Source organism: Prosthecobacter sp. (assembly GCF_044222345.1).
GTDB lineage: Bacteria > Verrucomicrobiota > Verrucomicrobiia > Verrucomicrobiales > Verrucomicrobiaceae > Prosthecobacter.
The window spans coordinates 1-57,671 of record NZ_JBGANL010000014.1 but is presented as its reverse complement, the minus strand read 5'-3'; the positions used below and the strand labels follow the sequence as shown (position 1 = coordinate 57,671).

The 57,671-nt window shown below is 59.1% G+C and carries 43 protein-coding genes (1 of these 43 running past the window's edge); 17 read left to right on the top strand and 26 right to left on the bottom strand.

Features of this window, described 5'->3' with window-relative positions:
- Positions 1-1,204 carry the 3' portion of a hypothetical protein gene (locus tag ACILSL_RS09980; protein ID WP_395731874.1) on the top strand. The gene continues 1,361 nt to the left of window position 1, outside the view, so only the last 1,204 of its 2,565 coding nucleotides appear in the window; its start codon lies off the left edge, out of view; the stop codon is at positions 1,202-1,204.
- Between the two features lie 12 nt (positions 1,205-1,216).
- Here the strand turns inward: ACILSL_RS09980 and ACILSL_RS09975 are convergent, their stop codons facing one another.
- Positions 1,217-1,753 carry a ferritin gene (locus ACILSL_RS09975; protein WP_395731873.1) on the bottom strand — a complete coding sequence of 179 codons (537 nt, stop codon included), beginning with the start codon at positions 1,751-1,753 and terminating at the stop codon, positions 1,217-1,219.
- Positions 1,754-1,913: 160 nt separating this feature from the next.
- On the opposite strand from ACILSL_RS09975, the gene ACILSL_RS09970 reads away from it, so the two are divergent.
- A complete protein-coding gene (locus ACILSL_RS09970) occupies positions 1,914-3,182 on the top strand; it encodes an MFS transporter (RefSeq protein WP_395731872.1) in 1,269 nt (422 codons plus the stop codon).
- A gap of 9 nt (positions 3,183-3,191) precedes the next feature.
- On the opposite strand, the gene ACILSL_RS09965 is transcribed toward ACILSL_RS09970, so the two are convergent.
- On the bottom strand, positions 3,192-3,575 hold the full coding sequence (locus ACILSL_RS09965) for an ATP-dependent Clp protease adaptor ClpS (protein WP_395731871.1): 384 nt from the start codon (positions 3,573-3,575) through the stop codon (positions 3,192-3,194).
- Positions 3,576-3,717: 142 nt separating this feature from the next.
- Between ACILSL_RS09965 and ACILSL_RS09960 the strand changes: the two genes are divergently transcribed.
- Positions 3,718-3,975, top strand: coding sequence for a hypothetical protein (locus ACILSL_RS09960; RefSeq protein WP_395731870.1), 258 nt, complete (start codon positions 3,718-3,720; stop codon positions 3,973-3,975).
- A 6-nt stretch (positions 3,976-3,981) separates the two neighbouring features.
- Here ACILSL_RS09960 and ACILSL_RS09955 read toward each other — a convergent pair whose 3' ends face one another.
- Positions 3,982-4,527: a hypothetical protein gene (locus ACILSL_RS09955; protein ID WP_395731869.1), complete on the bottom strand. Its 546-nt coding sequence runs from the start codon at positions 4,525-4,527 to the stop codon at positions 3,982-3,984.
- Between the two features lie 124 nt (positions 4,528-4,651).
- Between ACILSL_RS09955 and ACILSL_RS09950 the strand changes: the two genes are divergently transcribed.
- Genes ACILSL_RS09950 through ACILSL_RS09935 form a run of 4 tightly spaced genes read left to right on the top strand, consistent with a single transcriptional unit; the run spans position 4,652 to position 10,261 of the window.
- Positions 4,652-6,211 carry a PA14 domain-containing protein gene (locus tag ACILSL_RS09950; protein ID WP_395731868.1) on the top strand — a complete coding sequence of 520 codons (1,560 nt, stop codon included), beginning with the start codon at positions 4,652-4,654 and terminating at the stop codon, positions 6,209-6,211.
- Between the two features lie 20 nt (positions 6,212-6,231).
- Positions 6,232-7,740: a hypothetical protein gene (locus ACILSL_RS09945; protein WP_395731867.1), complete on the top strand. Its 1,509-nt coding sequence runs from the start codon at positions 6,232-6,234 to the stop codon at positions 7,738-7,740.
- 58 nt (positions 7,741-7,798) lie between these two features.
- Positions 7,799-8,521 (top strand): ABC transporter ATP-binding protein, encoded by a 723-nt coding sequence (locus tag ACILSL_RS09940; protein WP_395731866.1) that lies wholly within the window; start codon positions 7,799-7,801, stop codon positions 8,519-8,521.
- Between the two features lie 9 nt (positions 8,522-8,530).
- A complete protein-coding gene (locus ACILSL_RS09935; protein ID WP_395731865.1) occupies positions 8,531-10,261 on the top strand; it encodes a hypothetical protein in 1,731 nt (576 codons plus the stop codon).
- A 21-nt stretch (positions 10,262-10,282) separates the two neighbouring features.
- Here ACILSL_RS09935 and ACILSL_RS09930 read toward each other — a convergent pair whose 3' ends face one another.
- Entirely contained in the window at positions 10,283-10,792 is a 510-nt protein-coding gene (locus ACILSL_RS09930; protein WP_395731864.1) for a hypothetical protein, read from the bottom strand.
- Positions 10,793-10,923: 131 nt separating this feature from the next.
- On the bottom strand, positions 10,924-11,583 hold the full coding sequence (locus tag ACILSL_RS09925; RefSeq protein WP_395731863.1) for a M23 family metallopeptidase: 660 nt from the start codon (positions 11,581-11,583) through the stop codon (positions 10,924-10,926).
- A gap of 90 nt (positions 11,584-11,673) precedes the next feature.
- Between ACILSL_RS09925 and ACILSL_RS09920 the strand changes: the two genes are divergently transcribed.
- Positions 11,674-13,092: a DUF362 domain-containing protein gene (locus ACILSL_RS09920; protein ID WP_395731862.1), complete on the top strand. Its 1,419-nt coding sequence runs from the start codon at positions 11,674-11,676 to the stop codon at positions 13,090-13,092.
- A 292-nt stretch (positions 13,093-13,384) separates the two neighbouring features.
- Here ACILSL_RS09920 and ACILSL_RS09915 read toward each other — a convergent pair whose 3' ends face one another.
- Positions 13,385-13,621 (bottom strand): addiction module protein, encoded by a 237-nt coding sequence (locus ACILSL_RS09915; protein WP_395731861.1) that lies wholly within the window; start codon positions 13,619-13,621, stop codon positions 13,385-13,387.
- Positions 13,622-13,669: 48 nt separating this feature from the next.
- Complete coding sequence (gene purD / locus ACILSL_RS09910) at positions 13,670-14,920, bottom strand: phosphoribosylamine--glycine ligase (protein WP_395731860.1); 1,251 nt, start codon at positions 14,918-14,920, stop codon at positions 13,670-13,672.
- Between the two features lie 92 nt (positions 14,921-15,012).
- Between purD and ACILSL_RS09905 the strand changes: the two genes are divergently transcribed.
- Positions 15,013-16,494 carry a DUF1549 domain-containing protein gene (locus tag ACILSL_RS09905; protein ID WP_395731859.1) on the top strand — a complete coding sequence of 494 codons (1,482 nt, stop codon included), beginning with the start codon at positions 15,013-15,015 and terminating at the stop codon, positions 16,492-16,494.
- Here ACILSL_RS09905 and ACILSL_RS09900 read toward each other — a convergent pair whose 3' ends face one another.
- A complete protein-coding gene (locus ACILSL_RS09900) occupies positions 16,495-19,413 on the bottom strand; it encodes a M28 family peptidase (RefSeq protein ID WP_395731858.1) in 2,919 nt (972 codons plus the stop codon).
- 103 nt (positions 19,414-19,516) lie between these two features.
- Between ACILSL_RS09900 and ACILSL_RS09895 the strand changes: the two genes are divergently transcribed.
- From ACILSL_RS09895 to ACILSL_RS09885, 3 genes are read left to right on the top strand one after another with little or no spacing between them, the layout of a single operon-like run.
- Positions 19,517-23,104, top strand: coding sequence for a PVC-type heme-binding CxxCH protein (locus ACILSL_RS09895; RefSeq protein ID WP_395731857.1), 3,588 nt, complete (start codon positions 19,517-19,519; stop codon positions 23,102-23,104).
- Positions 23,105-23,157: 53 nt separating this feature from the next.
- The gene (locus ACILSL_RS09890; RefSeq protein WP_395731856.1) at positions 23,158-26,955 is read left to right on the top strand and encodes a translocation/assembly module TamB domain-containing protein; all 3,798 of its coding nucleotides are present in this window, start codon (positions 23,158-23,160) and stop codon (positions 26,953-26,955) included.
- Between the two features lie 22 nt (positions 26,956-26,977).
- On the top strand, positions 26,978-29,014 hold the full coding sequence (locus tag ACILSL_RS09885; protein ID WP_395731855.1) for an outer membrane protein assembly factor: 2,037 nt from the start codon (positions 26,978-26,980) through the stop codon (positions 29,012-29,014).
- A gap of 1 nt (position 29,015) precedes the next feature.
- Here the strand turns inward: ACILSL_RS09885 and ACILSL_RS09880 are convergent, their stop codons facing one another.
- Both ACILSL_RS09880 and ACILSL_RS09875 read right to left on the bottom strand, forming a co-directional pair.
- Positions 29,016-29,921, bottom strand: a complete 906-nt coding sequence (locus tag ACILSL_RS09880; RefSeq protein WP_395731854.1) for a DMT family transporter — start codon at positions 29,919-29,921, stop codon at positions 29,016-29,018.
- A 319-nt stretch (positions 29,922-30,240) separates the two neighbouring features.
- Positions 30,241-32,565 (bottom strand): TonB-dependent hemoglobin/transferrin/lactoferrin family receptor, encoded by a 2,325-nt coding sequence (locus ACILSL_RS09875; protein ID WP_395731853.1) that lies wholly within the window; start codon positions 32,563-32,565, stop codon positions 30,241-30,243.
- Between the two features lie 248 nt (positions 32,566-32,813).
- Here ACILSL_RS09875 and ACILSL_RS09870 point away from each other — a divergent pair, with 248 nt between their 5' ends.
- On the top strand, positions 32,814-33,833 hold the full coding sequence (locus ACILSL_RS09870; RefSeq protein ID WP_395731852.1) for a Kelch repeat-containing protein: 1,020 nt from the start codon (positions 32,814-32,816) through the stop codon (positions 33,831-33,833).
- A gap of 132 nt (positions 33,834-33,965) precedes the next feature.
- On the top strand, positions 33,966-34,793 hold the full coding sequence (locus ACILSL_RS09865) for a helix-turn-helix domain-containing protein (protein ID WP_395731851.1): 828 nt from the start codon (positions 33,966-33,968) through the stop codon (positions 34,791-34,793).
- A gap of 6 nt (positions 34,794-34,799) precedes the next feature.
- On the opposite strand, the gene ACILSL_RS09860 is transcribed toward ACILSL_RS09865, so the two are convergent.
- Together ACILSL_RS09860 and ACILSL_RS09855 are read right to left on the bottom strand one after the other, a co-directional pair.
- The gene (locus ACILSL_RS09860; protein ID WP_395731850.1) at positions 34,800-35,480 is read right to left on the bottom strand and encodes a hypothetical protein; all 681 of its coding nucleotides are present in this window, start codon (positions 35,478-35,480) and stop codon (positions 34,800-34,802) included.
- A gap of 104 nt (positions 35,481-35,584) precedes the next feature.
- Positions 35,585-37,120 (bottom strand): YifB family Mg chelatase-like AAA ATPase, encoded by a 1,536-nt coding sequence (locus tag ACILSL_RS09855; protein WP_395731849.1) that lies wholly within the window; start codon positions 37,118-37,120, stop codon positions 35,585-35,587.
- 319 nt (positions 37,121-37,439) lie between these two features.
- On the opposite strand from ACILSL_RS09855, the gene ACILSL_RS09850 reads away from it, so the two are divergent.
- The gene (locus tag ACILSL_RS09850) at positions 37,440-38,618 is read left to right on the top strand and encodes a glycosyltransferase family 2 protein (RefSeq protein ID WP_395731848.1); all 1,179 of its coding nucleotides are present in this window, start codon (positions 37,440-37,442) and stop codon (positions 38,616-38,618) included.
- Positions 38,619-38,759: 141 nt separating this feature from the next.
- The gene (locus ACILSL_RS09845) at positions 38,760-40,259 is read left to right on the top strand and encodes an exopolysaccharide biosynthesis polyprenyl glycosylphosphotransferase (RefSeq protein ID WP_395731847.1); all 1,500 of its coding nucleotides are present in this window, start codon (positions 38,760-38,762) and stop codon (positions 40,257-40,259) included.
- Positions 40,260-40,268: 9 nt separating this feature from the next.
- On the opposite strand, the gene ACILSL_RS09840 is transcribed toward ACILSL_RS09845, so the two are convergent.
- The 13 genes from ACILSL_RS09840 to ACILSL_RS09780 all read right to left on the bottom strand — a co-directional run bounded on the left by ACILSL_RS09840 (position 40,269) and on the right by ACILSL_RS09780 (position 55,560).
- Complete coding sequence (locus ACILSL_RS09840) at positions 40,269-41,420, bottom strand: glycosyltransferase (RefSeq protein WP_395731846.1); 1,152 nt, start codon at positions 41,418-41,420, stop codon at positions 40,269-40,271.
- A gap of 3 nt (positions 41,421-41,423) precedes the next feature.
- A complete protein-coding gene (locus ACILSL_RS09835; protein ID WP_395731845.1) occupies positions 41,424-42,530 on the bottom strand; it encodes a hypothetical protein in 1,107 nt (368 codons plus the stop codon).
- Positions 42,531-42,534: 4 nt separating this feature from the next.
- Positions 42,535-43,713 (bottom strand): glycosyltransferase family 2 protein, encoded by a 1,179-nt coding sequence (locus tag ACILSL_RS09830; protein ID WP_395731844.1) that lies wholly within the window; start codon positions 43,711-43,713, stop codon positions 42,535-42,537.
- Positions 43,710-44,948, bottom strand: coding sequence for a glycosyltransferase (locus ACILSL_RS09825; protein ID WP_395731843.1), 1,239 nt, complete (start codon positions 44,946-44,948; stop codon positions 43,710-43,712). Before ACILSL_RS09825 ends, ACILSL_RS09830 begins: the two co-directional genes overlap by 4 nt.
- Before the next feature lie 2 nt (positions 44,949-44,950).
- Positions 44,951-46,138, bottom strand: coding sequence for an O-antigen ligase family protein (locus ACILSL_RS09820; protein WP_395731842.1), 1,188 nt, complete (start codon positions 46,136-46,138; stop codon positions 44,951-44,953).
- 270 nt (positions 46,139-46,408) lie between these two features.
- Positions 46,409-47,527 (bottom strand): glycosyltransferase family 4 protein, encoded by a 1,119-nt coding sequence (locus tag ACILSL_RS09815; protein ID WP_395731841.1) that lies wholly within the window; start codon positions 47,525-47,527, stop codon positions 46,409-46,411.
- A 53-nt stretch (positions 47,528-47,580) separates the two neighbouring features.
- Complete coding sequence (locus tag ACILSL_RS09810) at positions 47,581-49,887, bottom strand: polysaccharide biosynthesis tyrosine autokinase (protein ID WP_395731840.1); 2,307 nt, start codon at positions 49,885-49,887, stop codon at positions 47,581-47,583.
- Between the two features lie 30 nt (positions 49,888-49,917).
- Positions 49,918-50,565, bottom strand: a complete 648-nt coding sequence (locus tag ACILSL_RS09805) for a polysaccharide biosynthesis/export family protein (protein WP_395731839.1) — start codon at positions 50,563-50,565, stop codon at positions 49,918-49,920.
- Between the two features lie 16 nt (positions 50,566-50,581).
- Positions 50,582-52,183, bottom strand: a complete 1,602-nt coding sequence (locus tag ACILSL_RS09800; RefSeq protein ID WP_395731838.1) for a hypothetical protein — start codon at positions 52,181-52,183, stop codon at positions 50,582-50,584.
- Between the two features lie 263 nt (positions 52,184-52,446).
- Positions 52,447-52,695, bottom strand: coding sequence for a hypothetical protein (locus ACILSL_RS09795; protein WP_395731837.1), 249 nt, complete (start codon positions 52,693-52,695; stop codon positions 52,447-52,449).
- A gap of 67 nt (positions 52,696-52,762) precedes the next feature.
- A complete protein-coding gene (locus ACILSL_RS09790) occupies positions 52,763-53,515 on the bottom strand; it encodes a hypothetical protein (RefSeq protein ID WP_395731836.1) in 753 nt (250 codons plus the stop codon).
- Positions 53,516-53,676: 161 nt separating this feature from the next.
- Positions 53,677-54,846, bottom strand: a complete 1,170-nt coding sequence (locus tag ACILSL_RS09785) for an endonuclease/exonuclease/phosphatase family protein (protein ID WP_395731835.1) — start codon at positions 54,844-54,846, stop codon at positions 53,677-53,679.
- Positions 54,847-55,266: 420 nt separating this feature from the next.
- Complete coding sequence (locus ACILSL_RS09780) at positions 55,267-55,560, bottom strand: hypothetical protein (protein ID WP_395731834.1); 294 nt, start codon at positions 55,558-55,560, stop codon at positions 55,267-55,269.
- Between the two features lie 215 nt (positions 55,561-55,775).
- Between ACILSL_RS09780 and ACILSL_RS09775 the strand changes: the two genes are divergently transcribed.
- Complete coding sequence (locus tag ACILSL_RS09775) at positions 55,776-56,924, top strand: glycosyltransferase family 4 protein (protein ID WP_395731833.1); 1,149 nt, start codon at positions 55,776-55,778, stop codon at positions 56,922-56,924.
- Here the strand turns inward: ACILSL_RS09775 and ACILSL_RS09770 are convergent.
- Positions 56,869-57,671 (bottom strand): glycosyltransferase (locus ACILSL_RS09770; protein ID WP_395731832.1); only part of this gene is annotated, 803 nt, incomplete at its 5' end. The genes ACILSL_RS09775 and ACILSL_RS09770 overlap by 56 nt on opposite strands.

Here is a 57,671-nt window from a genome sequence, read left to right as displayed (position 1 = left end):
GAACGTTCCGGCCAAAGCGCGGTGGCTGGGCACAACCGCCGCCAGCCCGCCCCTCACCACCAGCGCACGCTTCTGGGCGATTCAGTCGATTCCGGCGGCACTCGTGATTCTGGTGACGCTGTTCACGTGGTTTCGCCGGCATCGAGCAGAAGCCACGAGCGGACTGCGGGGCGAACTGCAGCAAATGTGGCATGGGCTGGAGGAAAGCAATCTCGCGGATCGTGATTTCCTGCAGCGCGCCGCCCACTTCATTCACCGCAGCCAGCCGGGCGAAGTGAAGGACGAGGAACTGCGGCAGATCATCCGCCGCTATGAAACCCAAAGTTTCACCGGAGCTCCCACCGCAGGACAAGCGCTTGGCGCGGGAGAACGCAGACGCATCCTGTCCACGCTGGCACCTCTGCTGAAACGCACCGCCCTGCTGATCGCCGCGCTGGCCACGATTTCACTGAATGCCGGCGCCGCAGATGCTTCCCCTGATGAGGTGTATCAACAGGCACGCGAGGCCCTGGAAAAAGGCAAGTTCACCCAGGCGCAGTACCTTGGTGAATCACTCACCAAACAGCAGCCGCCCGCCCTGAGCTCTGCGGTCTTCACCCTCATCGCCAACGCCCGTTATCGGCAGGACGATATGGGGCGTGCAGCGTTGTGGTACCAGCGTGCGCAACTGCTGGATCCCTTGAATCCTGAAGTGAGGCAGAATCTGCGGCACCTTGATGAAAAAGTGCGATTCTTCCGATTCGGTGAGGATTCTCCGCTGGCTGAGTGGAGCCTGCTGCTGAACAAGAACACCTGGGTCATCGCCGCATCCGCAGGTGTATGGCTCATTCTGCTGGCCCTCATGCGCTGGATTCTCGCGTCCTCACAGAAAGGCGGCAGCGGCGCTTCCGCGCTGATATTCAGCCTCATCGGCCTGCTGGTTTTCATTCCTTCAGCCGCTTTCGCCGCCATCCGGCCAGCGCCGGGGGACCGCGTGAAGGATGTGATGGTGGTCACCGCACGCGAAGTCAACGTCTACACCTCAGCCACCATCACTTCCGGTAATGTCATTGCGCTCCCACCCGGCAGCCAGGTGCGTTTGCTCGAAAAACGCGGAGCCTGGAGCTATGTCGAAGTCCCCAGCGGCGACGAACACGTGCGCGGCTGGGTCGAATCCGCCACGTACACACCACTGTGGCCGTGGGATATGCAGTTGCTGCCGTAAAGGGCGTCAATCTCAAGCACCACCGCCAACCATGTTTGGGCGGGAGCCGCCACCTGTGGACTTTCGGCTTCCTGCTTCACGGTCAAGGACGAGGAGGCTGGCGGCATCATCGCCGGCAAGTTTGAGGCGATCGAGCATGTCGCGCACGGTCTTTTCCTCCTCCATCTGCTCATTGAGGAACCAGAGCAGGAGGTTTTTCGAAGCATGGTCTTTGACCTGTTCCGCCACTTCGTACAAGTCATTGATCTGCTGGGTGACCTTTTCCTCCTGCTTCAGGCTGTATTGAAAAGCGTCCATCACCGATTTGTAGTCCATCTTGGGCTTCTCAATCGGCTGCAGCTCCACTTTGGCATCACGATCCACGAGATACTGGTAGAACTTCAGCGCATGCATGGTCTCCTCGCCGCTCTGGGCAAACATCCACTGGGCAAAGCCAGCATATGGAGTGCGCTCAAACCACGCCGCCATGGCGAGATAGACGTAGCTGGAGGACATTTCGTTGTTGATCTGCTCATTGAGCAGCTTGGTGAGCTTGGGATTGAGTGTCATGGTGTGCGTTGGTTTTGAATACGCAGAGATTGAACCAGCTGAGCTAACCCAGCGCAAGACTGCTCCCTGCTTTTTTCAGACTGGAAAAGCGCCGCAGAAAGGTAACGGACGATTCGCTTTCCTTTAAGCCAGTCCGCGCCACGGTGCAGCCTCCCCAGCGATGCCATCCGACACCGCAGTCTCACCTCAACAGCACCACCCGCAGGTCGTGCGGCGGAACTTCATCTGCCACTGCCTGGAAGGCGGATTGTACATGGGAGGTGTGGCGTTTCTGCAGCCGGAGACTGTGATGCCCAAGATGGTGGAGCAACTGGGTGGACGCTCGGCGATCATCGCGATCATGCCCGCCATCCTGCCAGCGGCGTTTGCCATGGCAGGACTGTTTGTGTCACCGCTGGTGGAGCGACTCGTGAAGTTCAAGCTGTGGGTGATGAGCTTTGGTCTGCTGCAACGGCTGCCCTACCTCATCACGGGGCTGGTGCTGTGGTTCTGGCAGGATGCCGGCCCATGGCTGCTGCCCGTGGTGGTGCTGACGCCGGTGGTCTCCGGCCTCATTGGCGGCGTGGGTGTGGTGGCCTGGATGGAAATGGTGACGCGCATGGTACCGGAGCGTGTCCGTGCGGCAGGCTGGGCCGCACGCTACATCACACAGGCGTGCATCGGCATGGTGGCGGGGGCGGTGATCCATCAGGTGCTCACCCATGCACCTGGTCAGCGCGGCTACGCGGTGCTGCACCTGATCACGTTTGGCTTTTTGTTTCTGTCCTGGCTGTCGCAGTCGTTCATGCGTGAACTGCCGGCGGCACATCATTATCATCCGCACTCTGGCAGCTACTGGAGCTATCTGCGCAGCCTGCCCGGCCTGCTGGGCAAACATCCGCAACTGCGCAAACTGATTGCAGCGCGTTTCACCGGCATGGGCTATCTGATGGTGGTTTCATTTCTCACCCTGCATGCGCTGCACATCACGGGCCGGCCGGAGGCGGATGAGGGCCGTTTTGTTTCCTTCCAGAACATCGGCACCATTCTCGGCAGCCTGCTCGCGGCCTGGCTGGGGTATCACAAAGGTGGCAGGGTGCTGCTGATTCTCTCCCGCGTCATCTGCATCACCATGTGCATCTGGGCCAGCCTGACGCATTCTTTTGGCGGTTTCACCGCTGCTTACTTCATCCTCGGCTTCGGCCTGTTTCTGGATCGTGTGGGCGATCTGACGCTCACCGCAGAGCTCTGCCCGCAGGAACGCCGCTCCACACTGCAAGCCATTCTAGGCTTCTGCAACGTGTGGTCGCTGATGATCACCACGAGCCTAGGAGGAGTGATTTATTCTCTCAGCGGTTCGTTCTACCTCGTCGCCTGCCTGGCAGCGGTGATGTCGGTCATTTCGATCCTGATTCTGCGCGGCATTCCGGAGCCGCGTGGAAAAAGCTGAACAACGCGGCTACTCCGAGCACTCGATCAACGCCTTCATGGAGACTTGTCCTTGAGGGCTGGTTTCTTGTGGGTCCGGCCCGTATTCCTCAATCTGCTGCTGCCGCAATTCTGCCAGTTCCTTGTGAACTGTGGCCACGATCACGCGCCCCTTGTTGTCCACTTCCTCGGCCATGCGGTTACCCAGTGCCGCCGAATGCCCAAAAATGGCATGCAGCATTTCGACCACATATTCCACCGAGTGGAAATCGTCATCCAGCAGGATGACATGCCAGGGGGGCTCCAGCGCGGGCGGTACTGTCAGCGGCTGCACACGCGGCAGGTGAGGAGCCACGCGGGGCTGGCGCGGTCTGACCGGAGCTGTCGCGCAGCGGATGTCAGCAAGGGAGATCATCGAGTTTAATATGCTGCAGCCTGGCCTTCTCTCAAGCCCGCACATGCGCCACGCGCCTGCGGCTGCGATTTAGTCCGCCGGATTTGTGCTAAGAAAGGGGATTGCTTGCCGAGGAGTATTGATGCATGGCAAACTTTAATTTATGAATCCTTCCATCTGCCGCACCCTCAGCACCATTTGCTTCCAAGCGGGCATGCTCTCCGTCATCCTCTCCATCTGGAGCTGGTGGTTTTTCAACGGCGAAACGCCCGAGCAGGAGGCGCACGCCGAACGCCTGGGCATTTTCATCGGCCTCTGGGCGCCGACGCTGCTGATCCTTTCCAACCGTTTCGACCGCTATGCGGACAAAGCCAAGGATCTTCCGGGCCTGAACAGTGACGAAACAGGCGACGAGGCCTGATACAGATCACATCGGCTCGCGGCCGGTGGCTTCGACATACTGCTGGCGCAGGCCGTTGTAGGCCTGCTGCCATTCATCCACCACGCGCTGCAGTTCCATCACCTGCTTCTCCAATGTGGAGATGCGCGACTGCTGCATGACGTCTCCCATGCCACTCTTCTCATCTGGACGCCCGGTGCCGATGAAGGTGGTGGCGGCGCTGCGAATATGATGCGGGCTGGCCTGAAACCATGAGAGATCCGCCAGGCGCGACTCCTTGTTGTCGAGACAGTTGATGATGGTCACATTTTCATCGATCTCGCCAGTGGCCATGAATTCCTGAATCGTCGCCACATTCGTGGGGCCGTAGAGGTAATTGTCCGGCATCTGCACCAGGAGATCCATCTGCAGTTCCGCGATCATCGGCGCACGCTGCCAGCTCAAGCGGTTGTCGCTGGAGATCTTGTCGAGCGGAGAGATCTTGGCGTCAGCCGCCCAGCCACGCAGAGTTTCGAGATCTTTGGCTTCATAAATTTCCTTGTCCGAGGCTTTGAGCAGATACCAAGTGTGCATGGGGAGAGATAACCAAATTCCGAGGCCAGCGCCAAGCCCAAAGTGCGCAGGAAATCAAACTCAGGAAATTGACGCTGCCTTTTCGCAAGGCAACCTCCGCCGCCTTCGTTTAAACGCGCTTCTTATGACCCGCCTGCTTTTCGCCATTCTTCTCGCCGCCGCCTCTGCCCGAGCCGTCGAACCCGCCGTCTTTTCGCTCAAGACGATGACGGCGCAGATGAAATACGACACTGCCGAACTGCTGGTGCAGCCGGGGCAGTCGGTGAAGATCACTTTTGAAAACGGGGATGATCTGCCCCACAACCTGGTCTTCTGCCAGCCGGGCACCGACACCGCCGCCATGGCGATGAAGCAGATGGAAAAACCGGAGGAGGCGCTGAAAAGCAACTGGCTGCCCGACGACAAGCGCATCTGGGCGCACTCCAAGATGCTCAATCCGCATGAAAAGGAGGTGCTCAGTTTCTCAGCGCCTGAGAAGGCAGGGAACTACCCGTATGTCTGCACCTTCCCCGGCCATGCGCTGACGATGCGCGGCGTGCTGAAAGTCGCGCCGGTGGGAGACACGCTGCATGACCTGCAGTTCGCGCTTTACCTCGGCAACTGGAAGCAGCTTCCGGATTTCTCCAAGTTGAAGCCTCACCGTGACGGCAAGATCGAGGACAATCTGCTGCAGGTGAAACTGGACGACTATAAGAATGAGTTCGGAGTCGTCTTTACCGGCAAGCTCATCGCTCCGAAGAAGGGCTCGTATCGTTTTTATCTTTCCAGTGATGATGGCTCACGAATCCTGATCGATGGCAAGGAGATCCTAGCTTACGACGGCATTCATCCCTCCGGCGACATCAAGGAAGCAGGTATTACGCTGGAAAAGGGTGAGCATGTGTTTCGCCTGGAGTATTTCCAAGGCGGCGGGCAGATCGAGCTGTATGCAGCCTGGAAAGGCGCGGACACGCAGATCACGCCGCTGTCAAAATGGTTGCACCCGAAATGGCAGGGCGGCACGAAAAAGCAAAAGGAGTTCGACCCCATCCCGCTGATGGTGAAGGACGAAGCGGTAATCTATCGCAACTTCATTCAAGGCGCGGGCAATCGCGGCATTGGAGTCGGTTATCCTGGAGGAGTGAACATCGCGTGGAGTGCTGAGAGCATGAATCTGGCGCTGATCTGGCGCGGGGCCTTCATGGATGCCTCCCGGCACTGGAACTCGCGCGGGGGCGGCCACGAAAAGCCGCTGGGGTATGATGTACTTCAACCCACCGGAGAGGTCACACCCGCATTCTTTGTGACGGACAAGCCTGAGGCTGAATGGCCCAAGTGGGACAAGACCAAGCGCTATGAAGGCTTTCACTGGCTGGGCTACTCGCTGGATGCAAAACGCAGCCCCACGTTCCGCTACACATGGCAGGGAGCCGAAGTTGAGGAGTCCTTCACAGCCGAAGGCAACGGCAACAAGCCTGAGGGCAACGCAAAGCTGATCCGTACGATCAAGGTCAGTGGCAAGCTTCCAGTCAATGCGTGGTATCGCATCGGCAGCGGAGCGTTTGAGAGCAAGGACGGCAGCTTTGTCAGCCAAGGGCCACTTCCCTACCGTATCACAGCCGAGGGAGCGCAACTCGCCGGCCAGAACCTGGTCGTCCCTGCCAAAGCGGGAACGATGACCATCACCTACCAGTGGGCCCAGTAATCATTTCGCCACGCAATGCCATGAAACGCTTTTTCATTCTTTCCCTGCTCTGCTCACCACTGTTCGCCGCTGATCCGGTGGAAGCTGATTTCTACAAGATCACCACTTTTAACACACCGAAGGAGACGGCGATGGAGGTGGGCTCCATCGACCTGATGCCGGATGGCAAGCTTGCGCTCGGCACGCGCCGAGGTGAGATCTGGATCGTCAGCGGTGCTGGCAGCAATGATGTCTCCAACGTGAGCTACAAGCTGTTTGCCTCGGGCCTGCATGAGGTGCTGGGCATTGCCTACAATCCCAAGGACAAGAACCTCTATGCGACCACGCGCTATGAGATCACGCGTCTCAAGGACACCGACCATGATGGCCGCGCCGATGTGTTTGAAAATGTGAACGACAGTTGGGGCGTCTCCGGCGACTACCATGAGTATGCCATCGGCAGCCGTTTTGACAAAGCGGGGGATCTTTGGGTGACGCTGTGCCTGACGGGATCCTTCAGCAGTGCGGTGCCATTTCGTGGCTGGGCGCTGCGGATCAAACCTGACGGCACCCTGGTGCCGACGTGCTCGGGCATCCGCAGCCCGGGGGGCATCGGTTTTGATGCGGATGGCGAAGTGTACTACTGCGACAATCAAGGGCCCTGGCACGGCTCATGCACGCTGCAGCATCTGGTTCCAGGAAGCTTTCAGGGACATCCCGGTGGGAATGTCTGGTATGACCTTGCCCCGAACATGGGACCGCGCCCGGTCGATCCGCTGCCTGAAGCTTTTCAAGGTGACCGCGGCCGCAAAGACAAACGCGAGGGTGGAGACCCCGACCGCATGGTGACGGAGCGTGAGCGCATCAAGCAGCTGCTGCCGCCGGCGGTTTATCTGGTGCACGGCAAGATCGGCAACTCCGCCAGCGCCATCATCTGTGATCTCAGCGCAGGCAAATTTGGCCCTTTCAGCAAGCAGCTTTTTGTGGCGGATCAAAGCCACAGCAATCTGAGCCGCGTCTATCTCGAAACGGTGAACGGCATCAAGCAGGGGGTGGTGATCCCCTTCCGCAGCGGGTTTGCCAGCGGGATCGTTGGCGGGCGCATGGATGAAGAAGGACGAGTCTTCGTCGGCGGCAGTGATCGTGGCTGGGGCGCACGCGGTGGAAAGCCCTTCTGTTTTGAGAAATGCGAATGGACTGGGAAGACGCCGTTTGAAGTGCATGAAATGCACGCGAAGCCGGACGGCTTTGAGGTCACCTTCACGCAGCCCGTGGACCCGGCCAGCGCCAGCGATGTGAAGAGCTACAGCATGCGCGAGTTCACCTATGCTTATCGCGAACAATACGGCGGCGATGAAGTCTCAGAAATCCTGCCCAAGATCACCGCCGCCACCGTCGCTGCGGACGGCAAATCCGTGCACCTGACGATCTCCCCGCTCACTAAAGGACACATTCATGAGCTGCATCTCGATGGTGTGCGGAGCGCTGAGACGCTGCCTCTGCTGCACAAGGTGGGTTATTATACGCTGAACGAGATTCCGGCAAAGTAATCCGCCGGGCAGCGTGGCTGCTTGACCTAGCCGCCCGGCCTGGGTCTAGTGGAGCGGCATGCACATTGAACTTAACGATTTGTCGAAGCGTTTCGACCACACCGACGCGCTCGATCAGGTGAACCTCAATGTGCCGCCAAGCTCGATCATCGCGGTGCTTGGAGAAAATGGCGCGGGCAAATCCACGCTGCTGTCCCTGCTGGGGGGCGTCCTGGCTCCGGACCGGGGACTGATCCGTTTTGACGGCCAGGTGTTCAGCCGCGAACGGCTGGAACTGCGGAAACGTCTTCTGTTCACTCCGGATGTGCCGGTCATGTTCATGGACCGCAGTGTCGCCGCCAACATCGCCACCTTTGCCGCCTTGTATGGAACACGGGTGGAAGATCGAGAAGCAGAACTGACCCATCAACTGGAGGAAACAGGAATGGCGGCGCTGCTGAACCGCAGCGCCATGACCTTGTCTCGGGGGCAGCTGTGGAAGGCTTTCATGGCCTGCGCAGCCGCCGTAGAGCCGGAGCTGTGGCTTGTGGACGAGCCTTTCGCCTCGGGCATGGATGTGATCGGGATGGGAGTGTTCCGCAGGCTCGCGCGCAGGCTGGCGGACGAAGGCAGCACGATTGTTTACACGACGCAGATGGTTGATCTGGCGGCGGACTTTTCCGATCATGTCTGCGTGCTCAGGCAGGGCCGGATCGTGCTATGGGAGACGAGCGCCAAGGTGAAGGAAATGATCCGCGCCACGCCGGAGGGGCAGGAAAACGTATTGCGCGGACTGCGCTGAACATCCGCCATGCTTTTCCACCATCCTGAGCAGGAAAAAAGCCTCCGTCGCATGGCCGCCGCGGTGCTCAAAGGCAAGGCCATGGAACCAAGCGATGTGCGCCCATGGCCGCGCATCAAGAGCTTTTCGAAAGCCACAGGCTGGGAAGCGGTGATCTGCGTTTTCACCTGCCTGCTGGCCGGGCTGAGCATCCCAACATTTCGTGAGCCTGCGTGGAGGGACTTCATTCTGGCAGGCGCGGTGATGCTGGCCAGCCGGCAGTCAGGCCTGCGCTTCAACTGGCTGCTGCAATCGAGCCCAACAGCAGTGGCTTTGTGGCATCTGCCTGTCGCTGGCCGGGACATGTGCCGGTGGGCGCGTCAGACCTTTCTTGCCGGCACGCTGAAACTGCTGCCACGCATGATGGTGACGGCCTGGGCTTGGAGCGGATTCCCCGCTGTCGAGACAGCCTGGCCACAGATTGCAGGGACGGGATTCATGCTCTGGCTCGTCATGCTGGCGTGCGTCCAACACCTTAGCATTGCCAGCACGGCCTCGCAGCTGCCGAGAAAAATCTGGAACCTGGCTCTGTGTGTCTGGGCATGCATGGTGATCTACGCCTGGGTGGGAAACAAACATGCGGGACTGGCGCATATGCTGCCTTCATGGATCAAGCAGGTGTGCGTGCCCGTCTCCTGGGTGCTGCCAGCCCAATGGGCCATGCACGCTGCAGACAACGCCACCGCACTCATGGTGACACTGGCCTGCCTAGCCGCAGGAGGCCTGTTCTGGTGGCGATTTCCAGAGTCTCTGGGCTGGACGTATGATCAACTGACGCCTGACGCGCAACCTCAACCCCAGGCTGACGAGGCGGAACAAGCTTCTGAGACACATGACGCCGTCACTGAGCATACGGCGGTGGAGAGCGCTCAAACTTTGAAGTCGCTCAAGGAAGCTGCTGCTGATCAAAGGCCGCTGGTCCAGGAAGGCTGGATTGAGAGGCTCCTCTTCGCTCTGCTGCCTGAGCGAGACCGCATGCTCGCCCCTGTGCTCATCGGACTGGAGGCAGGGTGGACGAAGCGCTGGCTGCAGGCGGTGAAAATCTGCATGCTGCTGCTGCCGATCTCGTATGCGCTGCTGAGGTTGGCCACGCCATGGATCGCCATGGAAACGCTGGAGCTTTGGATTGTCCTCCTGCCGTCGATAGCAGTGGTGAGTTTCAGCTTCCCCGTTTCAAATTCGATCCCGCTCGCGACGCTTTCCTGGCCCCTGGGCCAGCATGGAATGCCGCTTTTCACCGGGCTGCCAGTCAGCATGCACGATCTTCTTCGCCTGTCCTGCCGCGTCACGGTAGCGCGGATGATCGCATGTCTGTCGCTCGCCCTGCCACTGACTGCGGTTTTGTGCGTGCTCTTGAACCATGTTAAGGCCATGCCCGTCATTCTTTGCATGGTGGTGATCCTCTCCCTTTGCTGGATCCTCATGCGCCCGGCCTTTATTTACTACCGTCTGCAGCAGATGTCCCGACCTGGCAGACGGCATCGGCTCGGGCATGCATTTGCCTACCTGCTTCTGGCACCCCTCGCTTTTGGGATGCCCGTATGCGTCGTGCTGAGTGGCACCCTCTTTCAAGCGTCACCTCTGTTTTTGGCGGTGAGCCTGCCGCTCACCGCGTGCTGTGCGCTTGCCATCTATGCCGTTTTCCACTGGCGTGTGAAGACCCACAAGGTGGACTGGATCACCGATGCGCCAGAGCAGTAGCAAGACGAGCTGTCTGAGCCGCTATTTCGCCGGCTTTGCCCGGGGGACATCCGTCAGGTTCAGGGCGGGGGCAGGCTCCTGCTCCTTGAACTCCGCAGGGGCAGCCAGCTCCGCACGACGCACTTCGACGATGGGAATGCTGCGGGTTTGCAACGGCAGTTCTGCACGCCGCACCTGTTCTCCAGCCATTGGCTGAGGTGGAGCGGCAGTGGGCAGGACTGCGCGACGCACTTCCATCTGCTCTTCGGCGGCAGCCACGACGACCGGTGCCGTGTAGTTTTTCACCGCCGCCGTAATCATGGCCGCACGCGCTGGCGCGAGATCCATCGCCGTCTCCACAATCTTACGCACCCGTGCTGGATCCGCATTCACCGCATCAATCGCTGCTGTCACGATATCACCGGCACAGGCTTCATGGATGACCAGCGCCTCCTCCAGCCGCATCACCATCTTGTCAGGCTCCATCCGGATCGAGGTGAACAATTCACCGCAAAGTGTCTCGCAGGTGATCTGTACCGGAGTCGATTTCACTGGCTGAGAAAGTCCTGGTGATGTCACCAGGGCAAGCAGGCAGCAAAATGTAGTGATCAAACGCATGGATCGAAGGAACAGGGTGAATGACGGATTCAAATGGCCGTCCTTCAAATCATCTTTTGTGGTTTTCAGTCTTTTTCTGGCGGTGGGTTCAGAATATCTGAGCCAGCCGTTTGATGTGCTCGGATGAACTGTTCAGGTGCGAGGCGGTTCAAGGGAGTGTCAGCATATCCCTGGCCAGGATTGACATAAGGACCGAGCCGCACTTCGAAGTGGAGGTGTGCCAAATAAGCACCTTCAGCCGTACCCACCGTGCCGATCTCGTGGCCGCGCTGTAGATTCTGACCGACTTGCACTCGGATCGAGTCCAAATGGGCATACATGGTCTGGACCACGGGACCGAGTTCGTCTCCGTCCGGCAGCCGGTGGGCGATTAGGATCATTTTTCCCCATCCAGGACCGGGACTGCCCGTATAGACCACCCGCCCGGCTGCTGCCGCGTAAACGGAATCGCCCAGATCGGAGTTCCCACCGCCGATGCCGTTCAAATCATCGCCGAGATGCCGCTCAATGCGAAAAGGCCGGGCATTGTAGATGAAGGCTCCGCGCTCCGAACCCATCGGCATGTCAAACCGGGTGGCCAGGGGCAGTGCGGACACTTCGAGCGGCGTGAGCCGTATGAAAGCAGGATCGAGCGGACGTGGCTTCGTGGTATGAAAGCGCCCAGTCCACAGCCATAGCATGCCGATGATCAGCGCCGACAGGGCGAGCAGCAGCAGGATGCGCATGAGTCTGGTCACTGACTTCATGCCGGAGATTCGAGGACAGAGGGGAGCGTTGCAAAGGGAACCTGACGCCGTTAAGTAGGCCGCATTCCTGTGAACACGCTCTCCCCTTCCTCGTTCGGCACGCCCAAGGTTTCCATCTTCAACGGCCAAGCCAGCTATGACAATGCCGACGCCCTGCGGCGGCAGATTGAGGATGCCATCAACGCGCTGGAGCTTTCTGCGGACTTTATCTCCCCCGGTGACCGCGTGGTGATCAAACCGAACTGGGTCAAGGAACACAATGCGAGCAAGCCGGAGGATGAAGGCGGGTGGCTCACCATCATCACGCATCCTGCGGTGGTGCGTGAAGTGGCGCGATGGGCGGCAAAGAAGCTGCAGGGGCATGGCTCCGTGACGCTGTGTGATGCGCCGCAGAGTGATTCATCCTTTGCCACAATCCGACGGCTGCATCGGCTGGATGACATGGTGACGGACCTGACGCGGGAGTTTCCGGGGGTGGCGTTCCTGCTGTTCGACATGCGCTGCGAGGAGTGGACGATTGATGACGGGGTGACGATCGCGAAACGAGAGCTGCCGAGTGATCCGTCCGGTGCGGTGGACATTCATCTGGATGAGGAAAGCGAGTTTTTGGGGCATCCCGGGCTGGGCAAGCTGTATGGGGCGTCGTTTGATTTTGCGACGACGAACCGGCAGCACACGGACCCGCACCATGAGTACCGGATCTGCCGTACGCCGATGAATGCGGATGTGCTGATCAATGTGCCGAAGTTGAAGACGCACAAGAAGGTGGGGCTGACGGTGGCACTGAAAAATCTGGTGGGCACGACGCCACGCACGAACTGGCTGCCGCGCCACACGGAGGGCACGCCTGCGGAAGGTGGAGACCAGTTTGCCGAGTCCTCCGCCAAGCGAGCGCTGGAGGGCACGCTGATGCGCAATGCGAAGAAGATCCTGTTTGGCCGATTTTTCCTCTCCAAGCTTTTCGTGCCACTGAAGAAGCTGGGGCGAATGGTGTTTGGTGACACGAAGGAAGTGGTGCGTTCCGGCAACTGGCATGGGAACAACACGGCGTGGCGGATGATCCTGGACCTGCACAAGTGCTTCTTCTATTTCGACGGACGCGGCGTGCGGCGTGAGAAGCCGCTGCGCTACCTGACGATTGTGGACGGGATCATCGGCGGTGATGGCGATGGGCCGATGTCGTGTGATCCGGTGGCGAGCGGTGTCATCATCGCGGGAACCCACCCGGTGGCGGTGGATTGTGTGAGCGCGCAACTGATGGGGCTCAACTGGAAGAAGACGCGACTGCTGAAGGATGCGTTTGAGGTGAAGCGCCTGCCGATTGTGGGATTCACGCCGTCAGAGATCACGGTGGCCTCAAACAAAGCGGAGTGGAGAGGGGCGTTTGAGCAGATGAAGGACTGCTTTGAGTTTCAGTGCCACTTTGGGTGGAGCGGTCATCTGGAGAGTGATGAGAGGCTGGCGAGGATGGGGAAGTCAGGTGCCTGAGACCGGACGTTTCTTCCAGTAATCCGGGTGCTGGCTTGCATGAGCCACCGCCGCAATGATGATGCGCTGACCTCGAATGAAATAGGCGATGTAATAGGGAAACCCCGCAAGTTTACCCGTCTGAAACCACCGCGCCGCTCGTTCCAATGCAACGGTGTGCGGGCAATCGCTTCACATCCGCCTTCAAGCAATTGGCGGAAACGAAACCCCAATTCAGGAGCAATGGCTTGGTAGTAACGGGTGGCCTCTTCTGCCTCACTCAGTGCCTCCGGAAGAAATTCAACGCCTCCATTTATTGTCTTGGAGCAATCGCGGCAAGACGGGCAAAAACCTCTGAGGCGGGAATTGTTTGCGAAAAGCCCGCGTCGAATCGCTCGATGCGATGGCCAATCTCCTCTTCCCAAGCTTCGTCCACGTCTTGGGCAGGCTCCGGCTCCACACTGACAAGCAAATGCCTCGCGAGGAGCAACCACTCATCGCGAGTGAGCACCAGCGCGTCTTTGGCAACAGCCTCAAGTGTGGCAGGCATGGGGAAATATTAATATCTCGGCCCCCTTTGTCGAACTGCAAATATGCGTCACTCAAAGTGCATCTTGCCGATGTCTGAGCGGCGCTGGAGGCCGTCGAAGGTCACTTTGATGCTTTCGGCGTAGGCTTTATCGCGAGCTTCGACGCGAGTGGCGCCCTGGGCGACGATGGCGAGAACGCGACCGCCGTTGGTTTCGAACTGGCCGGCGGAGTTCTTCTTCGTACCGCAGTGGTAGACGCGAGCGCCGCTGACGGATTCCAGACCGGAGATGACATCGCCATTGCGAGATGAAGCGGGGTAACCGGCGCTGGCGCTGATGAGGCAGATGCTCCAGCCGGGCTCGAAGCGGATGAGGTCGGGCTGCAGGTTTCCTTTGGCGGCCTCGAAGGCATAGGTGGCGAAATCTCCGCGAACCATGGGCAGGACGGCTTCGGCTTCGGGATCGCCGAAGCGGCAATTGTACTCGATGACCTGAGGGCCGGTGGGAGTGAGCATGAGGCCGAAATAGAGGAAGCCACGGTAGGTGAGGCCGTCCTTCAAGATGCCCTGCACGGTGGGCTGCACGATTTCGCGTTCGATGCGCTGCATGAGGGCGGGGTCGGCGAGTTCGAGGGAGGCGACGGCGCCCATGCCGCCGGTGTTGGGGCCCTGGTCATTGTCACGGATGCGCTTGTAGTCGCGCGCGGGCATGAGGATCTGGTATTTGTCATCGCAGACGGAGGCGAAAACGGAGATCTCGGGGCCGGTGAGGCATTTTTCGACGAGGAGGTCGCCGGAGCCGAAGCAACGCTTTTCCATGACGTCATCGACGAAGGCTTCCGCTTCATCCTTCGCAGTGCAAACGGCGACGCCTTTGCCGGCAGCGAGGCCGTCGAACTTCAGCACGATGGGGAGCTCCGTGAGGGCAGCCTTGGCCTCGGCGGCGTTGGTGCAGATGGTGAAGTCGGCGGTGGGGATGCCGTGGCGCTTGAGGAATTTTTTGGCGAAGGTCTTGGAGGCTTCGAGCTGGGCGATTTCCTTGCGGGGGCCCCAGCAGGGGATGCCGGCCTCGGCGCAGAGATTGGAGAGGCCTGTGTCTTTGACGAGGAGGGCCTCTTCACCGGCCATGCAGAGGTCGATATTGTTTTGCTTCATCCATGAAATCAACTCAGGCAGGCTGGCAGCCTCCACTCGGGTGGCCAGGGTGGCGATGGCGTCGCTGCCCGGGTGCGCAAAGAGTTCGTGCTTCTGCGGCGATTCGCTGAGCGCGGTGATGAGGGCGTGCTCACGGCCGCCTTTGCCTGTGACGAGGATTTTCATGGGCCGGGATGCTTAGCGAGTCGGACAGCCTGCGCAAGCCTCCGCGACGGGACGGGGTCTAAGAACTTGCGGGGTGGGACGTTGGAGGGAGCATGAAACTTCTGGTATCGTGTCTTTTGCTGCTGGGCTGCACTCCTGGAGAGGGAGCGCCTGATCTGACGGAGAATGCAGCGGCCCGGGTGGAGGCGGCGCTGATGCATGACTATGAAATGGATCTTCCGCGTCTGTTAAGAACAGGAGGCTCCTGGACTCTGCCGGCGAGGGCTGATGACGCGGTGTTTTTACGGCGTGCATGCATTGATCTGGCGGGCCGGCTGCCGCGACCGGAGGAGGTGCGAGCTTTTGTGGCGGACCGGATGCCGGGAAAACGTGCGAGGCTGACGGATGCGCTGACGCGAGAGGCGGGCGGTGCCGAGGTGAGGTTTCGCATGCTGGCAGAGGCTTTCCGGGTGAGAGATGAGGACGCGGAGATGATCGCACGGCTGAGGGAGGCGGCGGTGAAGGATTATCCTTATGCTGAAATCATTGCGCAGATGATCAGCGGCGGGCACCTTAGCAGGCGTGACGGAGGCGATGCGATGCGGACGAGCGTGGAGACCGCCTACAGCGTGCTGGGCGTGGACACACGCTGCGCCATGTGTCATGACCACCCGTTCAGCGACCGGACAGAGATGGAGACGTATGAGTTTGCGGCGTGCTTTGCGGACAAGGATGAGATGAGGCTGCCGCGCGACTACAAATATCCCAACGCGAAGCCGGGGGATGTGGTGCAGCCGGCGCTACTGAAGCTGAGCAGGAGCTGGAGGCCAGTTCCGAGGGATGAAGAGAAGCTGGCGCAGGTGACCCAGTGGATCACGGAAGGTGAGGTGACGAGACGGTTTGCCCTCGTGGCGGTGATGCGGGTGTGGAAGGAGATGTTTGGCATGCCGGGACAAATCATTGACCCGACGATGGGAGGAGTGGATGACGAGCCGAACTGGCGGGAAACACGGGGAAACTGCTTTTTCATGTCACGTCGCGTCACCACATGGATCGATCTGCAGATCAATTCACCGGGGGATTTTTCCCAGGCCACGAAGGTGATGATGGAAGAGTTTCTGAGGTGCGGAGGACGCATCGGCGAATACCAGCGCATCCTGGCGAGGACGGATTCCTATGGCCGTGAGAGCATCGGGCATGAATATGCCTATAATAGATGCCTGCTGCCGCCAGCACCGCAGATCCGACGGCTGCCGTCCGAAGTGATCTGGAAAACGCTGACGGGTGAAAACGATGCGCAACTACCGGAGGTGCCGGGTGATGGACACCCGCTGCGCATGCTGGGGCGTGGAAGGCGTGAATGGACGGATGAAAGCGTGACGCCGCTCTCGCATGAAATCGCGCGATTCATGATGAACAGCACGGAGACGGACAAGGCGTGCGCCAAGGCTGGAAGCGCGGAGGAGATGTTTCTGAGCCTGCTGGGGAGAGCGCCAACGGAGAAGGAGCGGACGGTGATCGCACACAGTGATGCTTCCAATCAGGATGTGGCCTGGGCGCTGCTGAACACGAAGGAATTTATGTTCAGGCCGTGATCAATCGCGCGAGCCGGGCATGATCTTCATCTCCACTTCCTTGCCATCGCGCTGGACACTGATGGTGGTTTCCTTGCCGATCTTGAGATCGCCCATGACGTAGGTGTAGTCGTAGATGTTGGTGATGTCCTTGCCGCCGAGTTTGATGATGATGTCTCCGGCTTTGACGCCGGCTTTGGCGGCGGGACCGATGGGGGAAACGCCGCTGAGTTTGACGCCTTTGATGTCGCCCTGGGCGTAGTCGGGGATGGTGCCGAGGTAGGCGCGGAGGCCGGTGCGTGCGCCCTGGTTTTTCGGCGCCTCCATGGCGACGTAGTCGGGGGCAGGATCGGTGGTGGCGATGCCTCTTGCGATGAGGCCCATGAGCTTGGCGATCTTGGCGGCATTGACGTAGTCGATCTTGTCGGCGGTGTCGCTGGGCATGTGGTAGTCGGCATGGGAGCCGGTGAAGGCGTTCAGCGTGGGGATGCCGCGCAGATAGAAGGCGGTGCTGTCAGTGGGGAGGTGGGCGTCGTTTTGAGTGGTGATGGGCAGGCCGATGGGGGCATTGCGTTTTTCGATTTCCTTGGCCCAAATGGAACTGCTGCCAAGTCCCTGCATGACGAGCGTCTTCTGGAAGCGGCCGATCATGTCCATGTTCAGGCAGGCGGCGAACATGCCGGTGAGCTTGGCGTTGGGGTCGCCCTTGATCATCTTGGCATAGACCTCGACGAAGTGATTGCTGCCGAGGAGGCCAAGCTCCTCGCCGCTCCAGGCAGCGAAGATGATGTCGCGTTTGAGAGTGAGCTTGCCCTGCTTTTTCAGGTCGGCGAGCCACTGGGCGATTTCGAGGACGGCGGAGGTGCCGGAGGCGTTATCGTCGGCGCCGTGGTGGATCTTGTTCACTTCATCGCCTTTCGCGCGTGAGTTGGAGCCGCCGCTGCTGCCGAGGTGATCCACGTGCGCACAGACGATGAGCGGGGCGACGTGCGGATCGGGCTTGTCACTGTAAGGCAGCACGCCGAGGACGTTGCGGCCTTTTTTCTTCTCCTGCTGAATGACGATGTTGGCAGAGAGGGTGAGACCTTTGCAGTCGATACCGCCCATGAGATCGCCGTTGTCGAGTTTGTCCTGGAGTTCCTTGAGCTTTTTTCCGGCGCTGGCGAGCAGCTTGTCACCCACGGCATCGGTGATGCTGATAGCGGCGATGCCGCTGGTCGCGAGGGAGGCGTCAAACGTGAGCGGCGAGAGCTGCTGCACCACTTTGGAATTTGGGCCGCTGACGACGATGAGACCGCGTGCGCCTTTCTGGCGTGCGGTGAGCGCCTTGTAGCGCAGACTGGCATAACGGCTGAGGTCGTTGCGACGCTCCTGCGGAATGCCTTCGGGCAGGTAGCGGAAGACGAGGACCCATTTGTCCTTCACATCAAGGTGGGCGTAGCTGCTGTAGGTTTCTATTTTCTTGCCATCGTTGCCGGTGGCTTCGTCGGGTGTTTCGATGCCGTAACCGGCGAAGACGATGCCTGCGGGTTTGACTTCACCGTTTTGAGAGAAGGAGAGAGGTTTCCAATCCACATCGACCTTCAAATCACTGCCGCTGAGCTTCAACTCATTGCCTTCGCCGAGTGCGACGCCGGCGGTGAAATCGAAGTTGTCGAAGTAGGTGTCGTCATCGCCCATGGCGGCGAGGCCGATCTTTTGGAAGACGTCGGCGACATACTGGGTGGCGAGTTTTTCGCCTGCGGTGCCGGTGAGGCGGCCGCCGAGGGCATCGCTGGCGAGGTAGGTAACCTGCTGCTTCATGTCCTCGGGGCGAATTTCAGCAGCGGTGGCAGCGAAATCGGGCTCGGGAGATTTGGCGACGAGCGCCTGCGGATCGGTTTTGAGGCCTAGGGCGGTGAGGGCATGGTCGTGGTCCCAGTCGGCCATGTAAATCTGGGAGGCTCCCCCTGCCCCGCGACCGCTGGTCCAGGAGAGTTTTTTACCGTCCGGAGAGAAGACTGGGAGGCCATCAAAGCCGTCGGTGGTGGTGACACGGACGGGGGCGTGCTTGCCAGCGGCATCGACGATGTAGAGCTCGAAATTGGCAAAGCCGTTGAGGTTGGTGGTGAAGATGAGGTATTCGCCACTGGGGTGAAAGTAGGGGGCCCAGCTCATGGCGCCGAGCTTGGTGATGGCCTTTTGATCACTGCCGTCGGCGTTCATGGTCCAGACTTCGGCCACATCACCCTTGGGCGTGAAGCGGCGCCAGCAGATGCGTTTGCCGTCGGCGCTGAAGAAGGGGCCGCCGTCGTAGCCGGGGGCATCGGTGAGTCGCTTCACATTGGAGCCGTCGGCATCGGCGGTGTAGATCTCCATGAAGTACTGCTTGTCGATCTTCAGGCGCTCTTCGTCCTCCTTGCTGAGCTTGGTTTCGTAGGCCTGGCGGTTGCTGGCGAAGACGATCTTTTTGCCATCGGGCGAGTAGTCGCCTTCGGCATCGTAGCCGCGGGTGTGGGTGAGGTTTTTGAGGGATTTGTCCACCAGCGAGTATTCCCAGATGTCGTAGTGCTCGTCGTAGTCCCATGAGTAGCGGCGGACTTTGGCGTTCTTGCGCTCCTCATACTCAGCGGCTTGCAGCTTTTTGGAGTCGGGATCGGTGTGGGTGGAGGCGAAGAGGACGCGCTTGCCATCCGGGTGAATCCAAGCGCAGGTGGTCTTGCCCATGCCGGGGGAGATGCGCTCTTGGTCGCCGGTTTCGAGATCCATCAGGTAGATCTGATAGAAGGGGTTTCCTTCTTCGCGCTCGGACTGGAAGATCATCTTGGTGCCATCGGCGGAGAAGTAGCCCTCCCCCGAGCGTTTGCCCTCAAAGGTGAGCTGGCGGGTGCCGGTGACGAAATCCGCCTCGGTCTGGGCGAAGACGGCGGTGGAGAGGAAAAGGAAAGCGAGCAGGCGCATGGTTTGGGTAAAGAACATACGTCCGCCGAAGATGTTTGCAGAAACTTTGCGCATGCATCCGGCTCCGAGCCGCCTTTGGTGCGCCCCGAACTTTTTTCTGACCATGCGCCTCCTCCCCCTGCTTGCTCTTTTTCCTCTGCTGGCCTCCGCCGCCGAACCGGTGTCTCTGTTTGATGGCAAGACGCTCAAAGGCTGGGATGGCGAGACGACGAAAGTCTGGCGGGTACAGGACGGGGTGATCGTGGGGGGCTCGCTGGAGGGGAATCCGCAGAACGAATTCCTGACTGCGAAGAAGGTGTACCGGAATTTCATCCTGCGGCTGGAGTACAAGCTGGAAGGGACGGAGGGCTTTGTGAATGGGGGGGTGCAGTTCCGCAGCGTGCGCATCGCACAGCCACCGAATGAGATGAGCGGCTACCAGGCGGACATCGGTGCGGGCTACTCGGGCTGCCTGTATGATGAATCCCGCCGCAAGAAGATGCTGCTGCAGCCGGCGAAGGAGCTGATCGAGAAAGCGGAGAAGCCGGGCGAGTGGAACACGTATGAAATTCGCGCCGAGGAGCAGCGCATTCAGTTGTTTGTGAACAAAGTGCGCACCGTGGATTACACAGAGCGTGAACCGGGCATCGATTTGAAGGGGCTCATCGCCCTGCAAATCCATGGCAAGTGCAAGGCTCAGATTTCCTTCCGCAATATCACCATCGAGGCGCTGCCGGACGCGCTGGTGCCGGAGGAGAAAGATGTGCTGAACCGCTTTGGCAATCCGGGGGCTGCGGTGGCCAAACATGAGGCGTTCAAGGATGGCAAGTTTGCGCTGGAGCAGGACGAGGTGATCGTGATGGCAGGCCAGGAGAACCTGGTGCGCGAGCAGAAGGTGGGCGAATTTGAGGCGGTGTTCGGCACGGCCTTCGCGGCGAAGCAGCCGCGTTTCCGCTCGATGGCCTGGGAAGGTGACACGGTGTATGAGCAGTGGCGGGATCTGAACTTCGGTGACTGGAAGGCGCAGCTCGATGCTGCGGGAGCGGGCATTGTGATCGCGCAGTTTGGGCAGACGGAGTCGTTTGATGGGGTGAAGCGGCTGGCGGAGTTCAAGTCGGCGTATCATCGGCTGCTGGACCAGTTTTCCGCGCAGACACCGCGGCTGGTGCTGGTTTCGCCGATGCCGTTTGAAAAGCCCACGGCATCGCATGCGCCGGACATCACGCAGCGGAATGCCGATGTGAAGGCGTATGCTGAGGCGGTGCGTGAGATCGCGAAGCAGCGTGGGGCGGTGTTTGTGGACTTGTTCACTCCTTTGTCCGCACCGGCCGCGAAGGCACGCATTACGGATGACGGGCTGCACCTGAATGCGCTGGGACTGCGCGTGGTGGCGCGGGAGATCGCGCAGCAGCTTGGGGCTTCAGCGAGTGATGCCGATGACCTGACGGCAGTGAAGGCGGCAATCGTGGAAAAGAACCGCCTGTGGTTTGACTGCTGGCGTCCGGCGAACTGGTCGTTTGTCTATGGCGACCGTGTGACGCAGATGTTTGGAAAGCCTGCGCAGGATGCGCCTTCGCTGCGTGAGAGCTTTGAGGAACGCAAGCCGCTCGTGGCGAAACTGGACGCGCGCATCCATGCGCTGGCGAAGGGCGAGAAAGTGCAGGAAGAGCCCAAGGCGGAATCTCGCGTGGTCACGGAGACGGTGCTCACACCGGAGCAGCAGATGGCGTCTTTCACGGTGGCGGAAGGGTATGAGATGAATCTGTTTGCCTCCGAGGCGGAGGGCGTGGCGAAGCCGACCCAGTTCTCCTGGGATGAACGCGGGCGACTGTATGTGGCCTGCTCGCCGACGTATCCGCAAACGCGGCTGGGCATCAAGCCTTCGGATTTCATCCTGGTGCTGGAGGACACGGATGGGGATGGCAAGGCGGACAAATCCACACGTTTTGCGGAAGGTCTGACGATGGTGCAGGGCGTGGAAGTGGGCGCGGGCGGCGTGTATGTGTGTGACTTCGACCAGATCGTGCATCTCAAGGACACGAACGGGGACGGCAGGGCCGATGAGAAGACGGTGCTGCTCTCCGGCTTTGGCATTGGTGACACGCACCAGCTTGCGAACTCGATCTGTCATGGTCCGGATGGGGCGCTGTGGTTCACGCAGGGGCTGCATGCGTTTTCACGCGTGGAAACGGCCTGGGGGCTGGCGCGGCTGGAGAAGGCAGGCGTGTGGAAGCTGAACCCGCGCACGCAGAAAATGGAAGCCTACTTCAACGGCGGCAAGGCGGGGCACAACTGCTGGGGCGTGGCGTTTGATGACTACAACCAAGTCTTCCACAAGAGTGGCGACAGGCCTGTGGGCTATTACAGCGTACCGGGGCTGGTGGCACTGGCAGATCCGGATGAGTATCATCCCACAGGCGCGTTGTTTGACTCGAATCCGAAGACGAACAGCCTGGAATTCATCGGCACGAAGGCGCTGCCGGATGACATTCAGGGATGCGCGCTGATCGGTGGGTACTTTGGCAATGTGGTGGAGCTGCACCGCCTGGAAGACGATGGCTCCGGCTTCAAGAGCACGCAGCTGCCGAAGCTGGTGAAATCGAGCGACACTTCGTTTCGGCCCGTGGATGTGAGCATCGGGCCGGATGGCGCCATGTACCTGTGCGACTGGTTCAATCCGGTGATCGGCCACTACCAGGCCAGCTACGCGGACCCACGGCGTGACCGCTCGCATGGCCGCATCTGGCGCATCACGACCAAGGGGCGCGCCCCAATCAAGCAACCGAAGCTGGCGGAGATGAAACCGGCGGAACTGCTGGAGCAGCTGAAGTCACCGGAGCGCTGGACGCGCTACCAGGCGAAGCGCCTGCTGTTTGATGCACCGACGACGGAAGTGCTGAAGGCGGCGAATGAATTCATCGCGAAGAACGAGGACGAGCATCTGCTGATGGAGGTGTGCGGTGTGTATGAATCACATGAGTCGCCGAACGCGGACCTGGTGAAGCGTTTGATCAAGGCCAAGGACGCGCGCGTGCGTGCCTATGGGGCCAGAGCGACGGAATCACTAGAACTGCTGACCCAGGCCGTGCGGGATGAGAATCCCCGCGTGCGCCTAGAGGCCGTGGTGGCCTGTGCCCATGTGAACAAGCCCGAAGCTGTGGAAGTGGCGGTGCAGGCCCTGGACAAGCCGACGGACAGGTTCATTGATTATGCCCTCAAGCAGGTGGTTAAGAGCCTGAAACCTCAGTATGTACCGGTGCTGGCCAAGCTGAGCTTTGGCGGCAATTCCAAGCAGGCTGAGTATGTGAAGAAAATCGCCAGTGCGGCGGCGGTGGTGGATCATCCGGGCAAGGCGGTTTATGATGCGCTGTGCCTGAACTGCCACCAACCCGAGGGCAAGGGCCTACCAGGCATCTATCCCTCCATCGCAGCCAGCGACTGGGCGGCGGGAGATCCGGCGCGGCTGATCAAAATGCTGACCCACGGCCTTAGTGGGCCGATCCGTGTCAATGGCGAGAAATTCAAGCAGCTGGCCCCCCTGCCCATGCCCCCCATGGGGCTGAACGACCAGCAGGTGGCCGATGTGCTGAGTTACGTGCGGGCTAATTTCGGCAACAAGGCCCCCGCCGTGACGCCCGAGCAGGTGAAAACCGTGCGCGCGGCCACTGCGGACCGCACCGCGCTGTGGACGGCGGAAGATCTGGCCAAGTAAAAGGATTCACGGCCTAGCATTGAACTTGCTGCGATCTGAGGCATCGAATGTGCGTGCCTTCTACTGCTCCCCAAAAGACCCGCCGCTGGTGGAAATGGATCAAACGACTGCTGCTGGCTGCTTTTGTGCTGCTGGCACTGGCAGTCTTTTTCCATGAGCCGCTGCTGCGCTGGGCTGTCGGCTACGGCGGCTCCAAGGGAGCCGAGATGGCCGGAATCAAGCTGAAGTGGCAGGTGGATGGCTCGGTGCTGCGTGATTTAAAGCTCAGTCACATCGATGCCAGCGGATCGCTGGTGGAGCATGCGACGATTGGCAAAATCGAAGTGAACTACGACACCTGGACCTTTCTCAAGACCCGCAACATTGACATCGTGAAAAGCGTGGTGGTAAAGGACGCAGATGTGGCGCTGGATCTGCGCAAACTGGCAAAAGACGAAAAGATCGTCGTGAAGGTGAAGCAGCCGGCATCTGGCAAGCCGCCGCCGCTGGTATGGCCGAAGGTCATCGACATCGAGAATGTGAATGCCGAGGTGACACTGGCGGATGGAAGCAAGATCACGGTGCGGGGTCTGACGCTGCGGGTGGGCGAGGGCATGCCGGGAATTTTTGAACTCGCTGAATTCAAAATGGAACCGGGAGATCTGCGCGTCGCGAATGTGAAGGCGCAGGTGCAATGGGGAGAACGCATGATGACCATCTCAGGACTTGACCTGCCGTATGGCGCGAAGCTGAACTCATTCGCGGTGGATCTAAGCGAATGGGACAAGGATGCAGCCGGCATCAAGGCCGATGTCGGCATGGGCAAAGCCACCGTGGTTGTCGAAGCGCTGGCACGCGGGTTGTTTGGCGGCAGTTTGCAGACGAAGGCCGATGTGCGGGTGCGTGATCTGGCGTCGGTTGAATTGCAGGCCTTGAAACTGCCGAAGGGTGTCGAGTTCGGACCGTTGAAGGTGGATTTGCACGCGGAGGGCGATCCACTGAAACCGATGACGCTGGCGGCGAATGGGCAGATCAGCATTCCTGATGTGCGGGCTGCCGGGGCGATGCTGGACTCGCTCACGATCGCACTGGAGGCCAAAGACGGCATGGCACGCGTAAAAGAACTGAAGGTGCTGCGCGGTGTGAATGAAGTGGAGGCGGAACTGGAGGCAAAGCTGGCGGAAGACGTGATGAAGTCGCCGTGGACAGCGCAGGTGAAGGCGAAGATTGCTGATGTGACTCAGCTGCTGGCACAGCCTCCGCCGGCAAGCGGATTGATCGAACTGACAGCCAATGCCAAGGGAATCGGCGCCACGCCAACTCAGGTCGCCGCGCAGGTGAACGGCACGGACCTGGTTTTTGAAACATATAAGCTGCCCAAGCTCGCGATGCTGTTGAACCTGGATGGGAAGGAGGCAAAGGTGAGCATGCCTGCGCTGATGCTGGGCGCAGGAAACCGCGTGGATGTGAATGCGGCGATGACGATGGACGATGCGATGCCGGTGAATGCACAGTGGCAGATTCAAATTGATGATCCGACGGCTTTGATGAATACAGTTGGGCTGCCGCCGCTGGAGAAACCGCTGAAAGCAAAGATCGCCACAACGGGCAAAGCCGCCTTCAAGGTGACCGATGTGATGAATCTGGAAGCCGATGTCGATTTCAACGTGAAGGAAGGGCGCTTTGGCGATGCACCGCTGCCCCAGATCGAAGTGAAGATGAATGTGGCCAAGGGAGAGGCCACCTTGCAGCCGTCCCGCATCGTGGTGGACGAGAAGAACCAAATCGAACTTCAGGGCAAAGCGAAGCTGAAGGCCCCTTGGGGATTTGATTTGAATGGAGACATCACGCTGCCAGTGCTCGCGAGTTTGAACCCTCTGCTGGCCGCCGTGAAAGCACCTGCCCTGGAGTCTGGCAGTCTCGCCATGAAGCTGAATGTCAGCGGCGACGCCAGTCCGTGGCGCGGTGAAGGCCGTATCGAAATGCAGGTGGCCAAGGCAAAGATGGCAGGCATGCCGGAGGCGGCCGATGTGGATTTAAAGACGACGTTTGCGGGCACCACGGCGCAGATCGAGACGATGCAGGCGGTGCTGGGTCCGTGGAAGCTGCTTACCAAAGGCACGGTGACAAACAAGGAGGCGCATCTGAGCGAACTGAGTCTATGGCAAAAGGACCGGCAGCTGATGAGCGGACATGCGCATGCGCCGTTTGATGTGATGCAGACCGGCGTGGCTGATGGCGTGCCGCTGGATGTGGTGCTCAATGCGCATGAACTGCCGATCCATGACATCGCGGCGGCAGCCGGGGTGAAGAGCGTGCCACCGGGATTGCTGAGTGTGGATGTGAAGATCGGCGGGCGGCTGGATACGACGGATGCGGCGGTGAAGGTGGGGGTGAAAGACCTGAAGGCACCGGGCCTGCCCAAGTCGTTTCAACCAGCCTCTGCCGATGTGCTGATGACATTGAAGAACAACCAGCTGGGGCTCGATGTGAAGGTGGTGCAGGCGCCGGTGCAGCCTTTGACATTAAAGGCGACCGTGCCGGTGGTGCTGACGAAGCTGATCAAGGAGCCATCACTCGCCATGGATCTCCCCTTGAAGGCCACTCTGGACCTGCCGGAGAGCGACCTGAGTTTTGCGCGTGAGTTTGCTCCTGAGATGGTGAGGTCTGTACCGGCGAAATTAAAGCTGCATGTGAGCGTTGGGGGTACGGTCAAGGCCCCGCTGATTGATTCGGAGCTTAATCTGAATGCGCCGGAGATCGATTTCGTGAGTGCGGACATGCCGAGCGTGCATGATTTGCGCGTCAAGATACATTCCCATGACCGCAAGGTGACACTGGAAAACATCTCGGTGATGCTGGCCGGTGGCAAGGTGCATGCGAGCGGGATGCTGGACGCCGCCAACACCCAAGACCCAAAGTTTGACCTGAAGATGGAGGCGCGTGAGGCGCTGGTGATGCGAAACCCCACTTCCAGCGTGCGGGCGAATGCGGATATTGCGTGTGCAGGTACTTCGAAGGCGGCGCGTGTGAGCGGCATGGTGGAAATCGTGCGTGGTCGTATTTTTCAGGAGGTGAACCTGCTGCCCAACGTGACGGGCATGATCCAGCAGGGAGAAAAACTGCCGCCGCCCCCGCCTTCGACTTCGAAGATCGATCAAAAAGTGGCGCTGCCGCCGATGCTGAAAGACTGGACGTTTGATCTGAAGGTGAAGACGCATGATCCGGTTGTTATCGCGGGCAATCTGATGAACGGGGCCATTTCGGCAGACATCGCGGTCGGAGGCACGGGTGCTGCACCACGTGTGACGGGCTTTGCGAATGTGGACCGCATGGTGCTGAAACTGCCATTCAGCCTGCTGAAGATCACGAAGGGCGTGGTGACGATGAATCCTGACAATCCATTCACGCCGAAGCTTGATGTGCGTGGTGAATCACGCGTGGGCAGCAATGACATCACCCTGTACGTCTATGGCGATGCTTCAAATCCCAAAACTCGTTTCACCAGCACACCACCGCTGTCAGAGGCAGACATCGTGACGCTGCTGGGCACAGGCATGACTCTGGGAGGCGACAATGCGCAGATGGCAAGCGAGGCGATGACGCGCGCGGCGTTTCTGGTGATCGCCGAGACCTATCGTAAAATCTTCCACAAGAAAAAGACGGTAAGCCCCGATCCGCCGCGACTGCACACGACATTCAATCCATCAGGCGCAGACCGTACGAATGACAGCATGCAGGCCATGTATGAAATCACCCCCAAAGTCAGGTTCATCGGCCGCTTTTCGCAGTCGGGGCGCATGAAGGCGCTGCTGGGGTATGTGCTGCGCTTTGGCAAGGCTGCAAGAGCCATGGATGAAGACCCACAGTAAAATGACAAATGACGAAAACAGAATGACGAATACCGGCCTGATGGTTTTGCTGGGGCTGTTTTGCGTACTGGGAAGCGCCTGGGGATATGAAGTGCGTTTTGGCCAGACCACCGTGCGTGTGGACGGCGTGGAGGCGGCACAGTGGGAGGATCTGCGCAGCATGCTGATGGACCAGCTGACACTGAACGGAGGCGGTGCGCCCGGTGAACCGCTGGCGGATGACCTGGCGTTTTTTGTGCGCCAGCATTTCATACGGGAAGGATGGCCGGAAGCTGAAACGGCATGGAAATTGGAATCCGGAGGCATTCACCTAACCGTCAAGCCAGGCAAAGAAGTGCGTGTGGGAACGGTGACGCTGAAAGGCCAAATGCCGCTGCCTGAGGAGGAGCTCAAGAAGTACCTGATGAAGCCCACGCTGGAACGTGAAGAGGTGGACAAAAAACTGCCGCAATGGGTGGAGGCGGACATGCAGCAGGGCGCCGGGCTGGTGCAGCGGCGTCTGCGCGCCGAGGGTTACTTAAATGCGGAGGCAGTGCTGCTGCCCGCACCGACCACCGGCGCTGACATGCGGCGTGACCTGACCCTGGAGATCAAACCGGGCCCCAAGTTTATCTTTGGCCAGACATCCATCACGGGATCTCCGCCGGAACTGGAGAAACTGACTCAGGCGGAGATGACAGAGGCAAGCGGCACACCCTTCAATGAAGCGCGGGTGCAGCAGATCCAGAAACGTCTGGATTCGATCTGCGCCGAACATGGCTGGCTCCACTCGATGACGACAGCGGACTACGCGCTGGGCAAGTCAGGTGGCACGGTGGATGTGGTGTTTCGTGTGCAGGCTGGTGAGCGTGTACGCATCACCCGTATTACGACGCATGACGCCTTCAGCCGCGGAGCCAAGCGCGTGCTGCTGGCCAAGTTCAAGCCGCTGACGGGCAAGATTTACGAGGCTGAAGAGGCTGACTTTTTCTTCAAGCGGGCCCTGGATACGGGAATGTTTGCTCTGCTGGACACGAAGGTGCTGCCTGAGAATGGTGACATGGCGGCGGGCAATCTGCGCATCACAGGCGAGGAGACGAAACCGGTGACGGTGGGTTTTGAGCCAGGCTTTGACACCTTCCTCGGCCCGCAATTTGGCGTGACTTATAAAAACACGAACTGGCGTGACACGGGCAACACGCTGGCGGCGGAACTGAGCTACAGCATGGCGGGCCCGGTGGGCTTTGTGAGCCTGACCAACCCGGCGGTGTTCAACACCCAGCATTCAGCGACGACACGGCTCGCATTGGAACAATTCAACCGCTTTGAATATGACCGCATCGGCACGGCGCTGAGCCTGGATGTGGCAAGGCGCGTGGATCAGGCGCTGAGCTATTCGCTGTTCATCGGCACGACAGCGAACACCGTCAGCTCCAAGGTGCTGACACTGCCCCAGACAGGACCCACGAACTACTCGCTGATGAACGTGGGTGGAAACGTGATGTATGACCGACGGGACAGCCCGGTGCTGCCCAAGAAGGGCTGGTATATCTCCGGGCGGATCGAAAGCTCCACGGATGCGCTGGGTTCCGGCGTGAGCTTTGTGCGGTCGGATCTGCGTGGAGCCTGGTATATCCCGATCACGAAGAAGTTACGTTTCGCCACGGGCGCTGAACTGGAAACCATTCAGGGAGCGACCGCTGACAAAATCCCCATCGACAGCCGCGTGTTCAACGGCGGGCCGTACAGCGTGCGCTCTTTCGGACAGCGCAAGCTGGGCCCCGTGACACCGGGTGGAACGCCGCTGGGCGGGACATCGGCGCTGTTTGCCAGCGCTGAACTTTCGTATGAGGTCATAACCAATTTGGAATTCGCCATCTTTGGAGACATCGGCAGCCTGGGCCAGGGAAACAACTCCTCTCCCCTGTCCTATTCCTCAGACTTCCACGAGGCCATCGGCGCGGGCTTGCGCTACAAGCTGCCGTTTGGCCCGATCCGCATCGACTACGGGCACAACCCCAACCGCCGCGCTGGAGAGCAGAGCGGATTCCTGCATGTGACGGTGGGGTTTGCCTTCTGAGTCACGCCTTGGCGGTTTTCCTGGAGAAACCACCCACGACCGTGTGATAGCTGCCCCAGAGCACAAGCACGCCGCCCATCGCCTGCGCGAAGGTGAAGGGTTCGGCAAACAGGGAGATGCTTGAGAGTGAGATGACGACGGGAACGGTCATCTGGAAGGCCCCGCCCGCCGCGACAGAGAGAAAGCGGAAGCCCTCCGTCATCGCCAGCTGACCGACGCTGGCGCACAATGCAGCAGCCGTGAGCAACACCACATCCATCGTGTTCAACGACGAGAAATGAGCCGCGGCCAGCGGCAATGAAAGCAGCAGCGCGTAAATGCACTGCGATGAAAAGATGGTGGCGCTGGTCTCCGTGCGTGTGAGCTGACGAATCACGACAACAACCGCCGCAGCCAGCACGGCCCCCGTAAGCGCGATCATTTCATGATGGCCAAACTGGGCCATCGTGCCCGGCGCCAGCCCCGTGAGCAGACTCAGACCGGTCAAGGCCAGCAGAATGCCGAAGAGCTTCACCCAACCGAGCCGCTCATGCAGAACAAAGGCGGCCATGATGGCCGCAAAGATCGTCCAGGTGTTGCCGATGAGTGTGGCCTTGCCGGCTCCCAACGGCCCGATGGTGGTGTAGTAAGCCGCTGTACCCAATGCCCCAAGCACGCCGCGCGAAGCCAGCAGCCAGCTTTGAAACGAGCGCCGCAATTTCAATGTCCCTGCGGGAGCAAAAAGAACGATCGTCAACAGCAACCCGACGGCCGCACGAAAGGTCATCGACATCCACGGATCGATATTGCGATGGGAGGCGAGATCCTTCAGCAGCAGCGCATTGCCGGAAAAACAGGTGAGCGAAAGCAGCATCGCGCGGGCGCCGCGCCAGGCATGGTGTTGGAGTTGTGTATCAGGGGTGCTCATGGAGGTGCCGGTCTGAGGGCTGCCTTCTGGCATCATATCTGATTTTTATCTCGTAATGATGAGCGCATTTCGCGCAGGGTCCTCAAACCGTGGGGTCAGGCATGCCAAAGGGCGCGCACCGTTTTTACAACGGCGCGAATCGCAATTCGGCTGGCAGGTTTGAGGTTCATCAGACACGTGAGGATGGCTCAAATAAGCGGAAGTGCAAACCTGATCTTCCCACGTCCTTCCGTCTCGAAGCAAAGAAGCAGACATGGCGACACCACTCGCCATGTCCGCTGGATGACTCAGCACAACTTTTGTGCTGAGTCAAAATGCTCTAGAAAATCACCGACAGCGCCACACGCCCGTTAATGCCGGGCTGTGTGTAACGGTCGAGCTGTGGATTTGAAACATCAACGCCGCGCACATTTTGATACAGCCAGTACTTTTGGTTGGTCAGGTTGTAGAGGCCGGCGGTAAGGGTGATGTTTTTGGAGAGCTGCCAGCGGGCCACGAGGTCGAAGGTGAGAGCGCTCGGAGTTTTGAACTGATTGATCCCGCCGGGGGTTGAGTTGGTGGCCCACTTGTGTGCATAGTAGGTCGAAATCAGCTCCACCTGCCATGTCTCACGACGATAGCGCAGCCCAGCAACGAGCTTGAAGGGATCCACGCTTGCGAGAGGCTGCTTGTTCTGACCATCCCAACCCTGGCTGTAGGCAGCATTGGTGAAGATGCCGAAGTTGCCGAGAGACTCATGAATGAATCCAAACGTCGTATCCCCTTTGAATTCGAGACCGTAAATCTCTGCAGAAGTGAGATTGGCGCTCTGATAGATGATCGGACTGCCCGGCGCGCCGGTTCCGCCGACCTGCATGAATGTGTTGATGAAGTTTTCGTAGTGATTGTAATAACCTGCGAAGTTCCATGAGGACTCTTTTCCTTTGCGGCGCACACCGATTTCAAAGCTGTTGCTGGTTTCTTTTTTCAGACTTGGATTCGGAATGGTCTGATAACCAAACGCTGTGTTCGTGATGGTGGCGTTCAGTTCTTCGCTGCTCGGATTGCGGAAGCCGTTCGAATACTGGAAGTAGGCGCAGTGCTCCTCATCGATCTTGAAGAGATAGGCGAGCTTTGGCGCGATGGCGAACTGGTTGAAATCCTGCGGTGCCCTGCCAGCACTGGCGCTCAGATAGAGCGGATCTGGATGCGCAGCCACGTTGTAGTACTCGGCACGCACGCCGGGTGTGAGGCGGTGACGCAGATCCCTGCCCCAGGCAACCTCATCCTGGATGTAAGCCCCCACACGTGAAGTGCGCGTATCAGGCATGTCCTTCAGCGGGTACGTGTCTGGCGAGATGACCTTGGTGACCGTATTCGTGGTGAAGTTGTACTCCGTGGCATCACGCACGCGGCGGGAAAAGGAAGTGACCATTTCAGCACCGTAGGCCAGCGCGTGGTTCAAAGCACCCGTTGTGAAGGCTTTGCTGAAGTTGAAGTTCGCGCCGATATGATCCTGACGGTACATGTAATCACGAATGCGCAGGCGATCCTGCGGGGTTGGGGTGATGCGGTCGCGGTCCTCTACCTGGTGCTCCGGCGTTTCGGAAACCTGATAGTACAGGTTCCAAGTCAGCTTGTCGAAGATCAGGCCAAGGCCGGCGGCGTCATACTTATGCTCCAAGCTGAAGCGCATACGGCGCAGGTCGTCATTCAGCAGCAGGGAGTTCACTTTGTAATTAACCCCTGGAGCTGCCACCACCACACGACGCGCGCTGAGGAGGTCATTGTCACTGGAGCGTTCGAGGTATTCGCCCGTCAGCTCGAAACGATGACGATCCGAAGGCTTCCAAACCATTTTGCCGAGCCAGTTGTTGACGTTGTAGGTGCCGGTATCTGGATGGACCGCGCCGCGATTGTCGATCTCGTGGCCATCGCGCCGGGTGTAATGGAGCAGAAACTCCACATTGCCCGAGCGCTGCGCCATGCTGATCGTGTGGCCCCAGCTGTCATCGGAACTATCATAGCGGGTGGTCAGACGCGCCACAGAGTTCCGACCGCCAGGTGAGAGCATCAGCAGGTCTTCGGGATCGATGGTGGTGAATGAAACCACACCCGCGAGGGCATCACTGCCATACAGGGAAGAGGCAGCGTTTTTGAGGATTTCGACCTGCCTGAGGGAGTCCACGTCAACGTAGTCACGACCGACGTTGTAAGCCCCTCCAAAGGTAAACTGATCCGCCTGACGAATACTGTCCACGGTCATGAGAACACGATTGCCGTCCAGACCACGAATGTTGATGCTGGAGTTTCCGGCACGTGAGTTGGCCGCCGGGCCCACGCCGCTCATACCGAAAGGAACGCTCACGCCCGGCTCGTAGCGCGCATAATCACGCATGCTGGTGGCCAGGGAGAAGACGCCGGCATCTTTATCCAGCACGGTCACGGAGGCAGGCACATCTGCGGCTGGCTGCGCATTGCGGGAAGCAGCGATGACGATTTCTGGGAGCACGGCACCACCGGCGGAGTGCTGCGTCCTCGCTTCCTGTTTTGCCAATGCTTTAATATCCTGTTCAGACTTGAGCTCTGCCTGAACTGCAAGCGGAAGGCCGCAGCCGAGCATGAACAAACAGAGTTTATGTAATAACGCGGGGGGTGGTTTCATGGACCGCCGCTCTAGCTCAGCGGAGGCATGTGCCGCTTTCGTTGGAATGACCAAGAATGGTGCTCATTTGCAGCGACCAGCCTCCCCGACCATTTGATCGTCACTATTTTGCAAATGAGCGCAACCACTGTGAGTTCCTGCCGTTTGGCTCGCCCTCCTGATCATTCGGCACCCAAGTCATTTTAACGCCAGTTTTTCACAACCCGCCGCAAGCAGCCGCGCGTAGCTGCTGTATCGCAGGTGTCCGCATGAAAGCTCTTTCACTGATTTCTCTATTTCTAGTCGCCTTCACTTCTGCTCTGACGGCGAATGACACCTCGCCAGAGATGCCTTTGTCTGTTGCGAGCTTTGGTGCCGCAGGCATGCCAGATGGCTCCTTGTATTTCTATGGCGGGCATAGTGGCAAACGTCACAAATACAATCGTGATGAAGTGCATGGTGATTTGTTTCGCTGGAAGCAGGGCACCGACAAATGGGAGGCGCTGGCGAAGGATGAACCGGCCCAGGGCGCATCCCTCGTCGCGGCAAAAGACGGCGTGATCCGCATCGGTGGCATGGCCGCGCGCAACGCGAAGGGCGAGAAACAGGACCTGTGGTCCAGCGAGACAGCGGCACTTTATGACATCACCAGCGGCAAATGGACCTCGCTGCCGAAGCTGCCCCTGCGCCGTTCCAGCCATGACAGCATCATCTGTGGCGGGATCCTTTATGTGATCGGCGGATGGAGGATGGAAGGCGACGCAGACTCCGTGTGGCATGACACCTATCTCACACTCGATTTGACCAAGCCCGATGCGACCTGGCAGAGCCACCCGCAACCGTTCAAACGCCGCGCCATCGCCGTGCAAACCATTGGCACAAAGGTGTACGCCATCGGCGGCATGACCGATGAGGACAAGACCACGAATGCTGTTTCGGTGCTCGATACGACGACGGGGAAATGGAGTGACGGACCGGCGCTGCCTGCAGAGAAGATCGGCGGGTTTGGTTTTGCCGCCGTGGCACATGAAGGACGCCTGTTTTCCAGCGGAGTGACCGGCCAGTTGCTCGAACTGCGTGGAGACAACTGGGTGGCGGTGGCCAAGCTCCATCATCCACGGTATTTCCATCGCTTGCTCAGCGGAGGAACTGGAAAGCTGATCGCCATCGGTGGGGAAAGCCGCGAAGGTGTCAAAGCACCACCAGAAGTCATTGCCCTGTCTGCTGCGGATTCACCACCTATGCCGTTCGCCCCTGCCCCAGCGAGAGCTGCAAGCAAGCAGCCCTGATCTTGAACGGCCAAGATAAAAGGAACCAAGCCAGGCATAAATGTGACGTGACTAGTAATTGAGACTGAGTATCAATCCCAATTATCAATGCCCGCTGCTGCCACAGAACCTCCCTTTCGCTCATGGATCACCGTGCCTGAGCGAATTGACGCAGACTGGGCTGATGCCACCGCTGCAGATGCCCTCGTGGCTCATCTCAATTTTCGGGGTGACGCAGAGATGCGCTGGAGGGATGGCAGCAGCACCACGATTTCGGCGGGAACGACTTGCTGGCTGCGCGCCAGCCCGGCGGAGCTGCTGATGGCCCGTCGGCTCGCCAGTCGTGACCGTCATGAGTGCCTCACGCTGGTGTTTCCAGACGCCTGGCTGCGTTTGACCTTGAAAGGCGTTACCTCGCAGGTGGGTGATGCATTTGAACCCCTGATCAGCGGCACCTCACGCTGCGTGCTGCGGCAGCCGCTGACTGAGGAAGATGAAGGCTGGGCACGCGGAGCCATGCCGCCCCACCTGTGCTCACAAGCCAGACAGCTGCTGGATTCGGCACGCCTCACTGAGTTTTTCATCCATTCCATCTTCCGCAGTGACACAGCCCACCAGGCAGGGCCAGCCATCAGCCGTACGCAGCGAGTCGCTCAGGAGCGCATCCAACGCGTCAAGGATCTCGTGCTCGCGCAGATCGATGCGCCGCCTTCTCTGGACGAACTGGCCGCCACGGTCGGCTGCAATCCGAGCCACCTCAGCCGCACCTTCACGCAGGTCGAAGGCAGCACTCTCTCGCAATGGCTGCGCCGCGTACGCATCGAACACGCGGCCTCCCTCATCGCGGCCGGGAAGTGCAACGTCTCCGAAGCCGCGCTCGAGGTGGGCTATCAAAGCTTCTCGCACTTCAGCCGTGCTTTTGCGGAGGAGAAAGGTGTGCCGCCTTCGCAATGGGTGCGCCGCTTGAGCGGAGACAAATAGTCAGCCTCACTTCTTCTTTTCTTTGACCGTCCAATGCAGCGAGGCGCTGTGGCTGGTAATGCCGAAGGGAACCCCATTGAAAAAGCCAGGAAGTTCTTCAGAATAACGGGCGACGGCCAGCAAATACTGGCCGGGCTTGGTGATGTCCGGAGCACGCACATAGCCCTCAGCATCAGCCTGGAGTTTCTGATCGCTGACCTTGGGGGAGAAGAACAGCAGCTCGACACCGCCGAGGGGCTTGCCGCGGAAATAAACACGAGCTTCACCCGGCTTGCCGGTGGGAACGACATCCATCGTCATCGCTGGCGTACCAGCTCCCGCACCGTCCGGCTGCCAGCGACAGTAAAAGATGGGCGTACGGGCGGGCTTGTCCTCATGCAGCTTGCGCACGGTGAACTGCGCCTGCGCAAAGACAGGCTTGGTTCCATCGGTCTTGCAGAGAAAGAAATGATCCTTCTTTTTGGTCACGTCAAAAACTTGCGGCACGCCTTTGTCGTCGAGCGTCCAGCCAGAGACCTGCGTGAAGTCATCGAGGTGCCCGGGCGAGGTTTCATAGTCATCCCCCCATTGGGCAAATCGCACCCCCAGACCGCCATTGTCGGGCAGTTCTTCAATCCAAAGAGAGTGGGCACTGGCGGCCAGAGGCAAGAGGCTAAAAGCTGTGAGGACAATGAGTGAGCGAATCATGATAAGACCGGAGAGGTTCGCTGACCCCATACATCCGATGAACGCAGAGTTCTTGCGGGCATTTGTCAGGAACTGTCGTTGTCTTGCGGTGCCCTCGCGGGCGGTCACGCCCACATCTTCCGGTCCAGCGTGCGGTATCCGATGGCCTCCAGCACGTTGTCAGCACTGATCTTGTCGTGTCCGCCGAGGTCGGCCAGAGTGCGCGCGACTTTGAGAATGCGATCATGCGCACGGGCGCTGAAATTCATCTCGCCCATGGCATGCTCGAGGCAGCCTGCGGCCTCGGCATCGAGTTCGCAGTGCTTTTTGATGAGACGGGGCGTCATGCTGCTGTTGGCATGAACGCCCGCATGTTTGGCAAAGCGCTCCTGCTGCATGCCGCGTGCGGTTTCGACACGTTTGCGGATGGGGGCGGAGGCTTCACCACCCTCGCTCGAAGCGAGCGCCTTGAAATCAACGAGAGGCACCTCGACATGAAGATCGATACGATCAAGCAACGGACCGCTGATGCGCTGACGATAACGCTGAATCACCACCGATCCACAGCGGCATTCGCGTTTGAGATCGCCGTAGTAGCCGCAGGGGCAGGGATTCATGGCCGCGACAAGCATAAACTTTGCCGGGAAGGTGACGGAGCCTGCCGCACGTGAGATGGTGACCTTGCCGTCTTCGAGTGGCTGACGCAGGACTTCCAGGGTGCTGCGCCGGAATTCGGGCAGTTCATCAAGGAAGAGCACGCCATTGTGCGCCAATGAAACCTCACCGGGACCGGGATTGGAGCCGCCACCGAGCAGACCGGCATCACTGATGGTATGATGCGGGGAACGAAACGGACGTGTGGCCACGAAGGCACTGGCTTCGCCGAGCAAGCCTGCGGCGCTGTGAATCTTGGTGGTCTCGATGGCCTCCTCCTCACTCATGCCAGGCATGATGGTGGGGATGCGTTTGGCGATCATCGATTTGCCGGTGCCCGGCGGCCCGATCATCAGCAACCCGTGTCCACCGCTAACGGCGATCTCGATAGCCCGAATCGCATCGGCCTGCCCTTTCACATCGTTAAAATCAATGTCGTAATGCGAGACTGCGGCGAACAATTCCGCCGCACGGCAGGGCTCGGGTGCGATTTCCACATCGCTTTTCAGGTAATCCACGACCTCACGGAGGTTTTGCAGGCCCACGATGTCTATCCCCGCCACGACGCTAGCCTCAATGGCAGCACGCTTCGGCACCAGCAACCGTTTGCGCCCTTTCCGCCGCGCTTCGAGCGCCACTGCGAGCAGACCGCGCACCGGCCGCAGTTCGCCATTGAGGGCCAGTTCCCCGATCATGGCGGTTTCCGCCAGAATGGCCATGGGGATTCTTGCCCGGTGCGCAATGAGCGAAATAGCGATAGGAAGGTCAAAGCCTGGCCCCTCTTTTTTTAAATCAGCGGGAGCGAGGTTCACGGTCGTCACCCCGTCGTTCATGATGAAACCAGAGGAGGAAATCGCCGCTGTCACGCGCTCACGGCTTTCCTTCACCGACGCATCGGGCAGACCAACGATGAACATCTTGGGCGTGCCGCCGCCATCATGCGATTCGATCTCCACTTCCATGGCATCAACACCGACAAGAGTGGCTGAGTAGGTTCTAGCAATCATTCGGTGCGACTATTGACGGGGGCGAGATGAGAGCAAGCATGCGTCAGCGCCTCACTTCCATGGCTTTGATTGCCGGCTATCGTGATTCCAACACTCCGAGTAAATACAAATTGATATTTAGTTGGTTATGGTTTTTTCTGATAGTAGCTTAGGGTTAGCAACAAGACAATCAACCACAACATCACGACTCACTTTTGAGACATCGTAACATTACACCCTATTAAACTCGACCCTTTCATCTTAAAATTCGGTCGAGACTTCAGAAACGTCGAAGAGGAGGCTTGCCATTCAATGAATTCAGGTGCAGCAAAGCCAGCCCATGAGAAGCACTCTCCCGCTTAACACAAACAGCCATTTAGAAACACCAGCTACTGATTTGAGCTTTGTTTTTCCATGTCTCAACGAGGAAGCCACCTTGGGAACCTGCATTCAGCAGGTGCGGGAGAGCCTAGCTCCAAGCGGGATCGCTTATGAAATAATCGTGGCTGACAACGGAAGCACAGATCGTTCTCGGGAAATTGCGCTCTCCATGGGATGTCGTGTCGTGCCGGTGGCAGTACGCGGTTATGGCGCGGCATTGCGGGCCGGGATCGAGGCGAGCCAGGCCGAGTACGTGATGTTTGCAGACTCAGACAGCACTTATCTGTACGCCGATGCAGCACCGTTGTACCAAGCTGCCAAGGAAGGGAATGCGGACATGGCGATTGCGTCCCGAATGATTGGCCGCATAGAACCTGGGGCAATGCCTCCCCTGCACCGGTGGGTGGGCACTCCAGTGCTGACTACGTTGATCAACTGGCTCTTTCATGGCAAACTGTCTGACTGCAATTCCGGCTTCCGCTGCATTCGCAAGTCTGCTTTTGTCAATTGGCAGATTCGCTCCAATGGCATGGAGTTTGCCTCTGAACTTCTGATCAAAGCGCTCAAAGCAGGAGCTCGCTCCGTAGAGATTCCTTCCGGACTTCGCAAAGGGCCGGAGGGACGCGTCGCACACCTCAGAACATGGCGTGACGGCATGCGCCACCTGCTGTTCATTTTTTCCGAGAAACCACGGCTTTTTGAGCTGTCCGGCTTTGTGACAGTGCTGCTCACCACCCTGCTGCAGGTGACGGCTTTCTGCACGGGTCCGGTGAATATCGCCGGAATGTTTCACATTTTCGACCTCCACAGCGAGGCATTGCTGCTTCTGGCAGGCATCATCGGAGCGCAGTCCTATCTTTTTAGCTGCATGCTCTATCTCCAAAGCTCGGACCGTCCGCTCGGAATTACCCGGAAACTGATTCACCTGGATGAAGGGGTGCTGTTCTTTTCACTTCTTGCCACATTATGCGCCTGCGCTGTCCTGATAGGCTATATCGGCGTCAAGTGGTCACTTTCAGGGTTTGTGAATCTAAACTTGGCCCGCGACCTGCTCTTCTGGTTTCATCCTCTTGCCATCTCCATTTCGTTTTGCGCAGGTCTGCTGGGATTGCACGTGCTAAAGAAAGCTCAAAAATGAAACTCCAGCCCCTGTGATTGGCGAATCTTCCGAAATGTTCACCGAACAGTTTTTGCAAAAAAATATCCTTGTGATATTGTTAACGCACTGCCTGCCAGCTCTTAAACAAGCCTAGTTTATTCTCTAGAACGAAAGCATTGAATGCATAATTCATCCCGCAGCCACTGGAACAATATCGGCATTCGCGCCCTGCGTGATGTCATTGTATTCATTGGGGCATACCTTCTGGCGAACTACCTGCGTTTTACGGCCCTGTGGCACATTGAAGATTATGTGGCGCCGATTCTGGCTGGAGCAATAGCCCTGAGTGCGTCGGTTTATATCCTTGGGCTTTATTCCGTCGAATCGCAGCGGAGATCCAGCTTCCTCATTCACAGCATCCTGCTAACCTTTGCGTTCCTCATTTCTCTCATGATCATAACTCTGGTGGGCTACCTGAGTTTCGACCTTCGCATCGGTCGTGGTTTCATGGCACTGGGCTGCCTGTTTGCCTACCCGCTGCTTCTGGGCAGCCACTGGCTGATGTATCACAAGCATCGGATCGCCCCCACAAGGATCGCGTTCGTGGCGGAATCGGCTGATGAACTGGAGGAGTATCGGCTGCTGCGCGAGATGTGTCCGGCCGGTGTACAGGTGGTCGGACGCATCAGCATCGATGAAGAGCAGGACGGCGAGGACGGCTTTCTAGGACGATTGCGCAATGTGCGCAAGCTGATACGCAGACACAAGCTGGACAGGATTGTTTTCACCGAAAAGCGGGTCGAAGATGAGAAGGCCAGGAACGAGTTCAGGCGGCTGCGGTATCTGGGCTTTCCATGCAACAGCTTGATTTCAATTTGTGAACGGCATCTGAACTACGTGCCGCTGCACCTGGTGACGATGAACTGGCTGCTCCAGTCGGAATCGTGCTCGCGCAGTTTCTATTTCAGCAAGATGAAGCGCATCTCTGACATCGCGAACTCACTGATCCTGCTGGTTGTTCTGGCTCCGTTTTTGCTGCTGGGCATGGCGATCGTGCGCATCTTTTCCCCGGAAGGACCGGTGTTCTTCAGCCAGGAGCGCGTGGGACGCTTTGGCAAACGCTTCCAGATCTACAAACTGCGCAGCATGCGCACTGACGCCGAAAAAGGTGGCGCGGTCTGGTCCACCATATCCGCAGACCCTCGCGTGTTCCCCGGCGGAGCTTTCCTGCGCCGTTACCGGATTGATGAAATCCCCCAATTGCTGAATGTGCTTCGCGGAGAGATGTCCTTCGTGGGGCCAAGACCGGAGCGTCCGGAATTTGTCACCAAGCTTTCGCAGGTGCTGCCCTATTATCAGGAACGCCACATGCTGCAGCCTGGACTGACGGGATGGGCTCAGGTATGTTATCCTTACGGAGCCTCCATCGACGATGCGAAGTGCAAGCTGGAGTACGACCTTTATTACTTGAAACACGCCGGGCTACTTTTCGACAGCCTCATCCTGCTGGACACAATTCGCGTAGTCCTCGGGGGTGGCTTGAAAAGCAATACCAAGCAGCGCTATTCGAAGGATATCGACTTGGGCCTTGAGGGAACCAACACCGAGCAGGAAGAAACCGAGCGTGTTGAGGTCGGCACGCCTAATACAACAGGGATTCAAGGTCTTGCGCAGGCCTGAACCGCTGCATCAATCGTTGCGCAGCAGTTCGAGGTATTTTGCAGCACAGTTTTCCCAGGCGTAAGTCCGGGCAGCAAGGTGCAGGACCGCCTCATCCGGCGGATTTTGCAGAACATCCAAAAGTGCCGACGCATAAGCGGCAGCGTCACGCTGCTGAACGAGAAACCTTTTGCCGATGACAGGTGCCACCACTTCGGCGATACCACCCACGTCCGTGCAAACAGGCACACGCCCGCTGGAAAGAGACTCCAGAACCACATTGGGCACACCTTCATTGTGGCTGGTAAGGCAGACCGCATCTGCAGCCTGCATCCACTGCGCAACATGGGGAGCGGCGTGGCGCCCAAGAAAGAAGACCTTCCCGGCGATGCCAAGATCAGCCGCCTGGGCGCGCAAGGCAGCTTCCAGCGGACCGCCACCGATCAACGCCAGCCGCACAGGCTGCACCGCCATGACCTGGGCACATGCATCCAGCAAAAGATCGAGTCCTTTGACCGGTAGAAAATTGCCCACAAAAAGCAGCAGCCGCTCGTCCTGCGGCTGGTTAAGGGCAGCCCGGGCTGAGACGCGAGAGGCGGGTTTGAAGGTGTGGATGTCGACCCCATTATAGATCGTGCGGACTTTACCGCCCGACACACCGCGCCGGACCAGACGGCTTTCCAAGTCCTGGCTGCGCGTGACGATCGCTTTGACGCTACGAGACATAGCGAGGATGGCGCGGCGTCGAAAGGGCATGTCCAAATAGCGATGAACATCAGACCCCTGAGCGACTGCGACGACAGGCACGCCCCAAGCAGCAGCCTGCAGCGCCACGCCGCACGCATCAGGAAAAAGCCAAGGCACCAAAATCGCATCGGGCCGGCACCCCTTCGGCAGCGTCCGGCTCGCCCGCGCAAACGCCCACGCAAACAGCCGGTGGTTCATCCCCCCCAGCCGCGGCACATACGGCGTCCAAAAATAATCCACCTCCAGCCCCGCATCCTCAGCACGCGGCTGCAATGATGCACGGCCCAGATGCCGCAGCGTCGGGCGAAACGCTTGCACCCGGATCTTCAGCCCCGGCTCCAGCCGTTGCAGCGCATGCAGCAGCGTCGCATTGTCCAGCCCGCGCCACGGCTCGTTCTGATCAGGAAAAAGATTGGAAACAACCAGGAGATTCATCGCTCAAAATTTGTTCAGGCAGGGTGGCGGCGCATACAGGTAGTCACGCCACGCCCCGGCATCGCCTCCTCCATGCCCGTCTTCAGCGGCATGCAAAATATTGACCAGCTCCCGCGCGCTCACATAGTGCAGACGGAAGCCCTCGCTCGCCGCCAGCTCCAGCAGTTCCTCGTGAAACCGCCGCCGCGCATCCCCGATCACCGACTCATGATTCTTCTCCGGCGCACCATGCGTGTGCAGCTTGATGAAGCCCCACCCCTCCGCCCCCTGCACGGAGATCCGCGCATTACGCCAATGCCGCAGCCGCCGCACCGTCGGCGGATTAGCAGGCCCCAGATCCGAATTCTCCACCCGCGGCATCACACCCCACTTGCGACGTTCCCAGTCCAGCATCAGCGGCCCCTGCACCAGCAGCAGATGGTCCTCCTTCTCACGCAGCGCCCGCGTGCTGCCATCCAGCGCGGAGACCCGTGTACCACGATGGTGCGAGCAGCCATGCAGCGTGCTCTGCGAGTAGTACAACCGGTTCACGATCGGAGCCTGCGTCCGGTGCGGCGCAGACGGCATCGTCAGGTCCGCGTAGCAGCCTGCCTGTTTCAACATGGCCAACTCACCCCGCACCCCGCACCCATGCCCGCTCGGGTCGGAATCATCCAGCGCCCAGTTCCCGTGGATGAAACCAAACACCGGCGCACCCGTAGCATCACTTCCCAGCAGCCCGTGACTGCGCAGGTCAGTCTTGCCACGCTCCAGCGCCGCGCAAAAATTCTCCGCTGTATCCTTGTCATGGTGCAGGTGAATCTCCGCCTCATTGCGACTGCTCACACACAGCTCCGCCAGCGCCTCGATCACCTTCCGGTCATACTGTTCCACTGGATAAAAAAACGTATGCCTCGGCGTCTGCCCGTCATGGTCCACACCCGTCGCCAGGATCTTCGGCAGACTCGCCTGCCACGTCTCCATCCGCCTCATGGCCCCAGCCTGGTCCGTATGGTGAAACGGCTCGAAATGATCGCACACCGCCAGCATCACATCCGTGATAGGCACCTTCGGCCGGCGAAGTGAATCCTTCAGCCACGGCAGCAGCCAGCGGTCCATTGCTTTGATCATGCGTTCAGGCTCTACGGGTTCGGTTCCAGGTGGTCCGCTGCCCGCCCCGCAACCAGCGCAGGCAACCTAGCAGCAGAGCAGCGTTCATCGTCACAAAATAAGCACTCACCGCCGCCAGTCGCCCCAGCGCACCCGGCAGCCGTATCGAAGAAAAACCCGCCGCAGTCAGCAGCACCACGCACAGACCCGCCGCACCCACCAGCGGCGCCCCCGGCGCACCCAGCGCCAGCAGCGCCAGCACCGCCAGCACCCCGCTGACCATGAAAAACGGCGCCACCCAGCGCAGCACCTTGTGCGAAAAAAACACCCACGCCGCCAGCCCCCGCGCCGGGTTCAGCAGCGGCAGACACCGCGCCAGAATTTGGTAATCCCCCGCCCCGATCCGCGCCCGCCTGCCAAACTCATCCGCCAGCGCCGGCGGCAGATCCTCGTAGGCCAGCGCACTCGGCTCAAACACCACCGCCCAGCCCTGCAGCAGCAGTTGCAGCGGAACAAACAAATCCTCCACCACGATCTCCGGCGGGCAGCCCGTCCACAGATCACGCCTCAGCGCATAGTTCGCACCGTTCGCCCCCAGCAGCACCCCGCGCCCCCCCTCGTGCAGCTTCAGCCACGTCTCCAGCTTCCAGTAGATCCCCTCCGACTGCGTATGAGCCTCCCCCTCCCTCGTGCGAAAGCACAGCTTCCCGCACACACACGCTACCTTCGCATCCTGAAACCTCGCCACCAGACAGCGCAGCGCATCCGGCGCAAAATCCACATTCGCATCACTCAGCACCAAAATGCTCCCCCTCGCCTGTGGGCACACATCATTCAGCACCCTCACCTTCCCGCGCCGCTCAGCAAAATGCCTCACCTGCACCCGCGCATCCCCCTCCGCCACCTCTGCCGCCAGCCGGTCACTCCCATCATCCGACCCATCAGACGCGATGATGATCTCCAGCCTCTCCGCCGGGTAGTCACACTGCTGCAAGTTCACAATCCGCCGCACAATGCATGCCGCCTCATTGTAACCCACCACGATCACCGAAATCATCGGCAGCTCCTCATCCTTCTGCATCGGCGGCACCCGCAGCAGCGGTCGGCGCGCCCCCATGCAGCGCCACCACAGCGGGTAAAGCACATAGCAATGCAGCACCGCCACCATGCTCACCATCAGAATAAACCACGCCACCGCGATCATGCCCCGCTCCCCTGTCGTTTAAGCCCCACGCACGCAGTCTCAAAAATGTCCGCCGCCGCCGCCCAAGAGCACGGCCGCGCCACCTCCTCCAGCGCATGCCGCGCCAGTTCCGCGCCAAACGCCGGCGTCCGCAGCACCTTCAGCACCTGCGCCGCCGTATCCTCCGCACTGTCCGCCAGCAGCACATGCCTGCCATCCTCCACGCTCAGCCCTTCCGCACCGATCCAGGTGGACACCACCGGCACCTCCGCCGCCATCGCCTCATAAATCTTCAGCCGCGTCCCGCCGCCAATGCGCAGCGGCACCACGATCACATCCGCACCACGCAGAAACGGCCGCACATCCGGCACCGTCCCCGTCACCTCAATGTTTCGCCCGCTTGTCGCCAGCGCCTCGATCTCAGCCGGCGGCTTGCGTCCAACCACGATAAATTTCGCCTGCGGCATCTCCCGCTGCACCAGCGGCCACACCTCCTGCACAAACCACTTCACCCCGTCCACATTCGCATACCAGTCCATCGACCCCATGAACACCACCGTCGGCACCGCAGCCCTCGTTCTCGGCACTGACTGAAAATAGTCCAGGTCCACCCCCGTCGGCACCACCCCCAGCACATTAGTCAGCCGCATCTCCTCGTTGAAAATCCGCGCATCCTCCTCGGACACCGCCAGCACACCATCAAAGCGGCTGCTCGCCTCTCGCTCAAAGCGCAGCATCCGGTCACGCTGGCTCTGGTAGTAACGCGCCACAGCACCTTTCTTGCCCTCGGCCCTTCGCCGCCAGATCATGGACTCAACATTGTGCTGAAACAGCACCCACGGGCACCGGCTCTCCCCCTTCAACTCCCACGGCAGACTCGCCGCAGGAAACAGAAAATCCGCCACCACCACATCAAAACGCTCAGCCTTGAGCTTCACGCTCAGCAGCTCGCGCAACCGCGCAGACTTGAACCGCGCCACAGCATACGGCAGCGCAGATCCCACATTCGCCAGCGCACCGGCAAGAAACTTCCACCTCGCAAGCTGCAGCGACGCCTTCGGCTCATGCGCCCACACCGCATGCGTGGAAAATTCCCCCGCCTGCTGTGTACCCATCACTTGTCCCGCATCCGCCGTCATGCCCACAAACGAGACCTCGTGCCGCTGATGCAGATGCCGCAGCAGATTAAAAGTACGCAGATCCCCGCCACGCGTAAGCGGGTGCAGCGGGCTCGTTTTGATCCAAAGAATGCGCATCGTCAAAACACCACAAAATCCGTGGAGAACAGCTCCCAATAATAAATCAGCACTTCCATAAGCATGTACATGATCATCATGTCAACCACACCAACGCGCGACCACTTGAGCTTGATGGCACCGAACTGGTCGGGGATGTTTTCGGCCGCCTCCTCTTCATCCTCGGTGTTCTGACGGCCAGCCACAGCCTGCACCTCATTCTTCTGCCCGTCATCAGACACAAGCAGCAGCAGCGGCTTGGATTCCGGCTCCGCCGAAGCCTCCGGATCGACCTCTTCCTCCCGTCCCTTGCTACCTGGCAAAAATCGTCGGTGAAAGGCGGACAGGGCACCGGACAGCAGGAAAAAGTCCATGTGATAGGCACGGTCCACCACCCAACTGGAGAACACCGTCGTTGCGATCAACGCATACAGCGTTCGCTGCACCCTCATCGCCTCGCTGCCTGGCGCAGACTGCGCAGCGAGCAGCACCCGCACCCCTCCATAAAAAATGCCCGCATACAGCAGCAGCCCCACGTACCCCAGATCAGCCCCATGCCGGACATACGAACCGTGCGTGGCGATCGGGATATAAACCGTGCGGTGCAGCTTGCCGTCACGAATGGAAACATACCCCTGGAACGTCTTCAGCCCCGCACCCGTTCCAGTGCTCTCCATGCTGGATTTGGCCTGCTGCCAGACGATCATACGACCCTGGATGCCTTCGTCATCCTTGGACATCGTATCCATGCGCGGCAGGCTTTTCAAAGCCGCAATACCAACACCGTACACCAGCGCCAGCATCACCAGTTGCAGCCACACCGGCCGCTTGAACAGAAAGAGCATCGTGAGGCCCCCGGCACCAGCCAAAAAGGCCCCCTTGGACTCCGTCAGCAGCACGCAGTGGATCGCCAGCGCGATGAGCGCAAAGCCGAGCATTTTGTTCTTTCCCCCCGCCATCACCCACCACGCTATCGCGGCGGGAATGAGGGTCACCACACCGTGCCCCAGCGCATTAGGATTGCGGAACACCCACGTGTTCAAGGTGAGTCGGTCATGGAAGGCCATGGTGAGCTCTGCCGAACCCTTCACCAGCTCAACGTCCCAGTGACTGGAAACCGCCAGCAATGCCAGGACGGCGAGGCAGCCCAGCCAGATATTGAGGTATTTTTCAATCTTCGCCCAGCTGTTAAGCGCCAGGGCGGTGACCATGTGGAAGCTGAAGTAGGTGAAAACTTCCTTGAAGGCCGCGGTATGGTCCTCCGTGGCGTAAACGGTCCACAAACAGTAGGCGGTGATCAGCCAGTCGATCGGTACCTTCCAGAGAATGGCACTGCTGAACCCGGCGGCGCGGCGTACGGTGGCGATGATGCCGATATACATCGCGTACTTCACCACACTGACCCCGCTGATGATGGAAAAGATGTCCTGAGGGCGGACATACCAAAAGAACACAAGCAGGCAGGCGCAAATAAAATCCACTTATCGGCCCTCCGCTGTCGTGAGATTTTTGCCGCCCAGGGCGGTATAAACCGCCATGTAATCAGCTGCCGTCTTTGCCAAAGGATACTCTTGTTCGATGAACTCCCGTGCCGCGCCGCCCATGGTGCGCAGCAGATCGGGTTGCTCCAGCAGGGCGGTGATCGCCGCTGCCACGTCATCGGCTGTTGTCATGGCAGCCAGGCTGCCATTGCGGCCGGGGTGGATGAGTTCTTCCGAGCCACAGGTTGCGTGCATGAGAACGGGCACGCCGCAGCTCATCGCTTCGAGGGTGACGTTGGACATGCCTTCGGAGGTGGAGGTTAGCACCAGCAGATCGAGGGCATTGTAAACGGTGGTCATGTCGTCACGGTGTCCGAGCTGGATGATGCGATCGGCGAAGGGATGGCTGGTGACGAGTTCGTTGGTTGCGGCTTCACAGTTGCCGCCTGCGCCTGCGAGGACGAGACGGGCGGTTGGGAAGATTTTGCCGATTTTTAGAAATGCTTGGAGGAGGAGATTGTGACGTTTTTCGGGGACGTAGCGGGCGGCCATGCCGAAGGCAGGGGCGTGGGGGGGGATGCCGAGGGAGAGGCGGCATTTTTCCTTGTCTAAAGAACTGAATTTCAATGTATCAACGCCATTACGTATGACACGGAGGGTGAGATTGCGGGTGAGGCCGAGGGCCGCCATGTCGTTGATCTGGCCCTGGGAGACGGTGTGAATGATATCACAACGCGCATAGAAGAGGCGGCGGAGCCTGAGACGCCAGGGGGAACGCTCCCAGCCGTAGAGCAGGGCGTGCTCGCCATGGAGGAGGGGGGTGCGGTTGAGGCCGAGGGCAAGGGCGAGGAGGGAGTAAACGAGGGCGTTCCAGTTATGGGAGTGGATGACGTCAGGCTTAAGCTCGCGTATGAGCGCACGCAGGCGCAGGGCGCAGCGGAGGTCGAGGCCGGGGCGTTTCTGGAGTTCGAGGACCGGGGTGCCTGGGGGGAGGCGGTGCTTGAAGTCGTCCGAGCCAACGAGGGCGCAGACGATGACTTTAAAACCGGACTGGGAAAGCCGCCAGGCCATCTGGCCGATCATGTTCTCCATGCCTCCTTGACGGAAGGAGTGAAGCACGTGGAGCACGCTGATTCCCATGAAATAAACGACGCAAGGTCACACCGCCCAGGTCACGCGTCCTCTTCCGACTGCGAGCCACCCTGTTTGGAACTGCTGTAGTAGGTGGGTTCGTAATAGCGGGAGTAGTAGGTGCCGTAGTAGTAGGAATTTTCGAGGCGCTTCAAGTTCACGCAGTTCAGGACGAAGCCATACACGGGAGCGCCTGACTGGTGCAGAATTTCCGAGGCGGTGGCGACGTCACGCTGGGTGGTCTGGTCGGCGCGAATGACGAAAATCAAGCCGTCCACGGCTTTGCTGATGAGCAGCGAGTCCGCGAGGCCAAGGAGCGGCGGAGTGTCCACAATGATGCGGTCAAACTGCGGACGCAGGGCGTCGACCAACTTCTGAAACTGGTTCCGGGAGAGGAGTTCAGGGCTGACGCTCTTGCTTTTGCCGCGGGCGATGAATTTGAGGTGGGGCGTCTTGGTGACTTGAATGGCCTCCGCGAGATTAACGTCACCGGCAAGGAGCTCAGAAAGTCCGTTCCGCTTGCGGTCGAGCTCAAAGAGGCGGTGCAGTGTGCCACGGCGAAGGTCACTGTCGATGATGAGCACTTTTTCACCGCTTTCGGCGAAGGATTTGGCGAGGTGCATGGCGACGGTGCTTTTACCATCGCTGGGGCGGGCGCTGGTGACCATGATGACCTGCTTGAGGTTGTCCTTGGGCGCGTAGAACGGCAGGGAACTGCGGATGATGCGGAAGGACTCGTGGGCATGGGTTCCGGTGCTGGAGGACTCCGCCTTGGCATCCTCGATGGCGAGCTTTGGAGGTGCTTCCATCAAAGGCACGATGCCGCAGGCGGGATATTGGCAGTATTTTTCAGCTTCACCGACGAAGGAGGAGGTGAAGCGGAGGCGTTCGGTGAGCACGGGAGCGCCAAGACCAAGGCCGAGGGAGAGGGCGAGGGCGTAGGTGAGGAGCTTTTGCTTGTTGGGGGAGACGGGAATGTCATCGCGCACTTCGGTGAAGCCCTTGAAGAAGAAATCCACCTGAACTTCGGGACCGGTGTAGTCCATGGCGGAGAGGCGGGATTTCATGCCAATGTAGGCCTGCTCCCAGGCGAGGCGACCGCTGGACTGGAGACGGAAGTCTCTGCGATAGTCATCGTAGCCTGCGATGAGCTTGTGGTATTCGGGCATCTTTTCCTGCAAGGCGGCAAGCTCCTGGCGGATATGATCTTTTTCGAGCTGAAAGGCGGCGATTTCTTTTTTCCACTCGGCTTCGAGGGCGAAGCTGTAAGCGTCGATTTCTTTTTGGAGGGCGCGCATTTGCTCGTGCCCTGGGAGGAGGTTGCTGGAGAGGCGCTGGTATTCGCGCTGGGCTTCGCGCAGTTGTTCATCAATGCCTTCCCAGACTTCGGAGCGTTTGGAAGCTTCGGGGATGACGATGGTGCTGCCATCGGAAGAGGGTGGTGCGCCAGCGGGGACTCGAGACGCGGGGTCAACGGCGACGGTACCACTGCCACCCATCACGATATTGGGGGGACTGGTTTTGAGGAGAAAGGGGTCTGTCTCAGCACTCCGGCGCACAATGGTGCCGACTGCGAGGGGCTTGTCGCGGTACTTCTGGAGGAGGGAAAGCTTTTCAGCGGTGCTGGGGGCGGTGGCGTCGATGTACTTTTCGACCTCTTCCATGGCATCAAGCTGAGAGCGGTAGGTGAGCATCTGAGTGGGCAGGTGCTCGAGCTTGTTGTTGGCGACAAAGTTTTCGAGGATGCGATTTTCGGACTCAAAGCGGCGGTCACGCTCAGTTTCGGCCTTCAAGTTTTCGCGGATACGGTCCATTTCCTTGGAGAAGCCCTGGATGAGGAGGTCACGATGCTTGATACGAGATTCGGTGAGAAAGTCATGGTACTCGAGAAGCATGGCCTGCGGCCAGAGCTTGGCGAGACGAGGTTCATAGACCCAGACCTCGATCTCCAACTGGGAAGCGACCGAGCTGGTGATTTTGATTTTGGAGATGAAACGGCTCCAGATGGTGCCGAGCTGGTTCACGTTTTGGACGAGTTTGAGGCGCATGGCGGTGCGTTCAGCAAGCCAGCGTGACTGGAGGCCGAGGACGACCTGCGAATGAATGTTGTCCCACTTGGTGTTGCCACGGATATCTGAAATTTCAGACTTGATGGGCAGGTCCACGTAGCTGTATTCGACGGTGCTCTTGGAGTAGTAGGAGGGCTTGCCGTAAACGAAATAGGCGAGGGCGAGGGAGGAGCCGAGGGCACCGGCAAACATGCCCAAACGCCAGTACTTCACATACCGTGACAGGAATTGAAGGATGTCCTGAAATGTGAGAAAGCGTTTGAAGCCCTGGGTTGCCATAAGATGGGAGAGAAGCGGAAAGGAGGGCTGTTACAAACCAAACATTTTCTTTGGCACGACAATGCAGTCACCTTCCTGAACGACAGGGTCAGAGGCCCTGCCGGTTTCAACGGCTTCGAAGTTGACGTTGATGCGCTGAACGCCTGAAGGGCTGTTGCGCAGGATGTACGCTTTTTTCTTGCCGGCAAAAGGTTTGAAGCCACCTGCATCAATGACGGCCTGATAGGCGGAGACGGGGGCGTCGCCGAGAGGGCGGACGGTGACACGACCGCTCTGCATCGTTTCGCCACTGAGGCGGAGGGTGAGTCCACCGGCGGCGGTTTCACCGCGCATACCAGGGTCAACAATGACAGTGGCGAGTTTCAAGTGATTGGCCTGCAGGGTGGATTTGATGCGGGCCTCAGCCTCAGACAAGGTGAGTCCCTGGATGCCGACGCGGCCAAGCTTTGGAACGATGATGTCGCCGCTGGGACGGATGATGTAGGAGCCGTTGAAGGAATTGTCCTCGAGGACAAACATATCAATCAGATCACCGATCTGAATGCGATAGTTGGCGTTCCCACCGAGGGTGGATTTGGGGAGAGGGGCAAGATCAGCGGAATCGTAATTTTGCGGACCACTGCAGGAGACCAAGCCGACGATAGCGAGAAGGCACGGAACAAAGACTGATTTAAACATACAGGATTGGAATATTCTAGAAGCTCTTGGACGCACCGAGGTACAAGTAATGTTCAGTATAGCCGTATGTGTTGCCATGAAAATCCAAATATTGGTAAAATGCCTGAGCGTTAACCGTGTTGGATATAGCGTAGGTGAGTCCGGAGCGGTAGGTCCACTGGGTCCATTCAATGGCGCTGTTGGGGATGCTGATCTTTTCCCAGCCGGCGGAGGCAAAACTGCCAATTCTGGGGGAAATATTAGTACTCATCATAATTCCCGCATATTGGATCTGCTGAGTGGTTTGTTTGTTGAACTGCAGGTAGCGCTTGGATACGCCAGCGTAAGCCGTCGTGTTGATGCGACCGCCAAGGAGGTGAACGAGCCGGTATTCAGCAAAGTCTTCGAGTCCTATAGGAGCGTTGAAAGGCTGATAAACGCGGCGACCAACCTCAGCATACTGATAAGTGCGGGGACCGAGGCGGTTCTGGATGCCGACGAGGGCGGTCCAGCCCTTGTAATTCGGCCCTTCCCCGGTAAGCCAATAATAGCCGCCCTCAGCGTAGGTAGTGAGGAAGTTGGTGAGACTTTTGCGGAAGCCAGCGACCGCCCAGTTGATGGTGGTGTTGAAGAAGGGGGAGCGGGTGGAGAAGTTATAACCGGCGTAGGAGGTGAAGTAGGGATCACCGTTACGGATGTAGGCCCCGCCGTTGAGGGCAGAGTAGAGGGTGTTGAAGTTTTTGCCCCATGCGTCCACGCGATCAAGGTAGAACATGCTCTGGGTGGCATTACCGTGGCGTCCAAAAAGCCTGGCACCGATGATGTTGTAATAGCCGTTGAGGCCGCTCCAATGGTCGTTGTTGATACCGAAGCGCGCATTAGGGTCGTAGCTGTTAATAGCACCTGAGCCATAGCCCACGCCATAGCGACCGACGCGTTCCACCGGAGAGAGATCACCCCAAGATTGATTAGCATTCACATACACATCCCAGAGATTATAAGGCTGGATGTAGGGGGTAAACTGGTCAGTGACGACAAGGCGCCAATTGTTCCATTCTTTCTTCCAAACGCCTTGGAACAAGGCTCTGGCGCCGAACTGTGGCAGCATCAAGCCAGCCATGGGACCAGGAATGGCCCACCCGAACTCGCCTTTGTCCGGCAGCCAGTATAAGTAGGGATTGATGCTGATGGCCAATGAGTCACCGAGGACCAAGGTGGCGCGAAAGCTCGTCCAGACGATCTGCGCCCAGCCATTGGGCGGGAGGGAGGAAATGCCTGGATAATTGCCTTGGATGTCTGTATAGATCAAACCATACCCGGCATAAATGCTATCCACCACAAGGGGTCCAGCAATCATGGTGAGGCGATTGTTCTGGATGCCGCCATAGCCAGAACCGAGTTGGACGCCGAAGGCGGGAATGCCCAGATTCAGCCCCAGCGAGGTGCCGAGAAAGTAGCTGTCGGTGGCACTGTACAACGTCCAACTGGTGTAACGATTGATGTTGCTGACGGGAGCCAGCACATCGCGAGTGCCCTGCCGGAGATCACCGATGGAATCGCCAATGGTGGTCTGCTGGTAAAGATTCTTCTGTGGAACATAGCGGTACTCGCCATAAGGGCGAGTGACGTCCTGGCCCAAGGCGTGGTTACCGGCAGTATCCGACTGGGAGGGAGCGCCAAAGAGGGGTGACCGAGAGCGAGGCGCCCGGGAGAGAGGTGCACCAGACTGGGGATCGGAGGTCTGAGCACCCGCCGGAAGCTGCAAGACGAGCAGCAAGAAGGCGGCACCTCCTAAGAAGTGGACCGATCGGTCAATTAGATATTTTTTCATCGTAGCCACTGAGCTTTATTTATGTTTAATATTTATTTCTCAGAGGAAAAAGGAGGCGACCGAGAGGGCTGTCACGGTTTACGCACCACCAGAAGGGCGCGAATAATCGAAAAAACGCTATAAAACAGCCCCGCAAACAAGGGAACACAAATGAGGACGGGGCACCAGATCACCTTCCAAGACAGGGAGAGTGTGGCGTCGCTGAACAAGTCAACCAAGAGAACAACAGCCATCACAAACCAAACCCCCGCAGCCATGAACAGAACCAGCATGGAAATGTTTTGCGGATCGGCCAACAAGGCATTTTGGAAAAGATACACTGTATTTCAAGATGTTGAAGTGAACCAACGCAACCGTCACCAACGTTAAGCGCTAATCTGCAACAGATTAGAAACGCTTCCAAACAGGCGACTTGTCGATGAATGGCTTGGTCTTTGGGCTAGGCCAGACCGAGAACATCATGGCATCCCAAGCGGCTTTTTCGCCCCAGAGCTTGTCAGCCACTGGGCTGAGATTGTTGTTATCAAGCAACAGAGTCAACATCATGACCGTACCAGCGTCACCGACGGAAACGCCTTCGACGTAAACGTGCTTGGGAGGAAGACTGGAGGCGGCGGGCCACTCGACGCGTCGTTTGCCGGGATCCGCAGAGTCCAGAAGGAGGGTGGTGCGGGTGGTGTCGAGCCAGACGCGAACATGACCGCCGCGGCGCTGCTCCTCTTCATAGGAAGCGAAGTGACCGCGCTTGTGACCAAGATTCACCGGGCGGAGATCGAGGATGGCGGCGGTTTTGTAGTACAAAAACTTGAGATCAGGGGAACCCGTGGTCTGGAGGGCGGTGTTGTGGATCACGGAAAGATCGACACGAGCGAGTTCGCGGGTGCCGACGATCAAACCTGGAGGGTTGCGCTTGATGTTGTCGCTGGCATCAAGGTCGGTGGAATTCAAGAATCCATCATAGTTGCTGTCTGCCGCGATGCTCACCCGGCCGAGGGTGCGATCCTGCTGAGGGAAATAGCCGAGTCCGAAGGCGAAGCCGCCGTAGCCTCCGCCAAAGGCAAAAATATCAACAGCGCCAATCACGAGCACAGAAGCGACGGCACCCGCGATCAGCATGTTTTTGTTTAGGTTCATCTTCATAATGTGGTCAATGGGATAAGAAGCAGGATTAACTTAAGGGCTTTGATTGGTAGTTCTTTTTTCAATATCTGCAATACACATTTTTGAAACAAATCTTGGCAGTGCAGCGCGTATTTTGAGTTCGTGGCCAGCATTTACCATGCCATCGATTCAACCGTACGTCATTCTTCTTTAGATCTATCCTTTTCGCAGCTAAATAACGATGCAACTGGAAGGTGCTGGGACATGACTCCGGAGGGCGTGGAGCAGGACAAAACCGTCCAATGCGCCGAAGCAAAGATGTGATCGATGCGAATCCAGGGGGCAAAAAATCTGCCGATGGATTTGAAATTACTGGGGAAAGTGTGGCCAAAACCAGTGCCCGCAGACAGCTGTGCATCCTGCAAGACAGAGTGCAACAAACCGTAGCCGCGCCCCAGTGGCGGGACGTTGAGATCACCCATTAAAATGACGGGGGCGGACTCTGCCCGAACGCGCGCGGCAAGCTGCGCGGCAAGGCCGACCCGTGCCGTCCAATATTCGAGATACTGCTGATGACGCGCATACAAGGGAGTGTACGGAATGACGCCTAATATTCCATACAAAAATGTTCCGTGTTTAGCGTACCAGTAAAGTAGGTCGCGGGGAGTAGGCAAATGAATGTTATAAACGATGATTTTCCGGCCCTGCCAGTCGATCACAGAGCGGGTTCCAGCACGCCAAACAGGTGTTTTTCCAGCCGGGAAATCGAGGTCCAGAGAGGTGTTCTCAACGAGAGGCCAGCGGCTCAGCAGGGCGTATTCACCGCTCTGATATGTATACCGGCAATGCATAAACTCAGGGAGCGCAGCTAATTGTGTGAGACGGCGGCCAGCGTCTTGGAAGACGGCAATGTCTGGGCGCTGCGCCGATGCAAATACAGCCAAACCTTTATCCGAACCTTGCCCCCGATTATAGGTCATGACGGATAGGATATTTTCCCCTGATGGCTGCGTAGGGGTAAAACCTGATGTGAAACAGTAGCCCCCTAGCCAAATGACGATGAAGAGGGCGCTGGAGAGGGAGAGGAGGGCTGAGCGCCAGCAGAGAAAGAGGAGGCTGCCGAGGAGGGTTCCTAGCAGGGGTAGGACGAGCACCCAGACAGGGAGATAGGCGAGGAAAATGGTAAGAAGATTGTCTTCTGCACGAGAGCGAATGAAAAACGCCAAAAAGAGGACTCCAGCAACGAGGAGGAGGGTGCTGGAAAAAAACCAGGAACGCAGCCACTGCCAGAGGGACGCCAGGCGGGCCCAGAGAAGCAGGAGGAGGGCACGGTCATCTGCGGGAGCGGGGGGTGTGGAGGGGGCGGGCATTTATTGGGGAGCGAGGATGCTCACGAGGAGGGAGATTGTGGAGGGTCCAGTGTTCAGGAACTGAGAAAGGATTGTCCAAAAATGGTTTCACCGTCATTCCAAGCTCATCGTGGTAATGCCACAGAGGGAATATGAGGCAAGATGCCAATTATTGACACAAGTTGCCATCATTGATCTGACACGTCGTACTCTTTTATAAAGGGTCTTTAACGCCGTGGGCAAGTGTCCACGGGTCTTGAGACCGGTGTAGAGGAGGGGCTGGAAGCTCGGTGAGGATGCTGCCTGAGTGAGCGCTGCTCGACAGGCAGGAGCGCCCATCGTATTTCCGGCTGTCGATGTTGGCTAGCACGGGGGACGCTACACGGGGGACTGCGCGGACTACTTTGGCTTCGTCTGGTTCGTGCGCTGCACGGCGGAATTCTACTCCAAGGGGTTTTTCTTGGGCGGCGTGGCGGGCACGGGGGGGACGGTCTTGCTGTCCGGGAGAATGCGGGGCTTGGGGATTTCGTCCACGCGAGGCTTCAAAATAGAATCTTCGAGAGGCTCACCTTTATATTCGGGTGCTTTGTCACCTTCCGTGACGACCATGACGCCGGCTTCTTTCCAGCCGAGGCGAACCATGCCGACGGGGATGACGATCCACAGTAGTATAATGCTCGCGACCAAGACGACGAGAGCTTCCAAAATAGTCAGACCACTGCGGTTTTTAATCATAAGAAAATATTGAGATGGTGTGAACGCGCCTGTGTTCAATGGCGGTCAAGTTGATGCCAGGCGAAGGGATGTCTGATAGTCGCGCCAAGTTGCTAGGGCAAGAAACAACGGATTTGAACTGCATTTTTTGACAGCGCTGGTAGTTGCTGGCATGGGATGAGGTCGCTTTTTCTTATTCTTTTCCACTGCTTTGTAAAACCGCCGCCGCACGATTCATGAAGTTTGTCTTTGTCAGTGCCAACCAAGGTGGCGGGGGTAGTGAGGAGCTATGGGTGCAGACGGCGGGCCGGCTGCGGGGGCTGGGGCATGATGTGCTGGCGCTGACGGAGTGGAAGGCAGGTGCGCAACGCCGGGTGAAGCAACTGGGGGCGATGAAGGTGCGGCACGAGTCTGTGGACCGGAGCGGGAAGCGGGCGGTGGTGGACAAGGTGTGGGAGCGTGTGAGCGGGAGCGCGCCGTGGAGGCTGCGCCACTTGAAGTCGGTGCTGCTGCGTGAGGCGCCGGACCTGGTGATTTTTAATTCGGGGACGCTGGTGGACGGGCTGCCTCTGCTGGAGGTGATCCATGAGGCGGGGCTGCCGTGTGTGGTGGTGACTCACCTGGTGTCCACGGACAACTGGCCGGAGGATGGTCTGGCGGAGAAGATCCACCGGGCATACGCGGGTGCGCTGGAGGCGTGCTTTGTGTCTGAGCACAACCGTGAGCTGTGTACGCGGCAGACGGGGCGGAGGCTGAAGAATGCGCGGATCGTGCGGAATCCGTTTCTGGTGAGCGGGGAGGCGATGCCGATGCCTGTGCTAAACGGGGATGCGACGGTGAGGCTGGCGCTGCCGGCACGTCTGCACCCGAAGACGAAGGGGCATGACATGCTGTTTGAGGTGCTGGCGCGGCCGGAGTGGCGGGAGCGGAAGATCCAGGTTTCTCTGTTTGGGAATGGTGGCTGCGAGCGTACGCTGCGGGCGCTGTGCGAGGAGCTGAAGCTGACGGAGAAGGTTATTTTCGCCGGTCATGTGGATGACATGGGGACGGTGTGGAGGGAGCACCATGCGCTGCTGCTGCCTTCGCGCCATGAGGGGCTGCCGATCGCGCAGATCGAGGCGATGTGGGCGGGGCGGGTAGTGATCGCGACGCCGGCGGGTGGCATCGCGGAGATGATGGTGCCGGGGGTGACGGGATTTCTGGCGGGTGCGTGTGAGACGAATGCGCTGCACGCGGTGATGGAGGAGGCGTGGGCGGAGCGTGAGCGGTGGGGTGCGATGGGTGCTGCGGGGCGTGAGCTGGCGCAAGCGCGCATCCCGGCGGAGCCAGTCACGGTGTGGGTGGAGCACTTGCTGGGGCTGACTGAAAGAGGCGGCAGGCTTTGAGCCAGAGGCGTGAGGGGATGTCTTTGCGGGAGATGAGCTTGTCCATGGCGGCGAGGAAGGAGGGCTGACGCAAACGGGTGAAGGGGGGGATGCCGTCGAGGCGCTGAAAGTGGCGTGCCATGCGCCAGAGTGCGGGGAGGGCGAAGGGGCTGGAGCGATCGTGGAGCTGGAGGGCGGTCTTTAGATCGAGGCCGGTGAAGGCGGGGGCGTGGCGCTCCCAGACGCGACGGCGTGCGAGGGCGGCGCGCTTTTCTTTCATGGCTTTCTGGGTGACGCCTTCGGGATTGATGCGGTAGCGGAGGAGTCGCGCGGGCATGGTGGCGGCGAGGTGGTGGGAGAGGAGGCGCATCCACATATCATAGTCTTCGGACCAGTAGGGCTCTGCGGGGGTGCTGTGGTCCTGGTAGTTGCCGGCGTGGAGGATGGCGCTGCGTTTGAAGAGGACGGTGGGGTGCCAGATGCGGGGGCCGACGAGCGTGGCGTGGAGGACTTCTGCTGGGGTGTAGGGCAAGGCGGAAGCGCCTTCGAGGGGATTGCCTGCCATGTCAATGCAGGTGCGGTCTGTGCCGACGAGGGCGAGGTGGGGATGCTGGCGGAGGAAATCGAGCTGCTGGCGGAAGCGGTCGGGGTGGCAGATGTCGTCTGCATCCATGCGGGCGCAGAGTTCGGTGGTGGCGACTTCGACGAGGCGTGCGAGGGAGAGGCCGAGGGAGAGGGGCTGGCCGCGGTAGATGCGGCCGGGGAGGC

Coding starts and splice junctions, on each gene's coding strand:
- ACILSL_RS09975 (WP_395731873.1), bottom strand. CDS start 1,753: ATGACACTCAATCCCAAGCTCACCAAGCTGCTCAATGAGCAGATCAAC.
- ACILSL_RS09970 (WP_395731872.1), top strand. CDS start 1,914: ATGCCATCCGACACCGCAGTCTCACCTCAACAGCACCACCCGCAGGTC.
- ACILSL_RS09965 (WP_395731871.1), bottom strand. CDS start 3,575: ATGATCTCCCTTGCTGACATCCGCTGCGCGACAGCTCCGGTCAGACCG.
- ACILSL_RS09960 (WP_395731870.1), top strand. CDS start 3,718: ATGAATCCTTCCATCTGCCGCACCCTCAGCACCATTTGCTTCCAAGCG.
- ACILSL_RS09955 (WP_395731869.1), bottom strand. CDS start 4,527: ATGCACACTTGGTATCTGCTCAAAGCCTCGGACAAGGAAATTTATGAA.
- ACILSL_RS09950 (WP_395731868.1), top strand. CDS start 4,652: ATGACCCGCCTGCTTTTCGCCATTCTTCTCGCCGCCGCCTCTGCCCGA.
- ACILSL_RS09945 (WP_395731867.1), top strand. CDS start 6,232: ATGAAACGCTTTTTCATTCTTTCCCTGCTCTGCTCACCACTGTTCGCC.
- ACILSL_RS09940 (WP_395731866.1), top strand. CDS start 7,799: ATGCACATTGAACTTAACGATTTGTCGAAGCGTTTCGACCACACCGAC.
- ACILSL_RS09935 (WP_395731865.1), top strand. CDS start 8,531: ATGCTTTTCCACCATCCTGAGCAGGAAAAAAGCCTCCGTCGCATGGCC.
- ACILSL_RS09925 (WP_395731863.1), bottom strand. CDS start 11,583: ATGCGCATCCTGCTGCTGCTCGCCCTGTCGGCGCTGATCATCGGCATG.
- ACILSL_RS09915 (WP_395731861.1), bottom strand. CDS start 13,621: ATGCCTGCCACACTTGAGGCTGTTGCCAAAGACGCGCTGGTGCTCACT.
- purD (WP_395731860.1), bottom strand. CDS start 14,920: ATGAAAATCCTCGTCACAGGCAAAGGCGGCCGTGAGCACGCCCTCATC.
- ACILSL_RS09905 (WP_395731859.1), top strand. CDS start 15,013: ATGAAACTTCTGGTATCGTGTCTTTTGCTGCTGGGCTGCACTCCTGGA.
- ACILSL_RS09900 (WP_395731858.1), bottom strand. CDS start 19,413: ATGCGCCTGCTCGCTTTCCTTTTCCTCTCCACCGCCGTCTTCGCCCAG.
- ACILSL_RS09895 (WP_395731857.1), top strand. CDS start 19,517: ATGCGCCTCCTCCCCCTGCTTGCTCTTTTTCCTCTGCTGGCCTCCGCC.
- ACILSL_RS09885 (WP_395731855.1), top strand. CDS start 26,978: ATGACGAATACCGGCCTGATGGTTTTGCTGGGGCTGTTTTGCGTACTG.
- ACILSL_RS09880 (WP_395731854.1), bottom strand. CDS start 29,921: ATGAGCACCCCTGATACACAACTCCAACACCATGCCTGGCGCGGCGCC.
- ACILSL_RS09875 (WP_395731853.1), bottom strand. CDS start 32,565: ATGAAACCACCCCCCGCGTTATTACATAAACTCTGTTTGTTCATGCTC.
- ACILSL_RS09870 (WP_395731852.1), top strand. CDS start 32,814: ATGAAAGCTCTTTCACTGATTTCTCTATTTCTAGTCGCCTTCACTTCT.
- ACILSL_RS09860 (WP_395731850.1), bottom strand. CDS start 35,480: ATGATTCGCTCACTCATTGTCCTCACAGCTTTTAGCCTCTTGCCTCTG.
- ACILSL_RS09855 (WP_395731849.1), bottom strand. CDS start 37,120: ATGATTGCTAGAACCTACTCAGCCACTCTTGTCGGTGTTGATGCCATG.
- ACILSL_RS09850 (WP_395731848.1), top strand. CDS start 37,440: ATGAGAAGCACTCTCCCGCTTAACACAAACAGCCATTTAGAAACACCA.
- ACILSL_RS09845 (WP_395731847.1), top strand. CDS start 38,760: ATGCATAATTCATCCCGCAGCCACTGGAACAATATCGGCATTCGCGCC.
- ACILSL_RS09840 (WP_395731846.1), bottom strand. CDS start 41,420: ATGAATCTCCTGGTTGTTTCCAATCTTTTTCCTGATCAGAACGAGCCG.
- ACILSL_RS09835 (WP_395731845.1), bottom strand. CDS start 42,530: ATGATCAAAGCAATGGACCGCTGGCTGCTGCCGTGGCTGAAGGATTCA.
- ACILSL_RS09830 (WP_395731844.1), bottom strand. CDS start 43,713: ATGATCGCGGTGGCGTGGTTTATTCTGATGGTGAGCATGGTGGCGGTG.
- ACILSL_RS09825 (WP_395731843.1), bottom strand. CDS start 44,948: ATGCGCATTCTTTGGATCAAAACGAGCCCGCTGCACCCGCTTACGCGT.
- ACILSL_RS09820 (WP_395731842.1), bottom strand. CDS start 46,138: ATGGTCACCGCCCTGGCGCTTAACAGCTGGGCGAAGATTGAAAAATAC.
- ACILSL_RS09810 (WP_395731840.1), bottom strand. CDS start 49,887: ATGGCAACCCAGGGCTTCAAACGCTTTCTCACATTTCAGGACATCCTT.
- ACILSL_RS09805 (WP_395731839.1), bottom strand. CDS start 50,565: ATGTTTAAATCAGTCTTTGTTCCGTGCCTTCTCGCTATCGTCGGCTTG.
- ACILSL_RS09790 (WP_395731836.1), bottom strand. CDS start 53,515: ATGAAGATGAACCTAAACAAAAACATGCTGATCGCGGGTGCCGTCGCT.
- ACILSL_RS09785 (WP_395731835.1), bottom strand. CDS start 54,846: ATGCCCGCCCCCTCCACACCCCCCGCTCCCGCAGATGACCGTGCCCTC.
- ACILSL_RS09780 (WP_395731834.1), bottom strand. CDS start 55,560: ATGATTAAAAACCGCAGTGGTCTGACTATTTTGGAAGCTCTCGTCGTC.
- ACILSL_RS09775 (WP_395731833.1), top strand. CDS start 55,776: ATGAAGTTTGTCTTTGTCAGTGCCAACCAAGGTGGCGGGGGTAGTGAG.